At 56.9% G+C, this 57671-nt stretch carries 49 protein-coding genes (1 of these 49 only partly in view); 15 read left to right on the top strand and 34 right to left on the bottom strand.

What is annotated here, in order from left to right; all coding sequences use genetic code 11:
- From AC5S16_RS13225 to AC5S16_RS13215, 3 genes are all read left to right on the top strand, one after another.
- A protein-coding gene (locus AC5S16_RS13225; protein WP_493930542.1) for a hypothetical protein crosses the window boundary here: on the top strand, positions 1-210 show its end. 654 nt of this gene lie to the left of the window's left edge; the window shows 210 of its 864 coding nt (coding positions 655-864); its start codon lies beyond the left edge, outside the window; its stop codon occupies positions 208-210.
- A gap of 19 nt (positions 211-229) precedes the next feature.
- On the top strand, positions 230-1603 hold the full coding sequence (locus AC5S16_RS13220) for a TldD/PmbA family protein (protein ID WP_493930541.1): 1374 nt from the start codon (positions 230-232) through the stop codon (positions 1601-1603).
- A 100-nt stretch (positions 1604-1703) separates the two neighbouring features.
- Positions 1704-2948 carry a UvrB/UvrC motif-containing protein gene (locus AC5S16_RS13215; RefSeq protein ID WP_493930540.1) on the top strand — a complete coding sequence of 415 codons (1245 nt, stop codon included), beginning with the start codon at positions 1704-1706 and terminating at the stop codon, positions 2946-2948.
- Between the two features lie 84 nt (positions 2949-3032).
- Here AC5S16_RS13215 and AC5S16_RS13210 read toward each other — a convergent pair whose 3' ends face one another.
- The 12 genes from AC5S16_RS13210 to AC5S16_RS13155 all read right to left on the bottom strand — a co-directional run bounded on the left by AC5S16_RS13210 (position 3033) and on the right by AC5S16_RS13155 (position 19468).
- Positions 3033-5633: a M1 family metallopeptidase gene (locus tag AC5S16_RS13210; protein ID WP_493930539.1), complete on the bottom strand. Its 2601-nt coding sequence runs from the start codon at positions 5631-5633 to the stop codon at positions 3033-3035.
- A 56-nt stretch (positions 5634-5689) separates the two neighbouring features.
- Positions 5690-7291: a copper resistance D family protein gene (locus tag AC5S16_RS13205; protein ID WP_493930538.1), complete on the bottom strand. Its 1602-nt coding sequence runs from the start codon at positions 7289-7291 to the stop codon at positions 5690-5692.
- Positions 7292-7299: 8 nt separating this feature from the next.
- Positions 7300-7674 (bottom strand): copper resistance CopC family protein, encoded by a 375-nt coding sequence (locus tag AC5S16_RS13200; RefSeq protein WP_493930537.1) that lies wholly within the window; start codon positions 7672-7674, stop codon positions 7300-7302.
- A gap of 43 nt (positions 7675-7717) precedes the next feature.
- Positions 7718-8749, bottom strand: a complete 1032-nt coding sequence (glk, locus tag AC5S16_RS13195) for a glucokinase (RefSeq protein ID WP_493930536.1) — start codon at positions 8747-8749, stop codon at positions 7718-7720.
- Positions 8746-9543 (bottom strand): 6-phosphogluconolactonase, encoded by a 798-nt coding sequence (pgl, locus tag AC5S16_RS13190; RefSeq protein WP_493930535.1) that lies wholly within the window; start codon positions 9541-9543, stop codon positions 8746-8748. Before pgl ends, glk begins: the two co-directional genes overlap by 4 nt.
- 25 nt (positions 9544-9568) lie before the next feature.
- Complete coding sequence (zwf, locus tag AC5S16_RS13185; RefSeq protein ID WP_493930534.1) at positions 9569-11110, bottom strand: glucose-6-phosphate dehydrogenase; 1542 nt, start codon at positions 11108-11110, stop codon at positions 9569-9571.
- 9 nt (positions 11111-11119) lie between these two features.
- A complete protein-coding gene (gene gnd / locus AC5S16_RS13180; RefSeq protein WP_493930533.1) occupies positions 11120-12028 on the bottom strand; it encodes a phosphogluconate dehydrogenase (NAD(+)-dependent, decarboxylating) in 909 nt (302 codons plus the stop codon).
- Positions 12029-12117: 89 nt separating this feature from the next.
- Entirely contained in the window at positions 12118-12744 is a 627-nt protein-coding gene (locus tag AC5S16_RS13175; RefSeq protein ID WP_493930532.1) for an HAD family hydrolase, read from the bottom strand.
- Between the two features lie 25 nt (positions 12745-12769).
- On the bottom strand, positions 12770-13243 hold the full coding sequence (rpiB, locus tag AC5S16_RS13170; RefSeq protein ID WP_493930531.1) for a ribose 5-phosphate isomerase B: 474 nt from the start codon (positions 13241-13243) through the stop codon (positions 12770-12772).
- Between the two features lie 4 nt (positions 13244-13247).
- Positions 13248-15266, bottom strand: a complete 2019-nt coding sequence (gene tkt, locus AC5S16_RS13165; protein ID WP_493930530.1) for a transketolase — start codon at positions 15264-15266, stop codon at positions 13248-13250.
- A 148-nt stretch (positions 15267-15414) separates the two neighbouring features.
- On the bottom strand, positions 15415-17850 hold the full coding sequence (locus AC5S16_RS13160; protein ID WP_493930529.1) for a glycoside hydrolase family 15 protein: 2436 nt from the start codon (positions 17848-17850) through the stop codon (positions 15415-15417).
- A 187-nt stretch (positions 17851-18037) separates the two neighbouring features.
- Positions 18038-19468: a glucoamylase family protein gene (locus AC5S16_RS13155; protein WP_493930528.1), complete on the bottom strand. Its 1431-nt coding sequence runs from the start codon at positions 19466-19468 to the stop codon at positions 18038-18040.
- A 93-nt stretch (positions 19469-19561) separates the two neighbouring features.
- Here AC5S16_RS13155 and AC5S16_RS13150 point away from each other — a divergent pair, with 93 nt between their 5' ends.
- The 5 genes from AC5S16_RS13150 to AC5S16_RS13130 all read left to right on the top strand — a co-directional run bounded on the left by AC5S16_RS13150 (position 19562) and on the right by AC5S16_RS13130 (position 24292).
- On the top strand, positions 19562-20059 hold the full coding sequence (locus tag AC5S16_RS13150) for a GNAT family N-acetyltransferase (RefSeq protein WP_493930527.1): 498 nt from the start codon (positions 19562-19564) through the stop codon (positions 20057-20059).
- Between the two features lie 232 nt (positions 20060-20291).
- On the top strand, positions 20292-20903 hold the full coding sequence (locus AC5S16_RS13145) for a superoxide dismutase (protein WP_493930526.1): 612 nt from the start codon (positions 20292-20294) through the stop codon (positions 20901-20903).
- 321 nt (positions 20904-21224) lie between these two features.
- Positions 21225-22010: a hypothetical protein gene (locus tag AC5S16_RS13140; RefSeq protein ID WP_493930525.1), complete on the top strand. Its 786-nt coding sequence runs from the start codon at positions 21225-21227 to the stop codon at positions 22008-22010.
- Between the two features lie 193 nt (positions 22011-22203).
- Positions 22204-23427, top strand: a complete 1224-nt coding sequence (locus AC5S16_RS13135) for a multidrug effflux MFS transporter (RefSeq protein ID WP_493930524.1) — start codon at positions 22204-22206, stop codon at positions 23425-23427.
- Positions 23428-23455: 28 nt separating this feature from the next.
- On the top strand, positions 23456-24292 hold the full coding sequence (locus AC5S16_RS13130; protein ID WP_493930523.1) for an isocitrate lyase/PEP mutase family protein: 837 nt from the start codon (positions 23456-23458) through the stop codon (positions 24290-24292).
- Here the strand turns inward: AC5S16_RS13130 and AC5S16_RS13125 are convergent.
- The 8 genes from AC5S16_RS13125 to AC5S16_RS13090 all read right to left on the bottom strand — a co-directional run bounded on the left by AC5S16_RS13125 (position 24273) and on the right by AC5S16_RS13090 (position 35351).
- Positions 24273-25541 (bottom strand): acyltransferase family protein, encoded by a 1269-nt coding sequence (locus AC5S16_RS13125; RefSeq protein WP_493930597.1) that lies wholly within the window; start codon positions 25539-25541, stop codon positions 24273-24275. The two genes, AC5S16_RS13130 and AC5S16_RS13125, sit on opposite strands and share 20 nt — an antisense overlap.
- Before the next feature lie 648 nt (positions 25542-26189).
- Positions 26190-27353, bottom strand: coding sequence for a M24 family metallopeptidase (locus AC5S16_RS13120; RefSeq protein WP_493930522.1), 1164 nt, complete (start codon positions 27351-27353; stop codon positions 26190-26192).
- A gap of 79 nt (positions 27354-27432) precedes the next feature.
- On the bottom strand, positions 27433-28476 hold the full coding sequence (locus AC5S16_RS13115; RefSeq protein ID WP_493930521.1) for an amidohydrolase family protein: 1044 nt from the start codon (positions 28474-28476) through the stop codon (positions 27433-27435).
- Positions 28477-28500: 24 nt separating this feature from the next.
- On the bottom strand, positions 28501-28644 hold the full coding sequence (locus AC5S16_RS13110) for a hypothetical protein (protein ID WP_493930520.1): 144 nt from the start codon (positions 28642-28644) through the stop codon (positions 28501-28503).
- Positions 28641-30158, bottom strand: a complete 1518-nt coding sequence (locus AC5S16_RS13105; protein ID WP_493930519.1) for a sodium:solute symporter family protein — start codon at positions 30156-30158, stop codon at positions 28641-28643. The genes AC5S16_RS13110 and AC5S16_RS13105 overlap by 4 nt, the downstream gene beginning before the upstream one ends.
- A complete protein-coding gene (locus AC5S16_RS13100) occupies positions 30155-31111 on the bottom strand; it encodes a carbohydrate kinase family protein (RefSeq protein WP_493930518.1) in 957 nt (318 codons plus the stop codon). The genes AC5S16_RS13105 and AC5S16_RS13100 overlap by 4 nt, the downstream gene beginning before the upstream one ends.
- Positions 31112-31200: 89 nt before the next feature.
- A complete protein-coding gene (gene agaR / locus AC5S16_RS13095; RefSeq protein WP_493930596.1) occupies positions 31201-31962 on the bottom strand; it encodes a transcriptional repressor AgaR in 762 nt (253 codons plus the stop codon).
- A gap of 218 nt (positions 31963-32180) precedes the next feature.
- A complete protein-coding gene (locus tag AC5S16_RS13090; RefSeq protein WP_493930517.1) occupies positions 32181-35351 on the bottom strand; it encodes a TonB-dependent receptor in 3171 nt (1056 codons plus the stop codon).
- Positions 35352-35719: 368 nt separating this feature from the next.
- On the opposite strand from AC5S16_RS13090, the gene AC5S16_RS13085 reads away from it, so the two are divergent.
- The gene (locus AC5S16_RS13085) at positions 35720-36919 is read left to right on the top strand and encodes an SIS domain-containing protein (protein ID WP_493930516.1); all 1200 of its coding nucleotides are present in this window, start codon (positions 35720-35722) and stop codon (positions 36917-36919) included.
- Positions 36916-38925, top strand: coding sequence for an alpha-amylase family protein (locus AC5S16_RS13080; protein WP_493930515.1), 2010 nt, complete (start codon positions 36916-36918; stop codon positions 38923-38925). The genes AC5S16_RS13085 and AC5S16_RS13080 overlap by 4 nt, the downstream gene beginning before the upstream one ends.
- Positions 38926-39003: 78 nt before the next feature.
- Here the strand turns inward: AC5S16_RS13080 and AC5S16_RS13075 are convergent, their stop codons facing one another.
- On the bottom strand, positions 39004-40179 hold the full coding sequence (locus tag AC5S16_RS13075) for a pyridoxal phosphate-dependent aminotransferase (RefSeq protein ID WP_493930514.1): 1176 nt from the start codon (positions 40177-40179) through the stop codon (positions 39004-39006).
- A 115-nt stretch (positions 40180-40294) separates the two neighbouring features.
- Between AC5S16_RS13075 and AC5S16_RS13070 the strand changes: the two genes are divergently transcribed.
- Positions 40295-41386 carry a Gfo/Idh/MocA family protein gene (locus tag AC5S16_RS13070; protein WP_493930513.1) on the top strand — a complete coding sequence of 364 codons (1092 nt, stop codon included), beginning with the start codon at positions 40295-40297 and terminating at the stop codon, positions 41384-41386.
- On the opposite strand, the gene AC5S16_RS13065 is transcribed toward AC5S16_RS13070, so the two are convergent.
- The 4 genes from AC5S16_RS13065 to AC5S16_RS13050 form a co-directional block, all read right to left on the bottom strand.
- Positions 41366-41782, bottom strand: coding sequence for a group III truncated hemoglobin (locus AC5S16_RS13065; protein ID WP_493930512.1), 417 nt, complete (start codon positions 41780-41782; stop codon positions 41366-41368). The genes AC5S16_RS13070 and AC5S16_RS13065 overlap by 21 nt on opposite strands.
- Before the next feature lie 805 nt (positions 41783-42587).
- Positions 42588-44249 carry an alpha-N-arabinofuranosidase gene (locus AC5S16_RS13060; RefSeq protein WP_493930511.1) on the bottom strand — a complete coding sequence of 554 codons (1662 nt, stop codon included), beginning with the start codon at positions 44247-44249 and terminating at the stop codon, positions 42588-42590.
- Between the two features lie 229 nt (positions 44250-44478).
- On the bottom strand, positions 44479-45126 hold the full coding sequence (locus AC5S16_RS13055; RefSeq protein ID WP_493930510.1) for a lysophospholipid acyltransferase family protein: 648 nt from the start codon (positions 45124-45126) through the stop codon (positions 44479-44481).
- Between the two features lie 125 nt (positions 45127-45251).
- Positions 45252-46103, bottom strand: a complete 852-nt coding sequence (locus AC5S16_RS13050; RefSeq protein WP_493930509.1) for a GNAT family N-acetyltransferase — start codon at positions 46101-46103, stop codon at positions 45252-45254.
- Between the two features lie 266 nt (positions 46104-46369).
- On the opposite strand from AC5S16_RS13050, the gene AC5S16_RS13045 reads away from it, so the two are divergent.
- Both AC5S16_RS13045 and AC5S16_RS13040 read left to right on the top strand, forming a co-directional pair.
- Positions 46370-46600, top strand: a complete 231-nt coding sequence (locus AC5S16_RS13045; RefSeq protein ID WP_493930508.1) for a hypothetical protein — start codon at positions 46370-46372, stop codon at positions 46598-46600.
- A 19-nt stretch (positions 46601-46619) separates the two neighbouring features.
- Positions 46620-47114, top strand: coding sequence for a dUTP diphosphatase (locus AC5S16_RS13040; protein ID WP_493930507.1), 495 nt, complete (start codon positions 46620-46622; stop codon positions 47112-47114).
- Between the two features lie 160 nt (positions 47115-47274).
- On the opposite strand, the gene AC5S16_RS13035 is transcribed toward AC5S16_RS13040, so the two are convergent.
- A complete protein-coding gene (locus AC5S16_RS13035) occupies positions 47275-47643 on the bottom strand; it encodes a cupin domain-containing protein (protein ID WP_493930506.1) in 369 nt (122 codons plus the stop codon).
- Positions 47644-47680: 37 nt separating this feature from the next.
- Between AC5S16_RS13035 and AC5S16_RS13030 the strand changes: the two genes are divergently transcribed.
- Both AC5S16_RS13030 and AC5S16_RS13025 read left to right on the top strand, forming a co-directional pair.
- Positions 47681-48469, top strand: coding sequence for an SDR family oxidoreductase (locus AC5S16_RS13030; RefSeq protein ID WP_493930505.1), 789 nt, complete (start codon positions 47681-47683; stop codon positions 48467-48469).
- A 335-nt stretch (positions 48470-48804) separates the two neighbouring features.
- The gene (locus tag AC5S16_RS13025) at positions 48805-49356 is read left to right on the top strand and encodes a YcbK family protein (RefSeq protein WP_493930504.1); all 552 of its coding nucleotides are present in this window, start codon (positions 48805-48807) and stop codon (positions 49354-49356) included.
- Positions 49357-49465: 109 nt separating this feature from the next.
- Here AC5S16_RS13025 and AC5S16_RS13020 read toward each other — a convergent pair whose 3' ends face one another.
- The 8 genes from AC5S16_RS13020 to AC5S16_RS12985 form a co-directional block, all read right to left on the bottom strand.
- Positions 49466-49927 carry a helix-turn-helix domain-containing protein gene (locus AC5S16_RS13020; protein ID WP_493930503.1) on the bottom strand — a complete coding sequence of 154 codons (462 nt, stop codon included), beginning with the start codon at positions 49925-49927 and terminating at the stop codon, positions 49466-49468.
- A complete protein-coding gene (locus AC5S16_RS13015; protein ID WP_493930502.1) occupies positions 49893-50240 on the bottom strand; it encodes a type II toxin-antitoxin system HigB family toxin in 348 nt (115 codons plus the stop codon). The genes AC5S16_RS13020 and AC5S16_RS13015 overlap by 35 nt, the downstream gene beginning before the upstream one ends.
- Positions 50241-50397: 157 nt before the next feature.
- The gene (locus tag AC5S16_RS13010) at positions 50398-52089 is read right to left on the bottom strand and encodes a L,D-transpeptidase family protein (protein ID WP_493930501.1); all 1692 of its coding nucleotides are present in this window, start codon (positions 52087-52089) and stop codon (positions 50398-50400) included.
- Positions 52090-52346: 257 nt separating this feature from the next.
- On the bottom strand, positions 52347-52838 hold the full coding sequence (locus tag AC5S16_RS13005; protein WP_493930500.1) for a DUF192 domain-containing protein: 492 nt from the start codon (positions 52836-52838) through the stop codon (positions 52347-52349).
- Positions 52839-52985: 147 nt separating this feature from the next.
- A complete protein-coding gene (locus AC5S16_RS13000; protein ID WP_493930499.1) occupies positions 52986-53948 on the bottom strand; it encodes a VTT domain-containing protein in 963 nt (320 codons plus the stop codon).
- A gap of 237 nt (positions 53949-54185) precedes the next feature.
- Positions 54186-54794: a Dps family protein gene (locus AC5S16_RS12995; RefSeq protein ID WP_493930498.1), complete on the bottom strand. Its 609-nt coding sequence runs from the start codon at positions 54792-54794 to the stop codon at positions 54186-54188.
- A gap of 146 nt (positions 54795-54940) precedes the next feature.
- Entirely contained in the window at positions 54941-56173 is a 1233-nt protein-coding gene (locus tag AC5S16_RS12990; RefSeq protein ID WP_493930497.1) for an HlyD family secretion protein, read from the bottom strand.
- 2 nt (positions 56174-56175) lie between these two features.
- Positions 56176-57654 carry a TolC family protein gene (locus tag AC5S16_RS12985; protein WP_493930496.1) on the bottom strand — a complete coding sequence of 493 codons (1479 nt, stop codon included), beginning with the start codon at positions 57652-57654 and terminating at the stop codon, positions 56176-56178.
- Positions 57655-57671 lie beyond the last annotated feature (17 nt).

The raw sequence follows: 57671 nt of genomic DNA, 5'->3' as shown, positions 1-57671 counted from the left end.
CTCACAAAACTAATGAAGGAAATAGCCAAATCCGACAGCCCTTTGGCAGCGGAGGCCAAAACATGGGTGCCCCATGTTCGCGGAGCCAAAGGCGGAGCTAACGTGGGAGGTTCGCAGGATGACCAGACCTTACAACCCGCCACCCACAACACTATAGACAGCAAATCCCTGCTCCAGCACAGCCGCAAAATCAAGAGGAGATCACACTAAATTAAAATAAGCACACACAATGCCGACAACAGCCGCAGACCTCACCACCGACCTCCAGCAACTCACCACCGACATCGTGACCAAAGCCCTGCGCGCCGGAGCCACCGATGCCGAGGCAGTCATCCGTGAAGGCGACGAATTTTCGACCACCGTCCGTCTCGGCGAGGTCGAAACGCTGAAAGAATCGGGCTCGCGCGGCATCGGCCTGCGTGTCTTCATCGGACAACGCGCCGCCAGTACATCATCGAGCGACTTCACTCCGGAAGGCATTGATCACCTCATCTCCGGAGCGCTGGCCCTCGCCCGCGTAACATCAGAAGACCCTTTCGCCGGACTCCCCGACACCGGCGAATACGGCAAGCTCGACACCGACCTCGCGCTCTATCACGATGACGTCTATTCCTTGCCCACAGCCGAGCGCATCGAGTACGCGCGCCGCGGTGAGGCAGCCGCCATGTCCGCCGATACCCGCATCCAGAACAGCGACGGAGGCAGCTTCAGCGCGACCACCGGACGCAAAGCTTTCGCGAACTCGCGCGGCTTCACCGGCGAATACCGCGGCTCCTGGTGCTCGGTTTCGACCGTCCCTATCGCTATCGGCAAGAACGGCGAGATGCAGCGCGACTACTGGTACTCCTCCGCGCGCACACTCAGCAAACTCGACTCACCCGAATCCGTAGGAGCAGAAGCAGCGCGCCGCACACTGCGAAGACTCGACGCGCGCCGCGTCCCCACCCAGCGCGTGCCCATCATCTTCGCGCCGGAGATCGCGCGCTCCCTCATCGGAGCCATCTTCGACGCCGCCAATGGCGACAGCATCTATCGCGGAGCATCCTTCTTCACTGGAAAACTCGGCGAACAGGTAGCGGCCCCATCCGTCAACGTCATCGACGACGGAACCATCATCGGCGGCTTCGGCTCGTCGCCCTTCGACGGAGAAGGCCTGCCCACACGCCGCAAGGTCATCGTCGAAAACGGCGTGCTCAAAACCTACCTGCTCAACACCTACACCGCGCGCAAGCTCAATATGCACAGCACCGGCAACGCCACGCGCGGCCTCGCCGGCAATCCCGGAATCGGCTGCGGCAATCTCTTTCTCGAAGCGGGTAGGCAAGCACCAGAAGAAATTCTGCGCGAAGTAAAGAGCGGCCTGTATGTCACCGAGCTCATGGGCCAGGGCGTAAACATGGTCACCGGCGACTACTCGCGCGGAGCCTCCGGCCTCTGGATCGAAAACGGCGAGCTCACCTATCCCGTGCAGCAAATCACTATCGCCGGCAACCTGAAAGAAATGTTCCAGAACATCACCGCCATCGGCAGCGACCTCGTCTTCCGCGGCTCCGTAGCCTCGCCTACCCTGCGCATCGAAGGCATGACCATCGCCGGAGAATAATGCTTGTATAAGGCAAATATTTATGAGTTGTCATCCTGAGCGCAGCGAAGGACCTGCTTTTTACCAGCTGAGGCGCGCAACTCCGTAACTTGATAAATCCATGCTAGCGCACTCCATCACCTTCGACCCGGCAGACCCCAAAACCGCGCTGTCACAGGTCCCCGCGCAGGCCGGAGTCTTCGCGCTCTTCGCCACCGATGAACGCGCCGAGCCCTACATCAGCCGCACGCCCAATCTCCGCCGCCGTCTCAGCCGCTTCCTCGACGCGCGCCCGACGCAATCGAAGCGCCTGCGCCTGACAGAAAAAATCGCGCGCATTGAATACTCGCTCACCGGCTCCGACTTCGAATCGCTTCTCCTGCTCTACAAGGCATCGGTAAGCATCTTCGGAGAAGCAACGCGGAAGCGCATGCACCTGCGCTCGCCGCACTTCCTGCGCATGACACTCGAGAACCATTACCCGCGCGTATATGTAACCAACAAGATTACAAAATCAGCCGCTGATCAGTTCTTCGGCCCATTCCCCTCGCGCGCCGCAGCAGAAAAATTCGCCGACGAGATGCTGAACCTCTTCCTCCTGCGCCGCTGCCATGAAGAGCTGCACCCCGACCCCGCATTTCCCGGCTGCATCTACTCCGAGATGAAGATGTGCCTCGCTCCCTGCTTCAAAGGCTGCACCGACGAACGCTACGCCGAAGAATCAGCGAACGTCCGCGCCTTTCTCGAAACCCGCGGCGCTAGCCTGATTGAAAAATTGGCAACCGAACGCGACGCCGCTTCCGCCGATCTGGACTTCGAAAAAGCCGCGCAGCTTCACACCAAACTTCAGAAAGTCGAAGCAGTTGCCGCCCTCGCATCTCCCGCAGTCCAGCAGCTCTCCGGGATGCGCGCGCTTATCCTGCAACCCGCCGCCGAGCCGGACTCCGTCGCCATCTTTCTTCTCTCTCGCGGAACGCTCACTGGCCCAGCGCTCTATTCCGTGCAAGGCATGCGACTCCACAACGAGCGCTCTGGATCGACTTCCCTCTACGTCGCTCCCACAGCGATGCAGGCCGTCCCCCTGGGCGCAGACGACAGCACAGTCGCACCCGTGCAGACCGTATCGCGTGATGTTCTTGAGGAAAGACTGGAAACCGTACTGAACGAACTCGACCAGGCAGCAGCAAAATCAAAAGCCGGCAGTCAGACCATCTCCGACCACCTCTGCCTCTTCACCCGCTGGTACTACCGCGCACAAACCCAACGCACGGGAGAAATCTTCTTCCCGGACAAAGACAGCACCCTGCCGAAAAAACAAGCCCTGCGCGGCATCTCCCGCGTCTTCACCAGCAACATTCTTGTATGAAGAATGAATGTCATCCCGATCGGAGCCGAAGACGGAGCGGAAGGACCTGCAGTTTATTTCTGTACCCGCTGAGACCACAAAGCATCACTTCTGCGAAGCAATCCACTCCTTCAACTTCGGCCCCTGCGCGCCGCGCAGCTCAATGCAGTCATTGATCTGATCCTTCGCCCGCGCCAAAGCCCGCTCCGATGCAGGAACCTTGTGCGCAGCAAAGAAGCTCTCCACCTGGTCACGCGCATCGGCGCTGCAAAAGCTGCTCGTAGCGCCAACCAGATAAGCGCCCATCGACGTCGTCAGCTGCGCCTGCACCTTGTCCCAGTTCTGCTGGATGTACTGCCAGGCCGCATCGCGCGTTTCACGGTCCTGCAGCATAGCCCGCAATTCGAGCGCAGCATCCTGGTTCCTCACTTTGCCAGACACCGTATAGTCGAGCGTGCGGCGCTCAAGCGAAGCATTCTTGAATGCGCCCAGCAGACGCAGCGCACCATCCTGTATCTGCGGATTTGCAGACGACTCATAAGTCTTCTGCAGCTGGTCGAAGAACGCAGCATCGCCATTCCTCGCCGCGATGGCAGTTGCAGTCTGCGCCAGTGTCGGCTCAACTGAAGATGGATCTGCGAGATACTTCTGAGCAAGCTCCTTTGCTTCTGCAATTACATCCGGGTCTTTGCCCAGCGTTCCCAGCGCACCAAACAAAGCAGCACGCAGCTCCTTCGTTTCCGGACTGTCGCCGGATGCAGGCTTGCCCACCTTTTCATACGCCGGCTTGAAGTTCTTCCTCACCCAGGCAGCCAGCGCCTCGTGTTCGTCATCAGTCGACACAATCTGCCCATCGATCGTGGTAACAGCTCTCAACGCAGTGGAAATCACAGGCGCACTGGTGTCATCCTTTACCGCTGCAGCAAGGTTCAGATAATCGCCCACGGTCATCTTGTCAGCGCGCACCTGTGCCCACACATCACCCAGCAGGCCGATGCGTTCTTCCGGAGTCAACCCGCTCTCAACGCCATCCACGATCTTCGCGTAAATATCGGTTGGATAGGAGCTGCGATAGTAGCCCTTGCCTCCCGCATTCGCAAAAAAGAACTGCGACTGTGGCGTCTTGAGCGACTGCTGCGCTGCAGCCAGCACTGGACAATCACTCTGCGAGCCGGTGGTCTTCATGCACACAGGCACCGTCCATGACTGCGAGCGCTCGGCTTTCGCGCTGGGACTCAGGAAAAAACGCTGCTGGCTCACGGCAACGCTGCTTCCCTGCGGCGCGCTGAACGTCAGAATCGGCTCGCCAGGCTGCGCCACAAAGCTCTCCATGATCTTGTCGATCGGCTTGTGACTCGTTGCAGTCTGCGCATTCCAGAAATCTTCCGCCGTCGCATTGCTGTACATGTGCGCCGACAGGTAGTTGTGCACTCCCTTGCGGAAAGTCTCTTCGCCCAGATAATTCTCAACCATCAGCAGCACTGCCCCGGCCTTGCCGTAGCTGATGCCGTCAAACATCTCATTGATCTCATCCGGCGTGTCCGCCTTCGCCCGGATCGTGCGCGTCGTGCGCTGCGCATCCAGATTGAGCGTGCTGTTCAGTCCTTCCGCCACGTCCTCCGGAATCTTCCATTCCGGATGCCACGCCGCCACAGGCTTGTTCTCCATCCAGCTGGCGAAGCCTTCATTCAGCCAGATGTTGTCCCACCACTGCATGGTTACCATATCGCCGAACCACTGGTGCGCCATCTCATGCGCAACCACGAGCCCCACATTCTTCTTCGCTCCCACAGATGCGTTCTTCTCATCCAGAAGCAAATCCGTTTCGCGATACGTGATCGCGCCGAAGTTCTCCATCGCGCCGGCTTCAAAATCCGGCAGCGCAATCATGTCCAGCTTCGGCATCGGATACTTGATGCCGAAATAGTTGTTGTAATAGTGCAGTACGAATTGCGCAGCCTCAACCGCAAACTTCGTCAGCTCCACCTTGTCCGGAGTAGCACAGCCGCGAATCGGCACACCATCGCTCTCGCCTGTCGTGCATTGGAAGTCCCCGACAAGAAACGCAACCAGATACGTCGACATCTTCGGAGTCGTGGCAAAGCGAATCGTATGCTTGCCCTCGCCCGGTCCTGCCGTATCAGAAGTGATGTTCGTATTCGAGATGGCCGTATCGCTCTTATCGACAACCAGGCTCACGTCATACGTCGCCTTGAAGGCCGGCTCGTCAAATGAAGGAAATGCGCGCCGCGCATCCGTCGGCTCAAACTGCGTCACCGCATAATTGCGCTTTGCTGTCTTCGAAAGATAGAAGCCGCGCAGCTCGTTATTCAGAATGCCCGTGTACTCAATCTCCAGCGTCAGGCGGCCTGCGGGCAGTTTCTGATGGAAATCAAAGGTCGCCTGCTGCTTGGCCGTGTCTTCCGTGACCGCAGCTTCGAGCGTCTTCCCTTTAAGCTGTGTTTTCACGCTCTGGAACTTGATCTCTGCGGAATTCAGAGTGATCGCGTCGACCGGCTGAACAATCGTCACATCGATCTTTTCGCTGCCGGTGAACGTAGCGTTCTTAAGATCAGGTGCAAGTGTCAGGCTGTAGTGTTCCGGATGGACGGTTTGCGGTAAACGCTGCGCTTTTGCATTTTGTGACAGAAGAGCTACCAGAGCGAGACTCGCTGCCCCAGCGAGGGTACGGAGATGTTGCGGCATAGACTTCCTTTTGAGAGAACTACTGTATTCACCATATCGCAAACTATGTTGACAGTTCAGGATTCGCGATAATCCAGCAGCACCAGCCCCACCAGCACCAGGCATACCGGCCACACGTAAGACGCAATCTTCGAATCGCGCTTCTCCGGCAGCCGCAGTTCAAGCCAGCGGCTCCATCCAGCAGTCGCGCCCAGCAAAGCAATCGGCGTGTGGCTCATCTCAGCCAGCATCTCGTCCTTGATATTTCCCAGCGCGTGTGAATGCGTCAGCAGCAGCGCGCCGCCGGCAGCGCACATCAGAGGAAAAACATAAGAGGCAATTTTCGATGTCACGCGGCCCGTTTCCACCGCCCATTCAAAGACAGCGAACGCTGTAATCAGCAGCGCATAGAGACGGTGCTGCAGTACATCAGGCTGGGAGAAGCTGGCCCAGAAAGGACGCGGCCCCAGCGGCCAGTTTTCCGGATCAGCGCGCAGAAGAATAAACATTGCAAGGCCGATAAACAGCAGCGGCCAATGCTGGGCCAATTTAACCCGTTTCGATCGAGCCAGCAGCGCAAGAGCTCCCGCGCAAAGCACGATCAGCCCGGCCCAGTGGTGGTTATATTCGCTCCAGGCGCGGTCGTTAGCATCGCTCGCGCTTCCTCCGGTAAACAAAGAATCCTGCATCGCGACCTGAATCGGCGTAGGCGGCGCAAGAACCTGCAGAGCGGGGCTCGTCATACGTGGAACAACCCACCGCATCCGCTCCACGATCTCATGCCTGGTCAGACGGTCCTGTGTCAGATCGACCGCTGGCGGCTGCGAGGTGAGCGATGCAGCCGCCAGAATCGCCGTGAACCCCAGCCCAATCTCAGCCTCGCTGAAGCGCCGCAGCCTCACCAGCAGCGAACGAGGCGCGCGCTCCACCTGCCGCGCCAGAAAGAAATTCCCCGCCCCCAGGCCCAGAATCACCAGCAGCAGATATACCTTCGCCGCCATCATGATTCCGTAGGTCGTTCCATAGAGACCCTGCCATGACCCGACATAAAGAAGCCCCATCCCGATACCGCCGACGACCAGAATAAGGACGCTCGCAACCGCCATTGCAGAAAACCGTCGCGTGTATCTCGCCGCTGCCTGCTGGTCGTGCTCGTGCCGGAGAGCGATCAGCAGATAGGGCATCGCCCCAATCCATGCGGCGGTACCAATATGATGTAACGCTGTAAGCACCAGCAAAAGAGAGCGATGGTCCAGCCGCGCAGCAGCATGGCTCATGCCCACAGAAGCAGTCATTACCAACGCTGCAAGAGGAGCGCAGAAAATCAACGTCGCGCGCGAAGAAGCGCGCAGCATCCCAAGTAACACCATGGCGCTCAACGCCAGCAAACTGCCAAGAAGAAAAAAATCAGCCGAAGCAACTTCGTGCAAAGTGAATCCGGAGCCGCCCACAAGGATCGCGGCACTTATAGACATGGAAAGAACCTGCGCGACGCCAAGAGCAAGAGTGCTCCAGCTTGCTGTGCGGCGCAACCGCGCAACGTCCTCAACCTCCATTCGTCCAGGCAATGCCGCGAAGAGAAGAAACGCCACACCGCCGACGGTCAAGGCTTCCAGTGCCAGTGTTGCTGCGCGCAACAGAACTGAGAGCAGGTCGAAATCTTTCAGTAGCCAGATCAAAGCTGAAATTATTGAACAGTAAAAGGAATCTCGCCACGGGTAATGTGGCCATCGGCCGCCAGTGCCTGCCAACGAATCACATACTGGCCTGTACCCAGCTTCACACTCTGTGCAATCAGCGCCTCAGGCGTATCCTGATGCTCAAGCATTAATGCCTGCACTTTTCCATCTGGCGACACAAGATAGAGCCGTGAATGTGCCCCATCGATTCTTGAGTTGAACTTCAAGTGAACTGCAATTGCGGGACCCTTGACGGACGTATGCGCCACAGGGGTTGACGCAACCAGCACTGCATGAGCAAAAGAGATTCGCGGGGCCAGAAGAAGCGCGGCAAGCATCACAGCAAGTAAACTGTATTTCGAATAGAAACGTGCAGCCTTCATATAGGTCTCTCTAAAGAGAGACGCAGCAAAAATACCGATAGATTCAGGAAAACTGTACGGATGCGGCACGCACGGATTGGCCGCTGAGCTCCGCCGCTCGTGCTTCTGCATATGCTGCAGCACCCATCAGGGCAGCGCGACTCTCAAGAATGATGCGCACCGGCATGTGTACCAATAGATCGCTCAGACGTCCCTTGTCCGTAAACGCATTCATGAATGCGCCATCCTGCATCTTCTTCAGGATCTTCGGAGCAATGCCGCCGCCCAGGTACATTCCGCCTGTAGACAGAGACTTCAGCGCAAGATTTCCCGCCTCCGCTCCATAAGCCGAAACAAAAATATCAAGTGTTGTGGCGCAAAGCTCATTCGTGCCGCCTTCGCCCAGCTCGCCGATCACCGCATTCGGATCTTCGATATGCATCCGCTCCTTCAACCACGCAGGCTCCTCGATACCCTTCTCATCGCGCAGAAACGCATAGATATTCTGCAGCCCAAGTCCGGACACCACACGTTCAAAGCTCACGCGGCCATTCAACACGCGCCGGAGATACTGCAGCAATTCAATCTCAATATCATTGCGCGGAGAAAAATCGCAGTGTCCGCCTTCTGATGCCATGGGCACGTGCATCTTCCCATTCCACACCAGAATCGCTTCACCCAGTCCTGTGCCTGCTGAAACCAGCCCTCGATTTCCCACCGCGCTCGCGTCGCCTTCACTTAATACAAGAATCTGCTCAGGATGCAGCTCGGGAATGCCATAGCCGTTGGCTTCAAGATCGTTGATGAGAAATAAGTGCCGGATATCGAGGTTCCTCGACAACTCCGCGCAATCCAGCACCCAGGGAAGGTTCGTGAGCTTCAGCCTGCCATTACGCACAGGTCCCGGCACACCAAAGCAGGCCGCAGTCACCTCCGGCTTGCCGCTCTTTTCCAGAAACCCGTGTACCACTGCTTCAAGCCCATCAAACTGATGTGCGGCGAATTTCTCATCGCGCACATGTGTCAGCTCGCCATTCTCAAACCCGTACAACGCCAAGTGGACTTTGGTTCCGCCCACATCCCCGGCGAGAATCATCGCTCGATCTCCAGTTTCCCTGTTCCATCCGGAGCAGGCGCGGGCAGCTGCACCGCCGCATCTTTATCCAGAAGCAGAAGCAGCTTCCCGCTCTTCGGGCGGATCAGCTGCGACGGCAGCGTCTCCGGATCATATGGCCCTTCAAGCACGCGATGCAGAGGATCGGTCTTGTCCTTGCCGCCGATCAGGAAGAAGACCTCGCTCGCTTCAATCAGCACCGGCCATGTAAGCGTAACGCGCCACGTGTCCTTCTGCGGAACCTGATTCGCCACCACGATGCGGCCCAGTTCATGAATTGCCGCCGTGTGCGGAAAGAGCGATGCCGTGTGTCCGTCATCGCCCATGCCCAGCTGTACTACATCGAAGCGCGGCACTTCAGCGCCTTCCAGTCGGAACTGCGTGCGTATCAGCGATTCATAACGCGCCGCCGCCTCTTCCGGATCAAGCTCGCCTTCGATACGAAAGACCTGCTCCGGCTTCAGTGGAACTTTCTCCAGCAGCGCCTCGCGCGTCATCCGGTAGTTGCTGTCTTTATCCGTAGGAGGAACTGTGCGCTCATCCACCCAGTACAGTTCCAGCTGCTCCCACGGCATCGCCTTCAGATATTTTTCCTGTGGACTGGCCAGCAGCTCGAAGGTGCGCTTCGGCGTACTGCCTCCGGAAATGGCGATCCGCGCGCGTCCGCGTTCTGTAACGGCCTCTTGCGCTGTTTTAAGGAAATGTTCCGCGGCCGCATGCGCTAAAGCACCCGGCCCTTCATAAACGCGATATTCGACTGAGATTTTTCTCGCCATGCATCCGGCTTCCGGAGTTATTTGCTCAAATCCTGTACCACTTGCGCCCGTCGCGTCCAAGCAGGCCGTCGGCCGCCTTCGGTCCCCAGGAGCCGCTGGTGTAGTTCGGGAAATCTCTTGGCGTCGCCTTCGCCCAGGCCTCCAGCACCGGTGTATACAGCGCCCAGGTTGCCTCGACTCCGTCGCGATGCGCAAAGAGTGTCTGGTCGCCCAGCATCCCATCCAGCAACAGGCGCTCATATCCATTCGCGGAATTCACGCCGAACGCGCTCGCATACTGGAAGTCCATCACCACCGGGCAGACGTTCGTATCCGGTCCCGGCGCCTTCGCGCCGAAACGCAGTGAAATACCCTCATCAGGCTGGATGCGGATGGTCAGCAGGTTTGGCTGGATCTCACTGCATGGTCCACTGCCCGAACGATCAAAAAGTAACAGCGGCGGTTGCTTAAACTGGATCATGATCTCCGTCGCGCGTTTTGCCAGACGCTTGCCCGCGCGCAGATAGAACGGGACTCCCGCCCAGCGCCAGTTCTCAATCTCAAGCTTCAGGGCGGCAAAAGTCTCCGTCGTCGAGTTTGGATCGACGCGGTCTTCTTCCCGGTAGCCCTGCACCTGGTGGCTGTCTACGGTGCCCAGCGCATACTGGCCGCGCACCGTGTTCTCAATCGGGATCGGCTTGATCGCGCGCCATACCTTCACCTTCTCGCCGCGCACCGCATTCGCCTCGAATGAAACCGGTGGCTCCATCGCAACGAAGGAGAGAAGTTCCATCATGTGGTTCTGGACTACGTCGCGCAGCGCTCCGGCCTTTTCATAGAATGGCCCGCGGCCTTCAATGCCGATGCTCTCTGCCGCGGTGATCTGCACGTGATCGATGTAGTTGCGGTTCCAGATCGGCTCGAAAATGCCGTTGGCAAAGCGGAAGACAAGGATGTTCTGCACCGTCTCCTTGCCGAGATAGTGGTCGATGCGGAAGATCTGCCCTTCATCAAAGACCTTGTTCACATCATCGTTCAGCTCTCTGGCCGACTCAAGATCGTGTCCGAAAGGCTTTTCGATAATGACGCGCGCATAACCCTTCTCTGGATGCGCCATGCCGTGCTCGCCGAGCCGGTTGATGATGTCGGCAAAATATTCCGGCGCGACTGCGAGATAGAAAAGTCGGTTGCCCTGTGTGCCGCGCTCCTTGTCGATCTTTTCAAGAAGCGACTTCAGTTCCACATACCCCGCATCATCATCGAAATTCATCGCCTGGTATTCAACCTTATCGATGAAGTTATCGATCTTGCTGTCGCCCTCTTTGCCACCTCCGAACTTCAGGATGCCGTCTTTCATATCGGCGGCAAAAGTGCTCTTCAAATCACGGCGCGCTACGCCCACTATGGCGAACTCCGCCGGAAGCAGCCCCTGCTGCTCAAGGTGAAAGAGCGCCGGAAGCAGCTTGCGTTTGGTCAGGTCGCCCGATGCGCCGAAGATCACTACCACTCCAGGATCGGGAATCCGTTCACTGCGCCGCGATGCCGCCTGTACGTCTTCAGGGGCGATCTTTACTTCCATCGTCGCCATAACTGTCTCCTACTTGTCGGCTTTCACCGCGTGTCCGCCAAATGCATTGCGCATAATCGCCAGCATGCGGTCGGTAAAGTTATTGTCTTCGCGCGAGCGGATGCGCCGGATGAGTGACTCCGTAATCACAGGCGCCGAGACATTCAGATCGATTGCCTCAACCACAGTCCAGCGGCCTTCACCCGAATCAGCAACATAGGCCTCCAGTCCGTCGAGAGATGGATTTTTCGCAAGAGCCTCCGCTGTAAGATCCAGCAGCCATGAACGCACCACGCTGCCATAGCGCCAGATTTCGGAAATCTGCGCGAGATCAAGGTTCAAGGGCTTCTTGTGCCCCATGATCGAGAAGCCTTCCGCGTAGGCCTGCATCATGCCGTACTCAATGCCGTTGTGCACCATCTTGACGAAGTGCCCGGCGCCGGCGGGCCCCACGTGCCCCCATCCCTTGTCCTTTGCCGGAGCAAGTGTTTCAAAGATCGGGCGCAGTCGCTCGACCGGCTCCTTGTCACCGCCGACCATCATGCTATAGCCCTCTTTCAGCCCCCACACACCGCCCGATGTCCCTACATCGACAAAGTTGAAACCCTTGGCGGTCAGCGCTGCATGACGGCGCTGCGAATCCTTGTAATTCGAATTTCCGCCGTCAATAAACGTATCCCCCTTCTGCATCAGGGGTTCGAGCTTCGCAATCGTCTCATCCACGGGGTCGCCGGACGGCACCATGATCCAGATCGCGCGCGGCGCGGAAAGATTCTTCACCAGAGCTTCGAGTGACGATACGCCCACAGAGCCTACGTCTGATAGATGCTTCACAGCATCCGCGCTGAAGTCAAAGCCTACAATCTTGTGCCCACCCTCACGCAGGCGCTCGGCCATATTGCCGCCCATCTTCCCTAATCCGATGATGCCAAGTTCCATACTTTCCTCCGAAAAATCTCTGTCTAAATGCGACCCATAGAGTGTCCATCCTTTCGCGTCTTTTACGAACGGATGGGAAAGTAAAATGCTTAACTCACACCCACCTCAAAAACGCCTAACGCCGTCAACTCTTCTCTCAACTTCTCTGCACCTAGGTAGCGGATCCCATGCATGCCCACCTCGTTGGCCACCTGCACATTTCCCAACCTGTCATCCACAAAAGCCACCTCATCGGGATTACGCTGCAACGCATCCAGAGCCAGCTCGAACATGCGCGCATCCGGCTTACGCATGCCTATATAGCATGAGCTCAGGAAAACATCGAAATAATCTGTCAGGTTGAAATTGACAATGCGATAGTCATTCAGTTCGCGTGCTTCGTTATTAAGCATTCCCAGCACCAATGACTCTGATGACGCAAGATCGTCAAGGATTCCAAGCGCGCTGTCATCAAGTACTTTTGATTGCGCCTTCATCGCTTCGAGAAAATCGTGGGAAGTGAAGTTGCGCGGCTCGAAAAAGACCGTCTTCGCCAGATATTCTTCGACGGTCAGCAACCCCTTTTCCCATGCATCATTTGCCTCAGGATGTCGCTGCTCAAAGGCGTCGTGGTCCACTCCGAAGTGCGTCAGCACTGCTGCGCGCTCTACGTGGTCCCAGCCATTGGTCAGCAGGACTCCGCCAACATCCCACAAAATCGTACTGATGGTTGTCATCGACGCTCCTGTGTGCAGTAGTGCTTTATCTGACGGTGTGACTCTCCGGCATATTCCGCGCTTCAATCGCCTTGACCTTGTTCAGCCTGCGTACAAAACGCTCTTCCTGCTTCTGGAACCTCGCATTCAGATACGCCGAAACCAGGTCGAAGGCCAGTGCCGGACCAATGATGCGCGCGCCCAGCACCAGCACGTTCATGTCATCATGCTCTACGCCCTGATGCGCCGAATACGTGTCATGGCACATCGAAGCGCGAATCCCCGGCATCTTGTTGGCCGCAACATTCACGCCCACGCCGCTGCCGCAAATCAGGATGCCGCGCTCGGCCCGCCCGGCCGCCAGCGCCTTGCCTACCGCCTCGGCAAAATCCGGATAATCCGACGGCTCCGTGTTGTAAGCGCCCAGGTCTGTAACTTCGTGCCCCAGGCGCTCCAGGTACCCGCGAACTTCTTCCTTCAGGGGAAAGCCCGCATGGTCAGCTGCAATTACCAGCTTCATAGGCTCACTTCCCCGCCAGCGCAGCTTCGGCCTTGCGTGCTTTCTCCACCAGGGCCTTCCCGCGATCAGCAATGCTGGCCGCGCCAAAGCCCAGTTTTTCGAGGGCCACCTTGCCCGGCGCCGATGCGCCAAAGCGCTCGAGTCCGATCACATCGCCATGGCGGCCAACGTACTTCCACCATCCGATCGGGCTGCCCGCTTCGACTGCCAGCTTCGGCAGATGATCCGGGAAGATCGCGGCCTTATACTCCTCGCTCTGCTCTTCAAAAATCTTCCAGCTCGGCATTGAGACAACGCGCACGTTCAGGCCATCCTTCTTAAGCGCCGCTGCTGCATCGAGCGAAGGCCATAGCTCCGCGCCTGTCGCTACAATCAGCAGATCGGGCGAGTCGCCGCCCTTCTCCACAATGTAGGCTCCGTGTTTTACACCTTCGTAAATCTCGTACTTTTGCGGATCGAGCACGGGCAGATCCTGACGCGAGAGTGCCATGAACGCCGGGCTCTTGCGCTCGAGCGCCAGCCGCCATACAGCTACCGTCTCGTTCGCGTCCGCCGGACGGAAGTCCGTGAACTTCGGCACCGCGCGCAGCGCCATCAGGTGCTCAATGGGCTGGTGTGTCGGCCCGTCTTCGCCAAGCGCAATCGAATCGTGCGTAAAGATGAACAGCGAGTGGGCATGCATAATCGCTGCCATGCGCAGAGCCGACTTGCAGTAATCCGAGAAGACAAAGAACGTCGAACCATAAGGAATCAGCCCGCCGTGCGCGGCCATCCCGTTCACCATGGCGCACATTCCAAACTCGCGCACACCGAACCAGATATTTACGCCCTTCGGATCGACATGGAAATTGCCGCCTTCCTTCAGGATCGTCTTGGTCGAAGCGGTAAGGTCGGCAGCGCCGCCGATCAGCTCCGGCACCTGCTTGGCAAAAGCGTTCATCACCGCGTTGCCGGCATTACGCGTCGCCACGGGCTTGTCTACCGGGAAGGAGGGCAGCGTCTTCTCCCATCCATCTTTCAGCTCGCCGGCCTGCGTGCGCTCAAACTCCGCTGCGAGCTCCGGAAACTGCTTCTCGTATTCGGCAAAGAGCTTGTTCCACTCCGCTTCATACTGCGCGCCGCGCTCCTTGATCGTGTCCCAGTTCTTCTGCGCCTCATCTGGAACATAGAAGAACTTGTCCTCAGGCCAGCCCAGGTTCTTCTTCGTCTCCGCTGCTTCTTCAGGCTTCAACGCTTCGCCATGGACCTTGTTCGTGCCCGCAATCGGGCTGCCGTAGCCGATCACTGTCCGTACCGCAATCAGCGACGGCTTATCCTTCACCGCCTTTGCCGCCTCGATCGCCTTCGAAATCGCATTCAGATCATTGCCGTCGGCAACCTTCTGCACATGCCAGTGATAACCCTCAAAGCGCTTGGCCACATCTTCGGTATACGAAAGCTCTGTCGGCCCATCAAGCGAGATCAGGTTATCGTCGTAGAAGAAGATCAGCTTGCCCAGTCCCAGCGTGCCGGCCAGCGAAGCCGCCTCATGCGAGATGCCTTCCATCAGGTCGCCATCGCCACAGATGCCGTAGGTGTAGTGGTCGACGATATCGAAACCCGGCCTGTTGTAAACCGACGCCAAGTGCTTTTCCGCAATCGCCAGGCCCACCGACATGGCAAACCCCTGTCCCAGAGGCCCGGTCGTTACTTCCACGCCGTCCGTATCGCCGCGCTCCGGGTGGCCCGGCGTGCTCGATCCCCACTGACGGAACTGCTGCAGGTCTTCAATGCTGACCTTGTATCCGGAAAGGTGCAGCAGGCTGTAGAGCAGCGCCGAGGCATGCCCGTTCGAGAGCACGAAGCGGTCGCGGTTCGACCAGTGCGAATTCGCAGGATTGTGCCGCATGTACTTGTGGAAGAGCAGGTAGCCAATCGGCGCATCGCCCAGTGGGGCGCCTGGATGACCGCTCTTAGCCTTATCTACAGCATCGACGGCGAGAAAACGGAGTGCATTGATAGACAGTTGATCGAGTTCGCTCATAACTTATTCACGCTCCCAAAGAATTCATTTCATTGTCCGGTTAGGATGGCTGGCGTTTCAAGAATCAACTCTTCCATTCTCACTCCATGCCATGCGTAAGGAAAAAGAAGCAGGCTACTTTCGCCGGAGACCCGATCGAGGTGCGTGTTTACTCAATCACGACCTCAAAATTGCGGCCTTCCCAGCGATTTTCCTCTATCCAGTACAGAGTAAATGAAATCGCGCCGGTCTGTTTCTTGTTGGTTGGAATGTCCGCATACGACCCGGCAAAACCAACCGCTGTGCTCCCTGTAAGATGATTCGTCTGCCATCCATCCGCGCTCCAGACCACCTTGAAGTGGCCATGCGCAATAATCCGCAGTGTCTTGCCTGCTTCAATGCGACTTACAGGCCGTCGCATCTTGAAAATTTCGAACTGGCTTTTCTTTTTCTTCTTTCCGTACCGCTCCTCCACCACGGAGATGCGGTCAAATACCCGCCCGTCTGTCACCGAGCGCAGCAGCTTCAGATACTCCGAATGCGCCCACACCAGCGGCATCGCTGCACCGGCAGGCCCTCCGAATTCAAGCCCGTACCTGTCCGGCTCCTCCCATATCTGTTCCGGAAGCATTCCGCCCGTCGACGCAAACTTTTCGAGAGATGTAATAAACGGACGCACATCGCGTCCTGCCGCCAGTTCATAGTGCGCCCGCTCGCCGGCAAGCAGCGGCCACGGACGTCCCTTGCCATAACCAAGGAACGGCCCGCCATCGTCCCGCTGTCCGTATCCATCATGGTTGTAGCGGTACCAGCACGGTCCATGCGGCGTATCGGCCTTCAGAACATGGTCCACGACTTTTAATGAGTCTACAATCAGTGGATCATCCGCGCGCCGCACGCCATAGCGCACCAGTTCCAGAAAACCTGCATCGATAATCTCGCGGGCCTCGAACTCATTTCGCTCACCCGGCTTGCCGTTGGCAATGCGCACCAACTCCGCGCCGCATTCCTCATGCGCATAAGGGTCTCCGCATTCCGGCGGACGAATACGCATGTAGTGCCGCTTTACCTCTGGATGCAGTACGCCATCGTTCGTCACCGTCCAGTCTTCCAGATGGCTCTCGATCCAGTCTGCCTGGGCCTCAAGAAACTGCGCCAACTCAATCGAGTCATGCGAACGCGCGATGTCTGCTGCGCAGATCAGCGCGGAGATCACTGCAGCCAATGTGGAAGGCGAGTAGCCCGCAGCCTCTTCCCATCGCTCCTGCTGCGTCACTGGTGCATACCGCACCAGGAAACCCGCCGCGCGCTCCACAAACGGAATCACACGAAACTTCCCCAGCCCGTTGAGCTTCCACAAACGCCACGCCAGGATAATCGGAAATGCAACCTCATCCAGCTGAACACCCGTCCAGTAGGGCGTCCCATCAATCCAGAAATTCTGCGCAAAGCTGCCGTCCGGTCGCTGCGTGCAGGCAAGATACACCAGTGCGCGCCGCGCCGTCTCCGCGCGCCCGCAGGCCAACAGCGCCGATGCGCTCTGGACCATGTCGCGCGTCCACACCAGGTGGTACCCGCCCAGGTCCGCATCGCTCTTCGCATAGCCCCACGGAATTGAAGCCGAAGCAATAAAAGCCCCGCCGTACGTCTTGTCTTCGTGCGCCAGAATAATATTGTGGCTGATCTGCATCAGCCGTCCGCCGTCACAAGAAGAGGCTGCCAGCTCACGCGGGCTGGCAGCGCGATGCCACTGCTCGATGAACCGCATGAGGTGCTCATCAAAAGACTTCATCAAGGCGCCCATCGTTACGGCAAGCCCTGCATGATGCCCATCGCCAAAACCAAGCGCTAATGTGAACTCGACTGGTGCCGCAGCATCCTGCCGCCCGGGAAAGAACGCGCCGCAATCAATCTCACCCATTACGGCGATGTTTCCGTCAAGCGCCGAGCCAAACTCCCAGTCCATCTGAAAATTCTGCTTCAGATCCTGCCAACCATCGCTCGCGCCCACGTAGCCGCAGCTCGCACGCGAAAAGCCACAATCGGAAGAGAGCACCAGCGATGTGTGGTTCTTCCACGCAATCAGCACCCGCTTCCCGGCCACATCGGCAATGCGCGCGCTATTGCCCATCCCTCCACCTTCAATGTGCGGCGAGAGCAGCGCATACACCTTCAGACGCGGCAGCAGGTCCGCGTCGCCCTCAATCCTCACCCGCGTCAACACTACAGGATAATGCGGGTCGTTAATGATCTCTTTCGTGACCGTGTAGCGGCCTTGATAGTCATGATTGCGCACTCTCACAGCGAGTGAATCGGCATCGATGTACTCGAACTCGTGCCGCATGTCACGCCGCTCTTCGTGAAAGAACGTTTCGCCGTCCGTCACCAGCAGCTGCATATCGCGAATCTGCGGGCGGTCAATCGTGGGGTAGTAAACCTCGTTCAGAATGCCATGCGAAACCGTATACCAGGCGCGGCTCGAAGAGGAGTAAGCCGTCCCAACTGTATCCTTGGCGCTCGATGTCCATCGAGGCTCAAGCCCCGGCGCCCCAAAAGCATTTCCATCCCCTTCGATCCATCTGTATTGCGGCACCAATTCGGCCATGCGTCAGGCTTTCCTCTCCCAAAAGCTGAAATATGCACTTTACTCCAATTCGATGAAAAAGAAGACAACTAGGGTTCTTCCATGAAAAGGAAGACCGCTAAAGTTTGATTCTGGCAAAAACTTGCGGCTTTCGCTGTCGATGTCCATTCAGGCTTTTTAGCTTGAATGGGCACCGCCCTGTACCCGCTCACAATACCTGGGAATTCGCCTCGGGATCGGGATGGAACTGCACTTCGCGCATCGCGTGCGCGATCTCGCGGTTCTTCATGAACTGCTCCCACACAAAGCCTGTCCGCAGGTTCTCCGCCATCAGCACGCTGATCCCCTGGTCAATCCCCAGAATGTCCGGCGCATACCAGTTGGCCTTGGGATTGAAGGCATCAACAAATCCATACCGCGTCCAGACCTTGTCGCCATATTTCTGCCGCATCGTCAGCAGCACATGCGAGCACTCCGCGGGCATGAATGGCAGTGCGCCCGCACACGCGCATGGAACCACCGTCCCATCAAGCGGCCCGATCGCCGGCGGCCCGCCCCACACGCGGTATCCCTCGCGCGAATCCGATGCCGTGATGCCCCACAGATCCTGATCGATCCACGGATACTTCGCGCCCAGCGTCATGCACCACAGCTGATGCACGCGTGTCGCCGCAATTGAATTGGTGAAGTAATTTGTATGCAGGTCGCGCTGGTCGCGATAATCGCACCACGCATGTGCGTACTGATGGATAAAGAGAGGTGCCAGTCCGCTGATGTAATCAATGCCGCCAAATTGCACCAGCGGCCTCTGCAGCGCATTCCACGTTTCCACCGGAATCGGGTGTGTCGGCGACCCGATGGCCAGCAGATACATAGTCATCAGTTCGGAGTAGATATCCCAGCGATGCTTCAGGAATCCCTGGTCTGGTAGCCAGCCCATGGAAAGCGTTGTGCCCTCATTCAGCATCCACTGCCAGTCAATGCGCCGGTAAAACGTCGTCGCCAGCGCTTCAATGCGCGCATTGCCGGCGAAGAACTGCCGGCACGTCAGCACACCGCACAATAACAGCGCCGTATCAATCGACGAGAGCTCGCTGCCAAACATACGCTGGCCGCTCTCCATATCGATGAAGTGATACAAAAATCCATGCTCATGCGGGCAATCTTCCAGCAGAAACGCAAGCGTCTTCTCTACTCGCTCCTCACACTGCAGCCGCGGCAGATAATTCCGTTTCACTGCGATGCACATCGCCGTCAGCCCGAAGCCTGTAGCGGCAATGCTGGCGACCCGGCCCAGGGACCTCCCAAAGGCAGGCGCACGGTCACGCACTAATCCAGTTTTCGGGTGAGCTTCGTTGTAGAAGAAATCGCAGCCGCGCCCTTCAAGATCATCGAGTAGCTGATCGGCCTGCTTCGACACCTGTGTGAGCGGCCGATTGATGTAGACGCCCACGCCGCGCTGGTACTGCTGCGCTGCCTGCTCTTCGGTCTGTGGCTGCTGTCCTGGCTTTACCTGCGGAGGCTGCGGCTGATTCTGGAATCCTCCCGCCACGGCAATGGCAGGCGTGCCCAGCGCGAGCACACCGGAGGCGCCAGCGCTGCGCAGGAGATCGCGACGAGTTATGCGTGAGCGAGCCAAACGCAGAAAATCTCTACCAGACTATGATGACAGGAGTCTTGTTGTCTCTTTGATGATGCCGATTGGGCCGTTCCGGATGGCTATCCTATGTCCATGATCACGATTCGTCCTTCTACACAGAAGGATGCAGATACAGTATGGAAGATTCTTGAACCTGTCATTCGCGCCGGAGAAACCTACACTCTCCCCCGCGACTTTACCCGCGAGCAAGCCCTCCAATACTGGTATTCACCCCATCAAGAAGTTTTTGTCGCTGAGGAAAACAGCGAAGGTAAAAAAGAAATTCTCGGAACCTACTATCTGCGCGCCAACCAGCAAGGCGGCGGTAGTCACGTCGCCAACTGCGGATATATAACCGCATCTCACGCCGGAGGCCGTGGCATCGCCAGCGCCATGTGCACACACTCACTCGACCGCGCCCGTGAGCGCGGCTTCCGCGCCATGCAATTCAACATCGTTATCAGTACCAACGATCGCGCCGTCCGCCTCTGGCAGAAATTCGGCTTCGTCATTGCAGGCACACTGCCCGGAGCCTTCCTCCATCCAGTACACAGCTATGTCGATGCTTATGTCATGTACCGCAAACTCTGATCTTTGTGGATACCATCCCTAAGCGCATAAAAGTTTGTCATTCTGAGCGTAGCGACCGAAAGGGAGCGCAGTCGAAGGACCCGCACCGGGAGATGCGTCCCAGTCCGCACGAGAGCGCGCTCCAGCACGCACCTAAACACAAACTTCCTGCATCCCTTATGATTAGGGACGGAAAACAGGGTAGACTTTCCCACCCGAGACATAAACGAAACATCAGACCAGGAGGAATGCTTTGGCACATGAACTTCCACCCTTACCATACGATTATGCCGCTCTCGAACCTCACATCGATGAAGCGACCATGAAGCTCCATCATGACAAGCATCACCAGACTTATGTCACCAATCTCAACGGAGCCATTGAGAAACATCCCGACCTCGCCAAGCACACCGTAGATGACCTGCTGCGCAACCTCAACAGCGTTCCTGAAGATGTCCGCACTGTCGTGCGCAACAACGGTGGCGGCCATGCCAACCACACCATGTTCTGGCAGATCATGAAGCCGAAAGGCGGGGGTGAGCCCACCGGCAAAATCGCCGACCAGATCAAGAAGGACTTCGGCGAATTCGAATCTTTCAAGAAGCAGTTCAACGAGACCACAGCCAAGCAGTTCGGCTCCGGCTGGGGCTGGCTTATCTGGGACGGCGGCAAGCTCAAAATTGTTACCACGCCCAACCAGGACTCGCCTCTCTCGCAAGGCTTCTACCCCATCCTCGGCAACGATGTATGGGAGCACGCCTACTACCTCAAATACCAGAACCGCCGCCCGGACTACCTTGCCGCCTGGTGGAATGTCATCAACTGGGACGAGATCAACAAGCGCTTCGAACAGGCCCAGAAGTAAGAACGCCTCCGGCGGCGCCTGCGCGGCGGGCAGTCCTTGCCGGACGGGCACATCAGCAAAAGAGCAGAAGCTTTACCCCTGCTCTTTTGCTGCTTTTATTTCGATATAAGTTCTCGATTTGTCATCGCTGAGCATAGCGAAGAATCTGTCTTGCTGTCGCACCACCACAAAGGCAAGTGATCAACGGGAGTGAAAGAAAAAGCAACCCAATAAGCACAAACGGGAATGGCGCGCAAAAGCGTGCGTGTGCCCGGGACGGCCAGTCCCGCTACTTTCGCTTAAAATCTGTGTTGAATAAAGGCAGGAGGAAAATACTCCAAAATGAATATTTGGAAAACTTTTCTCTGTGCCGCCGTGCTTTCATCCACGGCCTTTGCGCAGACTGCCGCACTCAATCCCGGCACAGCAAGCTACAAAATCGAGCAGAACGGCAAGAACCTGGGTGAAGCCAGCTACACCGTCCAGACCACGCCAAAGACCTACGTCATCACCTCGAATGGCAAGATAACGCTGGACAAATTTAGCTATGCCTTTTCGAACACACAGAAGCTCGACACCGCTCTCAACCTCATTACTACCCAGCTCAGCGGAGTCGTCAGCGGGAAGGCAGTCAGCTTCAACGCTAAAGCAGACTCGACTGGCCATCAATTTCAGTTAGATATCTCCGCCAACGGGCAGAAGCAGCAGAATACTGTTGATCGCAACCAGAACACCATCCTGCTTACCGACCTTGATCCTGCAGCCTACATGCTGCTCACACAGGTGGCGACGCGCAACCCGGCAAATGCATGGGTGCTGATCCCCAAGGAAAATGGCTTCCTCGTCCCGGTAAAGTTCTCGCCGCAGGCTGACACCAAGGCTGCATATAACGGCCAGACCATGATGGTGCACCACTCGAGCGCCGCCGTCAGCACGCAGAACGCAATCACCGTCGAGCTCTTTTACACGAATGATGGCAAGCTGCTCGAAGCCGACCTGCCCCAGCAGAACTTCTACGTCATCCGCGACGGCTTCCGCCTTATCAGTCGCCCGAAACCGCCGACGCCGCCGCATGGCCAGGCCCCGCAGCAGCCGCCACCACAGCAGCAACAACAGCAACAGCAGTAATTATTATCATCGCAGCCTCTCACCAAAGAGGGGCTGCGGCATTTCCATGAATCAATCCCGCCTGCACTCGCATCTCTAATACAATTCAAGTAAGAACAGCTCCTCATCTTTCATCAACAATCGACATCGCTCTGAAGTCCTGCGCAGCCTCAACAGGTGCTCGCCGGAATCGTCTTTGCAAAGCAACTGAGTCATGACATCACTTCGCTATAAGCATGCGTGGATCATCACCCTGCTGGGCCTGCTCAGTGTCGTTACGCCCTTTGCCATCGACATGTACCTGCCGGCCTTCTCCCGCATCGCCCGCGACTTCGGCACAACCACCTCTGTCATTTCGCTGTCGCTCTCGACCTATTTCATCGGTTTTGCCCTGGGACAAATCCTGTACGGCCCGCTGCTTGACCGCTTCGGGCGCAAGCGTCCGCTCTATGTCGGCCTGGTCATTTACATCGTCGCCTCATTCGCCTGCGCGCAGGCGCACAGCATTCATGCATTCATCGCGCTGCGCTTCATCCAGGCTCTGGGCGGCTGCGCCGCACAGGTGGCCGCTATCGCCATGGTGCGCGACTTCTTCCATGCCCGCGAAAGCGCCAGAATTTTCTCGCTGCTGTTTCTCATCATCGGAATCTCGCCCCTGCTCGCGCCTACCATCGGCAGTTTCATCATGTCCACGCTCACATGGCGATGGATCTTCTCCCTGCTGGCATTGAATGCTCTTCTCATCCTGACCCTGACCGCAACGCTGTTGCCTGAAGGCCACATACCGGACAAGTCCATTTCGCTCAGGCCGCGGCCCATCCTCGGCAGCTTCCTCGCAATCCTCCGGCAACCGCAATTCCTCACCTACGCGCTCGCCGGTGCTTTCTCCTTTGCCGGGCTCTTCGCCTTCGTCGCCGGCTCGCCCATCATCTTTATGGATAGCTACCACGTCAGCACACGCACCTTCGGCATCATCTTCGCCGTGCTGGTCATGGGCTTCATCGGCGGCAACCAGCTCAATGTCCTCCTGCTGCGCAAATTCTCCAGCCAGCGCATCTTCTTCTACGCTCTCTCCTTTCAGGTCTTCACCGGAGCCATCTTCTTTACCGGAGTCAGAAGCCACCTCGTCGACCTGCCGGCGACATTGGTCCTCTTCTTCTTTTTCCTGCTTGCTATCGGACTCACTTACCCCAATGCTGCCGCCATCGCCATGGCGCCTTTCTCGAAAGACGCCGGCAGCGCCTCGGCCCTGCTCGGCTTCCTGCAAGCAGGAACTGGCTCCATCATCTCCACCGGCATTGGTCTGCTCGGAACATCCGCAATTGTCTCGCTGCTCTCGGCTACAGCTATGACTGCACTCATCATCCTGATTGCAGGAAGAACACGCATCACCAAACTCATCGAGACCGAAGGCGAATCCGTCACTGCCGTTCATTGAGAACAGGCTGTACACTCATCTCGTAGCTATGTCGACGCAATCGGAAAAAGCTGCTGTCTTCCGCGCGCTCCACTACCGCCCTGAGCCGCTCATCATTCCCAATCCGTGGGATGCAGGCACTGCGCGCATTCTCACAGCTCTCGGTTTTGAGGCGCTCTCCACGACCAGCGCAGGCCTCGCCGCCACCCTCGGTCGCCGAGATGGAACCGCTGGCGTCTCCCGCGATGAAGCTCTTGCCAACGCCCACTCTATCGTCGAAGCCACACACCTCCCTGTCGCCGCCGATCTTGAGAACGGATACGGCCACGCTCCCGAGGATGTCGCCGAAACCATCCGCCTCGCTGCTGAAGCAGGGCTCGTCGGAGGGTCGATCGAAGACGCCACCGGCGATACCGCAAATCCCATTTACGAATTCAACCACGCCGTCGAGCGCGTCGCCGCCGCTGTCGAAGCTGCCCGCGCTCTGCCCTTCTCTTTCATGCTGGTGGCACGCGCGGAAAACTATCTTCATGGCCGGCCTGATCTCAACGACACTCTCCGTCGCCTGCAGGCCTTTGAAGCCGCCGGCGCGGAGGTCCTTTATGCGCCTGGCCTCACCCGCGCGGAAGACATCCGGGTTGTCTGCGCTACCATCGGCAAAACGGTGAATGTGCTGGCAGGAATGAAAGGAGCCGCAGAGTTCTCGATTGCAGAGCTGGCAGCGTTGGGCGTGCGCCGCATCAGCCTCGGCTCGGCGCTGAGCCGTGCCGCTCTCACCGCCTTCGTTCAGGCATCACGAGAGATCAAGGAAAAAGGGACATTCACCTTTGTCGACGAGGCCTTGCCGCTCAGCGAGATCGGAGCTCTTATGAGCCTCCTGGACTGAGCGCTTCTCCTTCAGCGATCACTGTCTCAGGCGCCAGTTCTACTGTCACAGCAGGCAAGAGCTTTGCCTCAAGATAGTCCCTCACCTGATTTGTGCGGGCCTCAAAGAGGAAATGAACCGTGCAGGCAATTCCGAACGCGGTCGCAACAGCTGTGACCACAAGCAGCAGGTTGTGCCCGTTCAGCGGCAAAGTCTTCCACGTCCCCACCAGCAGCGCGCTCATGAAGATCAGCACCGATGCATGGGTGAGGTACAGGCTGTAGGAGATCTTCGACATGAAATGGGCGGCGGCGCGATATGGCCCGGCGGGGAATGGGTCCCGGAGCTGGGCAATCGCATAGAACAACAGGAAGGACACTGCTCCGATCAGCATGTCGCCTTCGATCAAAGTCAGACCGTGAATGCGGGTCAGAACATCGATGCCCAGAAATCCGGCCGCTGCCGCAACAATCAGCGGCCATCGCAGCCGGGGCGAGAATTTCCATGGCAGTACTGCAGCAAAGACGCCCAGCAACCAGATCACGAAATATATTGAGATCTTTACTCCAACAAACCAGGACATCCCACCCAGCAGGCCGAGCGCCAGCGCAGTCTTGAGCAGGTTCAGACGTCGGAAAAAGATCAGCGCGACCAGCGGAAACGCCAGGTAATACCAGAACTCATTGGCCAAGCTCCAGAGCGGCTGGTTGGTTCCGAGCGGCGTCACTCGAATCTCCTGAAGAAAAAACATATTTCCCAGGAACGTGGCCGCATTGAGGCGCGACTCAAGATGCGGACGGATAATGTCCTGCCTTGCCGGGGCTGAGTAGAGCGTTTCCTGTCCGGCAAAGAAGTGGAGCGCCGTCCGGTCGAGCACGAGCACGAGAAACAGCGCCGGTATCAGCACCATCCAAAGGCGCACCATGCGATGGACCAGGTATTTCTTCCAGGACCAGTTCCCCCGTTGGATGGCCCGAACCACGCTGCCGCCTACGAGAAACCCACTGAGCACAAAAAAGACCATCACCGCATGATGGGCGTAATCGGGATTATGGCGGACCTCACTGCCTCCCCGGACTGCGGTAGAGGCGATCGTATGAAGCGGAGTGGCGGCGGTCTTGCTCAGAAAGAGAAGCCGGATGTGCGAGAGGAAAACAATGGAAGCTGCTGCACCGCGAATGGCGTCAAGATGAACTGAATACTCCGGCGTCTCCACTGCTGCCCGGGGAGGGCCCGCATCGCCCGATAAAGCTGCTGGGGCGCTTTGCATCACGTCTTACCTCTCACTACTTACTGTTGGGTTTTCCCAGGAATGGCCTCTGCTGACTGCTGTCATCATACACTTGCCCGAGTGCGCGGGTCCCAGAATTGCAGTCAAGTGGGGTCCCCCACCCCTCCCCCTATGTAGCAGTGCTTTTATTTGTTTTCAATAACTTACGAGGGGGTTACCCCCTTCTATGTGATTGATTCTTCTATTGCTTGTGCACTACTACAGTGTTTTCATATATTTAGAGGGTAATCATTTTTTGATTACCCTCTGGACAGCGCTCAGGATGACAGTTCTGTAGTGGAATGACAAAAGCCCACCATGCAGATGGGCTTTTTCTTCTCTACTTTTAGTTTATCAATTTTGAGTGAAATACCCTGCCAACTTTTTACTTTGAATTTTTACTTTGGTTTGTTGGGGTTGCGAGGATTCCTTTCATTTTGGGACTTGACAAGGTTTTTTGAAAATCCTCTACTTCCTCAGGGCCTGCCGGCGGAAATATACCCCAGCCCCCAGAAAGAGCAGGGAGATAACAATCGCCAAGATCGCGTGGCCACGCGTGCCCGATTCGATCTGGAGAGCCGCATCTACCCACCAGACCACTGCGCCGACGAACCAGATAATGTAAGAGCCCTGCCGCACTTCAAGAATTTAGATGCGCATAAGCTCCTGTTGTATCCTGCCGGTGACTTCGGCCTTGTCGCGGCCGGTCATCATATTCACTTCGCTGCGGATGCCGAACTCCGGCAGGTAAATTCCCGGCTCGACTGAGAAACAGGTGAAGGGGAGGATGCGCCGCTCATCGTGCGTCTCGAGGTTGTCAAGATGCGCGCCGTTTCCATGGATCTCAGCGGCGATGTTGTGCCCGGTACGATGTGTGAAGAACTGCCCAAACCCTGCGTCGCGAATGACAGAGCGCGCAGCGTCGTCAACCTGCCAACCGGCGATGGGCTCCCTTTTCGCAAATGCGTCTTTTACGGCATTGATCGCAGCATCGCGCGCCTGCTTTACCGTCGTAAAAACGAGCTGCTCGCGCTCGGAGAGCTCGCGATCCACAACGCCGGTCCAGGTAATGTCATACCAGCAGCTGTTCTCGCGGTTTACGCGCGCCCAGATATCGATCAGCAGAAAATCACCCTTCTGAATACGTCGGGAATGCTCCGCCGTCGGATCATAGTGAGAATCAGATGAATTTTCATTTACCGAAACGTTGGGGCCGTTCTGGGTGACCAGTCCGGCACGCTCCATCGCTTCGAGGAACCATGCTTTCATCTCGTATTCGGTCACACCGGAAGAGATGCGGCGGCCAATCGCTCGAAAGCCCTCAGCCAGAATCTCATCGAGCAGGCGCTGCGCCTCGTAGTGGCTGGCGATCTGCTCCTCAGAAAGCACGGCCTCGAACTGGCTCACCAGATCAGCCGAGCTGACGATGGTCTTACCCAGCTCGCGCAGGAATTCGACCGTTCCGGCATCCACCATCGAGACATACATGATGGCGTTGCGCGGCGAATACTGCATGGCAATGTGCTGGTAAGGTGCAAGCATCGCCTCGAGCCCGCCCTGCAGCTCCTGCCACGAAGAATATTGCGTCTTCCTGCCGGGCAGCGAGTCGAGCCTTCCCTGCTCGATGCGATGCACCAGCTTGTGCGGCTCGCCGTGTGCAGGGATAATGTAATACCAGCGCCGCGTGATATGCGCATGCGGATCAAGACCGAGAATGCGCCCGGCAATCGGGTCGCGGTGATGATGGTCGTAGAAGAGCCACGCGTCGAGCTTCTGCTCACGCAGTGCGGATTGAATTGCGCTGAGGTTCATGAAGCATCAAGTGTATCGAAAGCCAGGAGACTGTGCTCCATGCCTGCACTGAACACAGTCGAAGAATGCCGAAAGGTCTTTACTTCAGTAATCGCAGTGCATTCTCGCGGTACACCTTGCGCAGCACATCGTCGGGAAGATGCAGGCCGTAGATATTCCAGCGTCCCTGCCGAGAGGCATGTGATGGATACTCGAAATACTCATCCGCAGTCTCAAGAAAACGGAAGTAGAGCCGGTACATCGACTCTTCAGGCAGAAGATCGGCACCGAACAGAATGCGGTCAGCAAAGCGCAGGAAGAGCTCGCGCGCTGAATAAGGTTGACGGCCTAATTCAGAAGCGCGCGCGCTGATATCGATCAACACGTTGGAGTAGCTCTCAAGCAGCTTCGTCACGCGGGCAAGGTTCTCACCGCTTTCTGCCACATGCGCGCAGACGAAGGTTGTTTTCGGATGCCGCGCAATGACGCGGTCGCGCTGGTCGAGCAGCTCGTGCTTGGAGAATTGTGCGCCGTGAAAACCCCAGTCAGGATGCGACGCCAACTCTTCGTAGCGCTCGTTGCGCGCATCGATGGGGAGGAAGAAGGCGTCAGGATCGGCTGTATGAAACATGACTGGAATACCCAGCTCGGCAGCCTTGTCGAAGATGGGAGCTAGCCGCTCATCGTCGACGCGCAGCAGCACGCCGTTTGCATCGCGCACGCCAAGCCCGAGGTCTTTCCAGAATTTGATGCCCTGTGCGCCGCGCTCGACGAGCTTCTCCAGCCGGTCGAGCGTGACGGAAACGAAATCAGGCTTCTCGATGCCGGACCAGTCCATCCATCCGATGGTGGCAAAGCGGTCCGGAGCTGCAGAATGAAATTTATCGATCATGGCAAGCGCAGCATCGCCTGTTTTCATGGTGATGTTGACGACCTTCTCGATGCCGCAGGCATCCATTACGCGCAGCACATTGTGAGGCTCGAGCGCGTCGAGATGGTTGTGGTAATCGATGACAGGAAAGCGCGCCCGCTCCAGATGATGCTCCGGAGTCCTGAGCATCGAGACGGGTTGAAACTCACTCAGCGGAAGGCTCACATCGGCCTTCGCTGTCACCATGGCTACAAATTTGTCCTGATCGGTCATTGGAAAACTCGGTGTTTCTCTTTTTCAGGATTTCTTGTCGTCACTCAACCCGGAGAACATAGCGCGCAAATCCTGAAATCCCTTCACTGCAACTATCAGCGTGATGGCGGCGAAGGCAATGCCGGAAATCACCAGCCACACGGCCCAGAAATACATCCATGAACTCATCGCATCTCTCCGGTCGGAACCGCCACTTCAGCGGCGGCGCTGTTGTTGCTCCTGCCCAGGAACGAGCCGATCAGCAACCCAATAGCCGACAGGCCGAAGGCAGCAAAGCCGGCGAAGCTCTCGCTCTTGTGGAGGAAAAAAAAAGGAATGATCGCTCCCGCAGCGCCGGCAATCATCGCGCAATATCCGCCCGTGGTGTTGGCGCGCTTCCAGTAAAGACCGCCAATGACGCAGACGAATGCGCCGGCAAGAAAGATCGTTCCGGTGATGTTCAGATAAAGATAGACCGCGCCCGGCGGCGTGTAGAGCAGTCCCCAGAAGATGAGAAAAAGACCAACGGCAAAATTGCAGATGCGGTTGATGAGCAGCTGCGTTGCGTCGCTCAGTGGCGCGCGGCCAATCTGCTTTCTTAGAGGGCCGATGATGTCCTGCGAGATGACCGCGCTCCAGCCCAGCAGATATGAGCTGTTGACGGACATGGTCGCAGCAAGCATGCCGGCAACCACGATGCCGCGAATACCGGGCCCGAGCAGCATGGCCAGCATTGCGGGCATGGCGTCAATCGGCTCAAGCGCGTGCCCGTTCACAACCGGCTGCGGCACTCCGCCGGTTAGCGCGCCGGTGCCCAGCAACGTGAGGGCGGCGATGCCCCAGAGCATCGGCAGCATACCGCGCCCTAGAAAGATGAAGCCGGTCCAGGTCATCACGCGCTTCGATACTTCGGGGCTCTTCGTCGAGAACATGCGCATCGCCGTAGTCTGCCAGCAGGTGTGAATCGCGAGCCACAGCAGCAGCTGCCAGACGAGGAAACTCAATCCGAATTTGGGCGCGGTGATGGGATTGAAACCGCTCGCGCCCATTACGCTTGTGACCTTTGCGACCATCGCATGCCATCCGGCAAAGTGCACGGCGTAGATGGTGATGATGATGGTGGCTACAGAGAGCAGGACATATTGCAGGTAGTCGGTGATGACGATCGAGATCATGCCGCCGACTGTTGTATAGATCAGCTCGAGCAGCAGGATGGCAATCATCGCAGCGACGAGGTACTTCTGGTTGAGGCCGCTGATGACGGTCAGGAACTCGCCTTCGATTTTGAGGAAGACGCCCATGTTGAGAATGCCGCCGAGCGCCACCAGAAATCCGGTAACGATGCGCAGGCCGCGGCTATACTTCACTTCGAAGTATTCCGGGACTGTCATCAGGCGCAAAGCGCGGAGGCGGCGGATCACAAAGCCGGTGCGGCCTACGAAGATCATGGCGATGCCGGAGATCAGCGCAGCAGCGAATGCAGCGAAGCCGTAGCGGTAGCCGAGCTCGCTGTTGTACATGAAAGTGATGGTGCCGATCTCAGTCGCCGCCAGCGTGGCGATGCCGATGTATGTGCCGAGCTCGCGGCCTGCAACCAGAAAGTGCGCCGTGCTGCCGACATATTTCCTGCCCAGCAGGCCGATCAGCATAGAGCCGGCCAGGTAGACGATGACGATGATCCAGTCGATGGCGGCGAAGTTCATCGGGATCCGGTCTCCACGGCGAGCCCAGGGAAGTTGTGCTGTTTGAGGAAGGCGGCGGTCAACTCACGGTCGCAGAAGGCTTCGGTGCCGCCGGATCGCTGCGTGGACAATGCTCCGGTAATGTTGCCGGCCAAGGCGCATGTTTCCGGTGGGAACCCGCGCAGCCAGGCGAAGAGGAATCCGGCATTGAAGCTGTCACCCGCGCCAATTGTATCCACTGTGGTTACATTTACTGATGGCTCAATGAATCGCTTGTCGCTCATCTGGACAATCGACCCGCGCGAGCCGCACTTCACGGCGACACAGGGAACACGCGTGGCGAGGACAGCAAGCGCATCATCTAGCGAATCTTTTTTTGTGATGCGGCAGGCTTCAGCTTCATTAGGCAGCAGAATGTCGATCAGTCCGAGCAGCTCGTCGAGCACGCCGCCCCACTTGTCTTCCGGATCGTCGTTCGTGTCGAGGGAAATGGTCAGACCGGCGCGCTTCAATTCGCGGAAGAGCTCGGGGAGATTGGGAGCGAGCGCAGTCTGAAGGTAAAGGGACGACAGATGAAAATGTCGCGACGACTTCAGATACTCAAGATCGAGATCGCGCACGGTCATCTCGCTCATCGTGCCGGGATAGGTCAGGATATGCCGCTCCTTGCCGTGATGGAGGAGCACGGTGACTCCGGTAGAACGCTCGGAGTCGAAGACTGTGCGGCTGATGTCGGCGCCGCCGGCTTTGAGGCGTTCGAGGGCGATTTTTCCGAGGTCATCGGTGCCGGCGCGCGTGATAAAGCCCACTTTCGCACCCAGAACGGCCAGGTTATGCGCCAGGATCGCCGAAGAACTGCCTAATGTTGCCTGGAAATCCGTGGCCAGCAGTTCCCTTTCGACCGGCATCGGCTGCGGAAGGCCATAGAGGATCAGGTCAAGATTGATTTCGCCTGCAATTGTGACGTCAAACATGTGAGAGGAGCCAATCAAGGTATGTATTGGCATTTCCGCACAAATCGAAATTAAAAGTCAATAAAAGATTGCAATCGTAACTAAATTGCCTAGACCAGAATCAGTTCCACGCCCTGCCCCCGAAGCGTCTCCGCATCGGCATCGGACAAACCGTGGTCGGTAATGACGCAGTGCACACTCGCAGGAGGTATGATGCGCGAAAGACTGCGACGGTGGAACTTGGTTGAGTCACAGACGACGACGACTTTTCTCGCCGCCTTCACCATGGCGCGGTTCACGCGCGATTCGAGCACATTCGGCGTGGTGAGGCCGATCTCAAGGTCGAATCCATCGACTCCAAGAAAGAGCACGTCGGCATGCATTTCTTCGAGAACGTCTTCGGCCAGAGGCCCGACCAGCGAGAAAGAATTTTTGCGCAGCGTACCACCTGTCAGGATGACATCGAAGTCGGTGCCAGCAAGATCGGCAGCGATGTTAATGGCATTCGTAATGACAGTAAGGTGCACGAAGCGGCGAAGGGCATGGGCCACGGCTGTTGTAGTGGTGCCGGAATCAAGCATCACGCACTGGCCGTCCTGCACGAGCTTGATGGCGGCTGCGGCGATGCGCTGCTTTTCCTGCGAGTGCTGACGCATCTTCTCCTGCAACGAGGGGTCGAACATGGCTCCGGCGGAAAGGGGCAAAGCTCCGCCGTGCGTGCGCTGCACGAGTCCCTTGGACTGGAGGTAGTCGAGATCTTTGCGAATGGTGATCTGCGAAATGCCAAGGTTCTCAGAAAGCTCATTCACGAGGACGCGGCCATGGCTCTGTACAAGGCCAAGGATGTGCTGTCGGCGCTCCTCAATCAACATGGAATCATGATCAATTTCTTTTTTCGTAGCTTTACGTGGCAAGAATCGGTACCTGTTAGAAGAGAGTCTCCACCAGAACACAGATTGTATGCGAATGTGCCGGTAGAATGGGAATCTTCTTTTTGGCGGCAGGAATCCGGCTTGCTTCCCTGTTACGGATGTTTTCGCATGATACGCCATCCTTTGTTTCCGCAAAGGATGGCGTATCAGCAACTACTCTAGAAGGTAAATCCACCCAGGAAAGTGATCTGCCGCACCTGACCACTTTCAAGCGAATTGAAGGTTCCGTACTGGCTGGTGAATTGATTGCCTCCTGCCACCGTGATATCTCCACTCGGCGCCAGAAACTGGGGATGATTGAAGAGGTTCGACATCTGCGCGACAAAGTTGAAATGCACGCGCTCGGTGATGGGCACAGACTTTGTCAGCGAAAGATGCGTTTGATAGAGATGCTGGCCTTCAAGACTGTTGGGGCGCGCGTTGCCGAAATGGCCCGGCTGCGGAACTGCAAATGCCGCGGTGTTGAACCAGCTGCTATAGCTTTTGCCGCCGGGAACATGATTCGGATCGCCTACGAGATCGGGCAGGCCGCCAACGGTTCCCGTGTTGGACGGATCAGAGCCGCTGAAGGCCGGCGAGAAACCGAGTCCTGAGGCAAGGAAGGTCTGAACGCTGGTAGACCATCCACCGACGATGCGGTCGACCACACCGCCACTGTCTGCAAGGTAGCGTTGCCCTTTGCCAAAGGGCAGCGCCCAGACAAGGCTACCGGAAGCGTAATTCCGGCGCGTCTGGCCATCGTTTGCCCAGTGCCCGAGCACGTCATATGGATTTTCCGTGTCCAGGTAATTTGCCAGGCTCTCGGTATAGGCGTAGCTTGCACTGAAGTTGAAGCCCCCCACCCTGCGCTTGGCTTCGAACTGGAGCGCGTTGTATCTTGTGCTGCCGTCAAAGCGAAGCATGCTTGCAGTTACGAAGTTATAGGGTCGGGTGACCTGAGTGTTTGTGCTGGGCTGAGGTTTATTGATGTTCACCGAATAATCGATTCCACTGCTGTGCGAACCGAGATAGGAAACGCGAAGACCGATGTGTGCAATCTCTTCCTCGTAACTGACGCTGTATTGCTGGATATGTCCGTGACTGATATGCAGAGGATAGCCACTGACACTCTGGCTGGGTATGACAGCTCCCGAGGTGCTGGACGGATAGGGGTTGGGGAAAGAAAGATATGGATTCGAGCTGTCTGTCACCTGGTAGATCTGGCTGATGGAAAACGGGCCAGTAGAACCAAGCTGCGGATTGATGGGTTCGAAGTTGTTATAAGCATTTCCGCCAAAGCGGGACGTATAAATGCCGTATCCACCGCGAATAACAGAATGGTCCGTCAGCGAATATGCGACACCGACGCGAGGAGCAAAATTGGTCTTGTCCGCGACTGCCTGAACGTTGCCGGCAACAACCGCGATGTTTTTTGGAAATAGAGGGCTGACCTTGGGGAGAGCCGCCGGCGTGACAATGACATCTCCGGTTGCGGGGTCCCAGTTATACATCAGATAGTCGCCAGCAAATGGCGTGCCATAGAAATCCCAACGCAGGCCATAGCTCAGGTTCAGCTTGCGGGAGAGCTTGAAGGAGTCTTCCGCGTAGAGGCCATACTCGGTGAGTGTCTGCTTTCTGTCTCCGAGTGGACTGACACGCTGGCTTTGCTGCGGCAATCCAAGCAGGAAGTCAGCATAGGCACTGCCTGTGATGAATCCGTTGAAAGTGAATGTGCCGTAGTTGGGGACAACTCCATAGAAGTTTTCGTAGTGTTGGATGTTGCCGCCGAACTTCAGGGCGTGCTTCCCTAACTGCCAGTCGATGTTGTCATTGAGAGTCGTAATGTGATTGTTGGATTTCACGCCGCCTGGAACATCGACCAGAGAGTTGAGACCCGAGATATCCACTTCCGGAAAGCCCTGGCCTGTCTGCCCGCCCGGATTTGCTCCCTGAAGACCAACGGTGGACAACACAGTGCTGCCATCAGGAGGAGTGACTCCGCCTTCGGATTGCCCATCGACCATGTAGTCCGTGGAATAGCCGAAGCGAAGGTTGTTGACCAGCGTGGAAGAGAATATCTGCGTGTCGCCAGCAGCCCACTGTTTGTGTTGTCTTTTTCTGGTCCAGATCAGATCTGGCAGGCCGTCATTGAGCACATAGGGAGTCTGGCGCATTAACCAGCGCACAAAAAGCGAGTTGGTTTTGGTGAGGTTGTGATCGACGCGAACAATGGGCCAGTCTCCGCGGAAGAGATCACTGTTAAAGGGAAAATGAAACGCATAGTTATTGACCGGCGAGCTTACATCTACATTCGGCGCTGGATAATAGATGTTCTGCAGGGCCGCTGAGACCGGGCTGATGCGCGACGCAGGAATGGTGTTGTTGGGGAAGGGCTGTCCGGTTGTGGGATCGATAATCGTCGTTGAGAACACCCCGTTGCGCCATGCGTTCGTCGGGACATTTGCCGTGCCGAAAGTTCCTAGCGGAATACGCTGCGCAAACCAGCCTCCGTAAAAGAAAGTGCGATCGCGCCAGATCGGGCCGCCTGCTTCGAGGTCCCATTCATGCTGAAGGTAGGGAGTCTTGCCTGTATCGAAGAATCCGCGGGCGTTGAACACGGAGTCATAAATCCGGTATGTGGCTTTTCCATGGAAGGTGTTTGTGCCGCGCTTTGTGACCTGGCCGACCTGCGCAGGCACCGGGCTTTCCGCAGGAGCGTTGAAGACGGTCGCAGATACCTGCTCGAAAAAATTGGCATTGTTGCTTTGTATGCCCTGAAGGTCGTTCGGGATGCCGTCAAATGTCTGGCCCTGCTGCGATGCCTGCTCACCATTGATGACCGGAGGATACGTGCCGCCCTGCACGCCTGCGAGCGTGGTGAGCTGATACCACGTACTTGGATATATCGTGACCTGCGGCGACTGCTCATGCTGTTTGGCGGTGAACATGTCAGAGATTGTGGGCAATTCGGTGGAAATGACGGCCGCACCGGCAGACACAGTCACTTCCTGGATGGCCTGTCCAAGAGCAAGTTGCGGGTCGAGGCGCCGGACCTGTCCACTGTCAAGAATGATGTTCTGCGCCACGAAGGCCTTGAAACCTTTCGCATTGCAGTGCAGCTCATATGTACCCGGCTTGAGCTCACTAAACTCAAAATCGCCGCTCGCGAGCGTCGTTACCTGCCGCACTGTCTGCCCGGTTGTCGGCTCAAGAAGAGTGATTTGCGCATCCGCGATAACAGCGCCTGAAGTGTCTGAGACCGTACCGCGCAGGGTTGCATTGAGGGTTTGGGCCCAGGCGCAGGAGCCCATATATAGAATCAAAACAGAGGTACAAAGACGCGTAAACATCCGAAAGCCCCCTTAAAGATCCACACCGAATTTCTGATTGGCCAATGTCTTGATGACAGGCTGGAAAAGAGCCCTGCTGCATACTTTCTATTTCATTTGAGTCGTAATTTATCGCAGAAATAGAAAGTAAACGATACTTAAACAAATGCCAGAGGCTAGTCAATAGAAATTTACAGTCTTTATCCCATTGATTAAAAATCGTTATGGAGTGCGGATTTTATGGTATTTTCTGCATATTTTCAGTTGGATACGGGAAACAGGCTCGCACAAAAAGTGTGTATCTCCGGTCATTCCCTTTAATTTCGCTTGCTTACGATCTTCGTCTACTGTAATACAATCAAAGGCCGAAGATAAAAGGAGTCAATCGCTTGCAGGACGCACTTTCTGCGCTGCTTTCGCTGTCTGAGAAAGAAAAACAGAGCCGTGGCCTTACGGATACGCCGCGCGAAATCCAACAACAGCCGGAAACCTGGCTGGGCACATTCGACCATCTCAAGACCACCCATAGCTCGATTCGCAGCTTTCTGGAGAAATGCGGACTGACGCCCGGAGCCGCCAATCCTCCGGACGTGATTCTTGCGGGGGCGGGCACGTCAGACTACATCGGGCGCGCGCTGAGCCGCATCCTGCGCCGGCAGTGGCATTGCAATGTTGCAGCGGTGCCAAGCACAGAACTGCTGACGAATCTTGATGACCACATCCTTCCCGGCAGGAAGTATCTGATGATTTCCTTCTCGCGCTCGGGCCAGAGCTCGGAAGGGATCGCGGTGATGGAGCACGCTCTCAGCTCTTATCCCAGGCAGATCCATCACCTGCTCATTACGTGCAATGAGTCCGGGCCGATGGCGAAATTTCCGGATGTCTTCACGATTGTGCTGGATGATGCTGTGAATGACCGCGGGCTGGCGATGACCAGCTCTTTTACGAACATGGTCATTGCCGGGCAGTATCTGGCACATGCGCATGCTCCGCAGAGCTATGGGCCGCTGGTGAAAAGCCTGGCGCAGATGGGAACAGACCTGCTGCCGCGGGCTGCCAACCTGTCTGCAAGTCTGGCAAAAAAGAATTTCAGCCGTGTTTGTTTTCTCGGCACAGGAACACTGCAGGCTGTCGCCAGAGAATCGGCGCTGAAGGTGCTGGAGCTGAATGCGGGCAAAATTGCCACGCTTGCCGAGTCCTTTCTTGGTCTGCGCCATGGGCCAATGTCTTTCCTCAACAAGGAGACGCTGGTGGCTGCGTTTCTCTCGGGAGACGAAGACCGCCTGCCCTATGAGCTTGATCTGCTCGAAGAAATCCGCAGCAAGAATCTGGCTGGAGAGATTCTGGCGGTCACTCCGCGGAGGAATGACCGCGTCCAGTCGATGACACCACATATTCTGCATCTGGATGCACCGCATGATTTTCCTGATGCCTGCCGTCCGCCCGTTGATGTGATCGCGGGACAACTGCTTGCGCTCTTTCTTGCGATGGAAAACGGCATTACGCCGGATACGCCAAGCGACGGCGCCATCAGCCGCGTTGTCTCCCACGTAAAAATTTATTCGCCGGCCGGAAGAACGGAGAAATGAAAAAAATAAATTGCACGTTGCCGGCGCGCTGTTGCGCATTGTTCCTGTCCTGCTCTCTCGGGGTTCTGGCGGCGCAGGCTCAGGATGCGGGCAAAGCCATGGCTTCCGTCCATGGCACGAGCTACCGGCTGGCAAACCGTGAAGTGGAAGCGGGCTGGAGCGTTTCCGATGGGAAATTAGACACCGTAACAGTTACAGATAAACTGCATGGCACGGTGGTCCAGGCATCCGCGCCTTTCGCGATCCTTTTGAAAGACGGGACCATCTATAACGCAGGCAATGTGCACGCGGATGGCGCTCCACAGATGCACGCGCTCACGCCGCAGCCAGATGCTTCCCGGTATTCCGACCGAATCCCGGGTGAGCAATTCGATCTCCCGCTGGTCAGCAGTGACGGCAATGTTCATCTCACCTGGTCGGTAATTCTGCGCGACGGATCGAATTATGTACGGCAGATTCTTACCATTGCGGCTGGCGATCATGATCTTGCTATCAAGCGAACTGCATTGATCGATGTGGATCTTCCGGGAGCACGCGTTGTCGGTTCCGTGCAGGGCTCGCCGATTGTTGCCGGGGATATTTTCCTTGGATTCGAGCATCCTATCTCTGACAGCAAGGTGGTCGGCAACCGCGCAACAGCTGTGATTGACCGCGAGCTGCCGCTCAAGGCGGGACAGTCTGTCACCTATTCTTCGGTGATCGGCGTGACACGCACTGGACAGTTACGACGCGATTTTCTCAACTACATCGAGCGCGAGCGCGCACATCCCTACCGTACTTTTCTGCATTACAACTCCTGGTACGATCTCGGCTACTTCAGTCCTTATGACGAAGCAGGAGCGCTCGACCGCATCAACACATTCGGCCGTGAACTGCATGAGAAGCGCGGCGTCACGCTTGACTCCAATCTTTTCGACGATGGATGGGACAACCACGCAACGTTGTGGAGCTTCAACAAAGGCTTCCCAGATGGTTTCACTCACGTGCGCGAAGCGGCGGAGAAATACGGAGAAGAGCCGGGCATCTGGCTGTCTCCGTGGGGCGGTTACGCGGGACCGAAGAAAGAACGCCTGCAGTATGGCAAGGAGCAGGGCTTCGAGATTGTCAGCAACGGCTTTGCGCTCTCAGGGCCGAAGTATTATGCACGCTTCCGGGATGTGTGCCTGGAGATGATCCGCAAGTACGGCGTGAACCAGTTCAAGTTTGACGGCACAGGCAACGCCGATTCCGTTTTTCCCGGAAGCAGCTTCGACAGCGACTTTGCCGCGGCCATTCATCTTATCGGCGAGTTACGCCAAGCCAAGCCCGATATTTATATCAACCTGACTACAGGCACATATCCCTCTCCTTTCTGGCTACTGTATGCAGACTCGATCTGGCGCGGCGGCGAGGATGACGATTTTGCCGGAGTCGGCTCCTATCGTGAGCGCTGGATCACTTATCGCGATGCGGATACTTACGAGCGGATTGTCCGCGGCGGCCCGCTGTATCCTCTGAATTCGCTTATGCTCCACGGCATGATCTATGCACAGCGGCACAAGCATCTGAATACGGACCCCAACAACGATTTCCGCAATGAAGTCCGGGACTACTTCGGCACGGGAACACAGTTGCAGGAGATGTACATCACGCCGTCATTGCTGACCCAGGCAAACTGGGATGATCTTGCCGAGGCTGCGAAGTGGTCGCGCTCGAATGCCGAGGTGCTCAAGGACACACACTGGATCGGCGGCGATCCGGCATGGCTTGAAGTTTATGGATGGGCTTCGTGGACTCCGAAGAAGGGGATTCTGGTCCTTCGCAATCCGAGCGATCACCCGCAGAGCATTCGCATTGATGTGCAGAGCGCCTTTGAGCTGCCGCCGGGAGCGCCGCAGAGCTACACAGCAAAGAGTCCATGGAAGGATGACGCGGGCAAGTCCTCGATTGAGCTCAGGGCCCACAGTCCGCATGAGTTCCAGCTGGCTCCGTTTGAGGTGCTGACGCTGGATGCTACGCCCAGATAGGTTTCCAGTTCAGCTTGTCGGTTCCCACCCTTTCGCAAAAGCGCGAAAGGATGGGGCACCCAATGTTAAACGATCGACTTAGCTCTTAAATCCTCGCAAGAGGTCGCAGGCCTGCTTCAGGTCGCGGTCTTTTTTGGCGAAGCAGAAGCGCAGCAGGTTCTCGCCGCGACCACCGCTGAAGAATGCAGTCCCTGCCACGGCAGCCACTCCTGTTGCAGCTAATAGATTCCGCGCCTTCTCGCGGGCTGTTGCTCCGGGAACTTCGCTTACATCGGCCAGCACATAATAGGCTCCGCTGGGGACTGAAGGCGCAAAGCCGGCATCAGTAAGAGCGCTGCACAGCATGTCGCGCTTGGCCTGATAGTCGGCAGACAGAGCCTGATAGAAACTGTCCGGCAGCTCTACGAGTCCCGTAGCTGCGCCGTACTGAAATGGTGAAGGCGCGCAGACATAGGTCAGGTCGTGGAAGTATGCGATGGAGCCAAGCCAGCGTTTATCAGCGGCCAGATAGCCGAGGCGCCATCCGGTGACACTGAAGGTCTTCGAAAGGCCGGAGATTGTGATGGTGCGTTCGGCCATCCCTGGGAACGATGCCGGGGAGATGTGCTCCGTTCCATCGAAGAGGAAGTATTCGTAAATCTCGTCGGTCAGGATGAAGAGGTCGTGCTCTTCGGCGAGCGCGGCAATCTGTTCGAGCTCCATGCGGGTAAAGACCTTGCCGCATGGATTTGACGGCGAATTCAGAAGCACTGCGCGCGTGCGAGGCGTGATGGCAGCGCGGAAGGCATCAAAGTCGACCTCCCAGGTATGCATCATCAGCGGTACAGGCCTGGCCGGAACGCGCAGGCTCAACAACGTATTGACGTGATAGCCATAGTAGGGCTCGAAGATGATGACTTCGTCGCCCGGATCGAAGAGCGCGAGGCAGGCAGCATACATCCCGCCGGTGGCGCCTGATGTGACGAGAACCTCTGATTCCGGATCGACGGCGATGCCGTTGTAGGATTCTAGCTTGTGCGCAATGGCTTCGCGCAGTGGCGCAATACCATCGAGGCGAGTATAGATGTTGTAGCCATCGTGAATCGCCTTAATTGCGCTCTCGACCACCGGCGATGGGACTTCCGTGTCACAGACTCCCTGCGCCAGGTTCACTCCGCCGATACGGTCGCACTCCACCGTCATCGCGCGAATCTCTGACTGCATGATCTTCGGAGAAATCCCGCTCAAGCGCAGCTTGTCTGTTGCTGTTCCCATGTCATACATCTATCACGGGAAGCCGAGAATGGGACAGCGGGCTCAGCGCGCTCTTTTTGAGCTGCTCGCAAGTCTGACTTATCGTCGTCTATGCTTGGTTGACAGGAGACAACCGATGAAACTCACTCGCCGGGAATTCAGCTGGCTTGCTGGTGCAAGCCTAATGTCCAATGCCCTGCCATCACTTCAGGCACAATCGGGCGACCGCCGCATCGGTTATTGCATTGTTGCCCTGGGGCGCATCTCGATGGACCACTTCATGCCGGGCGTGAAGCTTTCGAAGCAGTCAAAAATTACGGCGCTGGTCAGCGGGCATCCGGACAAGGCGCACAAGATGGCCGCTGAATATGGGGTTCCTGAAAACGCGATCTACACCTATGAGAACTATGACGAGATCCGCAACAACAAAAACATCGATGCGGTCTACATCGCGCTACCCAACAACATGCACCCCGAGTTCACCATCCGCGCTGCGCGCGCCGGAAAGCATGTGCTCTGCGAGAAGCCTATGTCGACCAGCGTGGCAGACGCCAAAGCCATGATCGATGCCTGCAAGAAGGCCAACGTGAAACTGATGATTGCCTATCGCTGCCAGTATGAACCGACAAACCTGCGCGCGATTGAGCTGATCCGCCAGGGCAAGCTGGGCAAGATACAGGCGATTGAAAGCGCGCACGGATTCAACATCAGAGCGGGCGAATGGCGATTGAACAAAAAGCTTGCGGGCGGCGGACCGCTGCTCGATGTCGGCATCTATTCTCTGAATGCCTGCCGCTACCTGACCGGCGAAGAGCCTACTGAAATCAAAGCGTCCTCTTCCACGATTGACCATGATGGACGCTTCAACGAGGTCGAAGAGAACACAGCATGGACGATGAAGTTTCCTTCAGGCGTTGTCGCCAGCTGCAACACAACCTATGGCGCCAATATGGACGGCTACTATCGCGTGCATGGCTCGCAGGGCGTGCTCGATGTGCAGACGGCCTTCGGTTACCAGGGCCAGCATCTGAGGGCCACGTTCAGCGACAAGACCAGTCTCGACGAGCCGAATCCGGCGAAGGACCCATCGCACTTTACCCGGCAAGCAGACTACTTTGCTGAGTGCATTTTCAAAAACCAAAACCCGAAAAGCGATGGCGAAGAAGGGCTGCGCGACATGGAGTGGATGTCGCGCATTTACCAGTCGTCAGGATTGAAGGGTTTGTAACTCTCCTGCGCCTGATGCGTAGTGCTGGTCGATTGTCGCAAGCAGACGCTCGGCCATGGTTTCCGCTTTGCGCACGAAAATCGCAGCTACCGGCTGCGGGAACAACTCGGCTGCAGTCTGCCGCCACAGTTTCAGCCAGCGCTCAAAGTGCTGCGCTCCGATGCGCGGCAGAAGCATCAGGTGCGCCATCATGGGATTGCCCTTGTATCGGCCGCTTGCCAGTATCAGCGACGACCAGAAGGCGCGCATCCTCTCAAGATGCGGCTCCCATTCGTCGCCGATGACGCGCTCAAAGATTGGGCCTAGTGTCTCGTCCTGCCGGACACGGGTGTAGAAGGTATCGACGAGAGTGGCGATCTGCTCTTCGCTTATGGAAGTGGAGAGATGGATCAGCATGTTTTCTCTTTTAATGATAATCCCCTTGCGCCAGCTTCTATGCCGTGTAGCTGGAGGACTGCAGGTCCATCCACTACCCCTTCCCCTTCACTGCGTTCAGGGTCAGGGTTCGGTCGGGATGACAATTCGTTAAGCAGCTGCGCCATAAACAAATCCGCGCTGACATCTTGCCTTCCAAGCGATGCCCTCCTTCCCCCTCCCCCGGGGAGCTAAGTCTTTGAAAACACACGATTTATTTTTTTAATGCAGCAAAGTATTGAAAGCAGGCAGGTTCCATCTAAAGTCTTGATTCCGGGCAGCAAAAAACCCGCCGGTCTGGCGGGTTTTCTCTCCATTTCGCTCTTTATTTAAGGATACCAGAAAGAGAGGAAATATCCGCTCATTGTCCGTTGCAACAAGTATCTCTTGAAATGAGCAGCTTACAGAGCAATATGACTTTGAGAGGGCTTGACAGGCTGTATTCGGTGACCGGGACTGAAGAGGTTGCTGAAAGTGCAATTCATTTGAAAAGCGATCCCTCAGGGGCTAGAGCATTTTCAAGAATAGTGTGTCCGTATGTCCGAAAGCCCTAAAAAGCTTCACCACAGAGGACACAGAGGTTTTCGCAGTGGGAAATCTCTGACATTACAGAGCGTCGGTTACACCCATTACCTAATCCGCTCTAATACCCATCTCGCCAATGTAGCGAGCGAATAAATGTTTGCGTGCGGACTGCTTTCGTTTGGATTCCTGCTTCCCATCCTTTCATCCAAAAGCAGGATGAAAGGATGGGGCACCCCTTGTTGTGGCTATCGATGCAAATTGCCTAGCTCAGGGTGATTGCCAGCTTCGTTACCGACATGGGTGGGAATGAGAAGCTGACGGTTGATCCACTGGCCGTTGCCTGCGCTGGCTTCGTCTCGACGGCATGCGGCTGCTCGAAGGTGTTGTGCGCATGAATATCAGAGGCGGCCAGTATCGTTGCTGAAGCGGAAGCAACACTTCCACCGCCACGAATTGCGATCTCAGCATTGCGAGCATCGCTCAGGTGGGGATTGACCACGGTCAGCGTCAGCTGCTTGCCATTGATTGAGGCCGAGCCTGTAAGGCCATGAAGATTGCGCTGCACCGATCGCGCCTGCTGTCCGTTACGCGGAGGCCCCCAGCGGTCAGGCTTCTGAATGTCAGTGAAAGTGATCGCAGGAGCGGAGAACTCTGCACGCACCGCCTGCGCGCCCTGATGCGCTGCATACATCTCGAAGACGTTGAAGTTCGGTGTTGTGATGAACCGGTCTTCGTGCGCAAGAAAGAGCGAGTCGATGCAGTTGATCAACTGCGCGCAGTTCCCCATCACTACTTTCTCGGCGTGACGGTTGAAGATATCGAGCGTCCATGCAGTCACAATGGCGTCGCGCATGGTGATCTGCTGGCCAAAGATGTGCGTGGGATCCACTTCAGTGCCAGCACCGTACCAAGGGCCGTACTCATCGACTACAAGGCGCGTGCGATGCTCCCGGTCATAGACGCCGATCGCCGTCCACATGTTCTCAATGATCTGCTCGGTCGATGCGCCCTGGTAGATAAGAGAGTATGCATCCTGCTCGTTGAAGTTCAGCGCTTCAAGCGCGTTGGTGTAGTTGTGCACGGACCACCCAAAGGGAGGACGGATGGGCCGGCGGCGCAGAATGTCTTCGAAGAACTGCGTTGTCCAGTCCACGTCGTTCTGATTCGGCCCCGAGGCGACGTAGCGAAGATTGACGCCGTAGCCAGGCACCCATGCGGTGAAGCGGCGGTATTCGTTTGAATACTCTTCCGGAGTAAATTCTCCGCCGCAGCCCCAGCTCTCATTGCCGATGCCCCAGTAGCGCACGTTGTAGGGCTCGGTGTATCCGGCCTGCGCGCGAATGTCAGCATACGTCGTGCTGTGCGCGGGAGAATTGCAGTATTCGACCCACTGGTCGAAGGCGAGAGGCGGAAGAGCGCGCAGGTTCGCGGCGATATAGGGCTCCGATCCGGCCAGCTTGCAGAACTGGATGAACTCATCGGTGCCGAAAGTGTTCGGCTCAAACTTCTGCACGGAATCAGCGGGCAGCTTTTGCGCCTGGGGATCGTCGACCCAGAAGTTTGTGCGCCGCGGACGCTTGTCGCGCGGGCCGATGCCGTCCTTCCAGTCATAGCTGTCGGCGAAACAACCGCCGGGCCAGCGGATGACAGGCGACTTGATGGCCTTCAGCTTTTCAACCAGTTCTTTGCGTATTCCGCCGGTGTTGGGAATCTTCGACTTCTCGCCTACCCACACGCCGTCGTAGATGACGCCGCCGAGGTGCTCGGTGAAGTGTCCGTAGATTTCAGGAGCAATGGTCGCGATCGGCTCGTCGAGCAGAACTTCGATATGCGCGTCGGCGGTGGCTGCGAGGGCCTGCCTGCGGAACAGAAAAAAGGCGGAGCCGGCGAGCGCGCTGGTCTTCAGGAAATCGCGTCGTTGCATTGGTGTCCTCGTGCGGAGAGAGTCTTAAAAAATGGTTATGGGGAGCATGAGAAAACATTTACTCGAATTTCGTCAATAGGCTTCTAGAGCATTTTCAAGAATAGTGTGTCCATATGTCCGAAAGCCTTAAAAAGCTTCACCACAGAGGACACAGAGAACACAGAGGTTTTCGCAGCGGGAAATCTCAGGCATTTCAGAGCGTCCCGGATACACCATTACCTAATCTGCTCTAATACCTTTGCGCGGCCATGCCTGCATGTTCATTGAATTCGGCGCGCAATCGTAAGCGCGCCACACGCTCCCAGCAGTCATTTGCCGCTTGTTTGCGCTGGCTGTAGATACGCGGCTTTCCATCAAAACGGATTTTTCCTGAAACACTTTTGCGGCCCAGCGTCTCCCACAAATGCGGGCCAAAATGCACATCGCCGTAATAGCAGAGGTCGCGCTCCTCCGCTCCCGGCGATTCGTAGCTCAGGGCTGCAGCAGATACAGGCATTTCCGCTTCCACGGCCGGTTCGAAAAGGAAAGAATGGAACGGCAGGAGAGTTCCGCCATCAGTGCTTGTTCCCTCAGGAAACAACACCACCGGAACGCCTGACCTTAATGCAAACTCAATGGCAATAGCCGCCTCGGTGGCGCTGCTGCGCTTGCCGCGCTGGATGAAGATCGTTCCGCCCAGACTCGCCAGCAGGCCGAATACGGGCCATGAGCGCACATCGTCCTTCGAAACAAAAATGCGCGGTCCGAGCGCGGCATGCAGCAGGATGTCGAGGTAGCTTAGATGATTGGAGACTATGAGGCCGGATTGAGGGGCGGGGCCATCCGATATCGCTGTTATTCCGAGACGCCGCAGTACAAGCGCGCAAGACTCGTGCATCCATACTGCGCGATCATGCAGTTGCGGCTTATGTCTGCGAATCCGCAGAAGAAAAAAGCGGAACAATAATTCAAGAAATGTAAGCAGGAAAACGGCGAGGCGCAGAATGCTGCGGCAGCTGCTTCCTAGTGTTCGTCGTCCAGTAGAAATCGGTTCCTCGCTGCGGGCGTCAACTGTTGAAGGTCGAGCAGGGTGAGAAAGTCGATGGTGCCGAACTCACGATCCCAGGCAGGCTCTCCGCAGATGCGCGCGCCAATTCCAATATACGTCTTCAACAGCCGGGGGATCTTGGGCGCTGCCTGCATCGCATTCTCCAGGCGTGGCAGCCTGTAGGGCGGCGTGGGCACGGTGCGGAATTCCGGCTCGGCCAGAAACGGCGAAAGCTGTTCGTACACGGCCCAGCCTTCGGCGGCATCCTGTGAGTTGAGCGAGGAGCAGCCGATAAGATAGCGCAACCCGTAGAACTTGCAATACTGCGCGATACCGCGCCAGAGGAGGGTGAGCACTTCGCTCGAACGGTGGTCGCGTTCGATGGATGCACGGCCCAATTCAAGAACCTGATCGCGCGCAGCTTCATAAGGGCTGAAATCGAATTCCTGCGCGCTGTAATAGCCCAGCCTTCTTTTGGCATCCTTGCCGCTCTGCATGCGGTACGTTCCGACTACTTCTTCGCTGTCCCGGTCTTCAACAATCAGGTGATCGCAGACATAGTCGAACTGATCGGTGTCGAGGCCGGTGGAGTAAGACGACTTTAATCCCTCACCTAACTCGAGGTTAAAGACTTTGAAGCGAAGCCTGCATGCCGCATCGCGCTCTTCTTCAGAAGTGGCCAGACGAATCTGATACTTGCCCAGCTCGATGCTTATGTGGGGGGAAAGTACAGGCAGCAGCCGATCAGTTGGATTGCTGGAGATATCCAACAGCCCCAGAGAAGACGATAGCTTACGGGGCCTTATAGAGCGTAGATGTGTGACCACGGCATCATCATCCTATGTATTCAGGTTAAACAAGTTTACAAACCGGAGAAAAACTTGAGAATTCCTGATGAATGACTATATTTAAATGAAGCACTGTGGCTTGCGCTACAGTCGTTTCAGGAAGAGTTGTTGCTTGAGTTACTGTAGTTACCCTCGAAGTCTCCTGCCCGCCCGCTGGTAGTTGTCCGTTAATATATTTACATTGAAGAAGTTCCCCTACTGGCAATCGCTCACTTACCAATTCCAAAAGTAATAAGGACGAAGGAATGTCACGAGAAGAAATCATTGCTGCAATCGACGAAGAAATCAGCCGCCTTGAAAAAGTGCGCGCACTGTTGCATGGCTCCACTTCAAGCAAACTGATCGCAGGCAATTTTACCGCCGCACGCAAGAAGCGCTATCTAAGCCCTGAAGCCCGCAAGCGCATTGCCGATGCACAGAAGCGCCGCTGGGCTAAACAAAAGAAGCAAGGCAGCTCACCTAACAGCTCAAAGTAAGTTTACCGTTCTTCTGCAGATGATCAAGGTTAAGCTCCTCCACCCCGATGCCCGTGTGCCTACGGTCAATTACGCAGGCAGCGATCTTGGCTATGACCTCTACTCGATTGAGGACATCACTCTTCATCCCGGCATTCCTCAAAAAGTTCGGACCGGAATCGCAGTAGAAGGCCCGGAAGGCTGCGGCTTCGTCCTGGGCGACCGGTCGTCGATGGCGGCCAAGGGCGTGACCTATGCCGGAGGCCGGATCGACGCTGGATACCGGGGAGAAATTCTTGTCTGCCTGATCAATGTGAACCAGCCTAGGTATTCCCTGCGCCTTACCCGCGACGCGCAGGGAGCACTTCAGGATGCAGCGCTCGAACAGACCGATGTCAGCATAGTCATCCACAAGGGAGACAAAATCGTTCAGATGTCACCCTTCCTTGCTGCTACTCATCTTGAAATTACCGCAGTTGAAGAACTTGCTGAGAGCATCCGCGGCGCCAAAGGTTTTGGTTCAAGCGGACGGTAAACAAATCCTAAACGAATGAGAAATCCGTGTAGCCGGAAGCGAACTGCAGGTCCCTCCGCTCCGTCACCACAGAACGCGAACCCCGTGCGTTCCGGGGACCCCGGCTCCGGTCGGGATGACAACTCATTTTTAGCGATCCACTCAACCTAACTTGTTCCAGTCATTTCTTTCTTAGATAGGCGTCGGTGCCCTGGATCCAGTCTTCACGAGGCGGCGCGAACACATCGATGTCAATTGTGTCTTCCAATGCTTCGGCGCTGTGCTTGATGTTTGGCGGAATGACGAGCATCTCGCCTGCGGCTACGGTGACGGTTTCCCTGCCATCCAGGATGAAGCGCAAAGCTCCTTCGAGAATGTACGTGATCTGCTCGTTGTGATGGCTGTGTTCCGGAACGATGCAGCCCTTGCGCAGGAGCAGGCGCGCCAACATGGCCTGCTCGCCGTGAACGAACTGCCTCTCCAGCAGCGGATTGAGATGCTCGACGGCAATCTCAGCAAGACGCTGGTGTTTCCAGTGGTTCGATGACATATGCGTTTTTACTCCATCCATTACTATGTACCTGATTATGGAAACAGGACTGAAGAACCGTGTTGCCATTGTTGCCGCATCCAGCCAGGGGATTGGCAAAGCTACTGCTCTTGCGTTTGCTGCTGAAGGCGCACATCTGGCATTATGCGCCCGCAGGCAGGAGACTCTCGATGCTGTGGCGCGCGAAGCATCCGAACGCTTCGGCGTGAAAACGTTCGCTGCGGCCTTTGACGTAAGCGATGATGCCGCGGTGCGCAGCTTCGTCAAATCTGCGCATGAGCAGTTCGGGCAGATCGATGTCTGCGTCACCAATGCCGGCGGGCCTCCTGCCAAGCCGTTCCTTGCGACCACGATGGACGAGTGGGAGCGCGCCTGGCAATTGAACCTGCGCAGCATCGTTTCTTTTGCCCAGGCGGTGATTCCCTACATGCAGCAGAGGAAGTGGGGACGCATTGTCACGCTTACCTCCTACGCTGTAAAGCAGCCCGTGCCGGAATTGGTGCTGTCGAACTCGATCCGTGCGGGAGCGATGGGGCTGGTTCGGTCGCTGGCCGGACAGTTCGGCCCTGACGGCATCACGGTGAACAACGTTGGGCCAGGATACACTTCCACAGACCGGGTCACGGAGTTAGTGGAAAAGCGCGCGGCGAGCCGGAGTATCAGCCCGGAGCAGGTCAGGCAGGAACTGATCGCCGAGATTCCGGTAGGCCGCATGGCTACCCCGGAGGAGGTTGCCGCAGCGATTGTCTGGCTGGCGTCAGAGCCAGCAGCCAGCATTACCGGGCAGACGCTTCTGGTGGATGGCGGGGCTTATCGCGGTCTTTGACCCCTCCCCTGGGGTTGTACGGAGATTGTTTGTTTTCAGTAGTTTACAGGCATAACACTGTACGGAGATCCTTTGTTTTCAATGGATTAGACGTTTGCATTCATTAGATACCTCCAATTGCATCCTGCAAACCTCCCACGTTAGCTTCGCGAACGTGGGGCACCCGGGTTTCTGTTCGTCCTCTATTCCCTGGTTTTTCTGTCATGAAGAGCGAGTGCGCTTCTAATATCCCCTATTTTTAGTTTGACTTTTTCGGTCTTAATTCTCTGCATGTATTTGTTTGAACGATCATATTTATCTGTGTACGATCGTAATGCGGCTTTTATAATGAAGTGATGCGTTTTAAGAAGCAGCTTTTCGCTGGAGTCGCGGCTCTGGCGTTGTTCCTGGTTCCCTGTTTTTCTTTTTCCGCGAATGCCGGCGACATTCCTACGAATGCTGAGCAGTACCGTCTCCGTCTCTATCATCTCCATACGGGCGAGCACATCGATGTGGTATATCGCATCGGCAATACCTACCTGCCCGATGCTGTTGCCCAGCTCGACCGCTTCCTGCGCGACCACCGCACGGGCGACGAGAAGGACTACGACGTAAAGGAATTTGACCTGCTCCACGACCTGATGGCGAAGCTCGGGCATCCGAACGGCGAGATTGACATTGTGTGCGGCTACCGCACTCCCTGGAGCAATAACTACCTGCGCGAGCACAGCCATGGAGTCGCCCTGCACAGCCAGCACATGGAAGCCAAGGCCATCGATATCCGCATCCCCGGAGTGCCTACCACCCAGGTGCGCGACGCCGCCCTTTCCATGCAGCGCGGCGGAGTCGGCTATTATGCCTCCTCAGATTTTGTCCACGTAGATACAGGCCGCGTCCGCCGCTGGTAATTTGCCATTAAGGCAGACGCGCCTTCGGCGGGACTGGCCGTCCAGGCGTCCGCGCGTCATTCTTGCCTGGGTTAGTGTCAGTGGTTTACTTTTCGCTCCCGGGCACTCGTTATTTGTGCCCAGTCATTCTCTTAGGAATTCGTTTCATTGGCGCAATTTGTTTAGCTCTTCCAGCAGTATATGTTCGGCGAACGACGTTGCTGGCAGGGCCGATCAGAAGGTCCGCTGAAATACCAAGCCCGAATTTCAGCCTTCTGACCATATCCAGTGTGAGGTTTCGTTTACGGTTCATGATCTCGGAGACTCTAGCCCTGCTACCGATCAATGGCTCCAAGTCCTTGCGGCTCAAACCTTCCTGTTCCATACGAAATTGAATTGCAGTGACAGGATCTGGGGCATCGATTGCATGGTGCTTCGCTTCGTATGCGTCCACCAGCGTTGCAAGGACATCAAGTTCATCCCCTTCAGCACTGCCGGGAGTGGCACTCATCAGCTCTTCAATGCGGGCTACTGCCATCTCATGATCTTTTTCGGTTTTAATTGGACGAATCTGCATACCTGTTTTTGTCATACTTCACCTTCTCAACATCAATCTGGTCATATTCCCTGTGGGTGCCTAACCATATGATGAGCAACACCTGATAGTGGTAATGAATCGCCACAACCAGTCTGTATTCATTGCCCTTGATATTGAAGACAACTCGTTCAGCTGAGATGATGCTTGCCGAACTGTATTGTTTCTTTAGCTCAGATGAGTTCTTCCATGCAGCTTTTACAACCTCTGCATACCATGCATCGAGGTGGGCTTTCACCACTTTCTGGAGCTTGCGTTCAACCCTGTTCTTTACAAATCCATTCAGGGTACCGCGCGCTATCACTCTCACACTTTTGATAATAGCATTGCTCCCACAGTGGGAGCAATGCCTGCTTAAGCCGCTTGTTGTACAAAGCGACCAACGGGAGCGAAAAAGGAAAACCGATACCTTCACACGAGCAAAGGATGGCGCGCGAAAGCACGCGTGTGCCTGGACGGCCAGTCCACTAGCCGGGGAAGGGCATTCCTTTGGCTAGCACTTGTTCCAGTTCTTTGTCGTGGCCGTAGAGATCGTCGAAGAAATGCACTGAGCCGTCTTCTTCCACGATGGCTGTGACGTACAGGATCAGGACCGGGACTGGAGTGTTGAGGTTGACCTGCTGGTTGTCCGGGCCGGACTGCATGGCTTGTTCGACTTTTTCCTTTGTCCAGGGAGGCTGGTTGCGCAGCAGATAGGTTCCCAACGCTACGGGATCCTGCACGCGGATGCAGCCGTGGCTGAAGTCGCGCCGCGACTGCGAGAAGAGCTGCGGGGCAGGCGTGCTGTGCAGGTAGACGTTGTACTCGTTCGGGAACATGAATTTGACCAGGCCCAGGGAGTTTGTGGGGCCGGGTTTCTGCCTGACGGTAAGCGATCCCGCGCGCAGCTGCTCGAGCACGGAGTTGCTGATGGTCCCGCTGGTGACGACGTTTCCGCTATTGGTAGTGACTTCAAAATTTTTGTTCGCGATATAGTTCCGGTTTTTCACGATAGAGGGAATGACTTCGCCGGTGGTGATGCTGCGCGGCACATTCCAGTAGGGACGGAAGACGATGAACCTCATGTCGTGGGTGAAGACCGGGGTCTGCGTGCGCAACGCTTTACCGACAACGACATTCATTCGGAGAACTACCTGGTGATCCGCAGAGAAGATGCGCAGAACGAACTCGGGAATGTTGACGACGATCGGAGGCTCGGGGAATTGAGGCGGGAGCCAGCGCCAGCGCTCGAGGGCATCTTCAAGCTGGCGGACGCGCGTTGACAGAGGCGTGTTCATATCCTCAACGGTCAGCTTGCCAAGCTTGCCGTCGGGTTCGAGCCCATGCCTTGACTGGAAGTGCTTGACGGCATCGACCAGCGCGCCTTGATAGCGGTCAGCATGCGTGCCCTGCGGCAGATCGCCCAGCAGCTCAAGCCGCTCTGTCAATTGAGGAATGCCGGCGTAGGAATCGCCGGGCGCGATGGATTTCTGGACTTCGGGCACTTTGGGGCCATCGCCTTTTGCGGCTAACTGCAAATACTGCTGCAGGGCTGCTTCAGTGCGCTTGTATCCGGGATAGGGCGGTTCCACTCCATCGAGCACGGCCTGCACGTTCTGCGCATGGATAACCTGCTGCGTAACAAAGAGAGGCAGGTCATATTTCTTCTGCTCGATGTCGATGCCGAAGGAGAAGTGCTTCGGGTTCACGCGGCCGATATGCAGATCGGAGATGTAGCGCATGGTGCTGACGGTCAGCGCGGCGTCGAAGCGCGCCACAGTGTCAGCATTTGGTGAAGACTTTAATGCGTTGATACGTTCCTGCCAGCGCGAGCCGTCATAATCGTCCGGACCCAGGCCTTTCTGCTGGCTTGCTTCGAGGGCATGGATCACGGCGAGCGCCTGCGATGTGGGCTGGCCGTTGCTGATCCAGACAGGCATGAAGTGCGATGCCTCGTAAACGTGCTGGAAGTGGAGGTGGTAATCGGAGAAATCCGGCCAATGGAGGTCGTCCAGCTTGCCGCTGTTGGCAATTGCGTACAGGCGTGAGGAGACGGCGCCGGGGTCAATGGAGGCAGTGCTGGTCTGCGCTGAGGAGACGGGTTGCGCTTTGCATCCGCTGGCGGCAAAGCAGAAGAGTACCAAGGCATAGACTGCATTGCGGCGGGCTATCGGGAGCATGGCTTATTAAATCATTTGTGTTGGGAAAGTGAAGGTGGAATTGTGGTCTCCCACCCGGCTGTTGTGGCTATCGAAACTTCTACTGGGCCTTGCTGCGCAAGGCTATAGCGCACCGCTCCGGTGCGGGTCCTTCGACTGCGCTACGCTCCGCTCAGGATGACAATGCTTTGGGTTCGGTTGAAAGCTGCCGGGTGCTGTGGCACTCAATGCCTGTGTATGGATCCTTCGCTTCGCTCAGGATGACAAATCACTCTTGATCAATTCAGGTTGAAGTTTACTGTCTGGCCTTCCTGCAGGTTGTGGGCTTTGATCGAGCCTACGGGGAGTTCGAGCACGTAAAGGGACGTAGCGTGTCCACCGTAGGAGGGGCAGGTGCTGGCCTTGCCTTTGCAGGGCGGAGTCTTCGGCGAAAGCTCGACGATGCGGTGGTCGGCATCCATCCAGAGGATGTCGAGGCCGATTTTGCAGTCGTACATCCAGTAGCCATATTGGCCGGGGCGGTCGTGAATGAAGAGCATGCCGCGTCCCTGGGGCAGGCTGGTTCGCTCCATCAGGCCGAATTCGCGCTCGTCTTCGGTCTTTGCGAGCTCGACATGCACGGTCGAACCATCGGGCAGCATCACCAGGGTGTTCGCGGGCCGTGGAGACACGCGACGGATGACGGGCTCGTTTTCCTGTGACAGGAGTGCGGTGGCGCTCCCGCAGATCAGCATCGCGCCCAGCAGACAGGCAGTCCATTTCTTTCGCATCGGTTTCATTGTATGGGAGTGCCGGATTCTTTTTTACCGCAGAGGATGCAAAGGGATCGCTAAGGCACGCAGAGGAAACTTCACCATCCTTCGTCTGCGCTCAGGGCAGGCTCCGGTCCATAGAGGACACGGAGTCAGCGCGGAGGCTTAACTCTGGGCTACTGCGGCGGCTGCGTCCGGGATTTCTTCGAGAGGGTAGCCGAGGCGTTTCCACTCATCAAAGCCTCCGCGCAGCGGGCGGACGCGGTAGACTCCCGCTTTTCGCAGTGTGAGCGCCATCTTGGCGGCTGTGGCCTCGCTCGGGCAGGTGCAGAAGAGGACCACGTCGCGGTCGCGCGGAATCTCGTCTGTGTGCTCAACCAGCTTGTCGGGCGTGAACATCATGGCGCCGGGAATGGTGCGCGGGTCGGGGAGATAGTCGAGCGGGTGGCGCAGGTCAACGATGTAAACCTGCTTATCCTTGTCGAGCATCTCCTTCAGCTCGTCGGGTTCGACGCGCGCGGCGCGCATTTCCTTGATGAAGGCGCGCTGACGAATGAGCCTGTAGATGAGGAAGCCAATGAGCAGCAGAACAAAAAGAATGCCGGCCACTCCAGTAATGCTGGGGAAAGTATTGGAGTGATGCTTGAGGAAATCGCCGAAGAAGCGTCCGCCGAGCACGTAGGCCAGGGCCCATAGCAGCGCTCCGGCCGCGTCATAGAGAAGAAAAAGATGGAGCGCCATGCCTGTTTGCCCCGCAATAGGCGCGGCCACAGTACCGAGCCCGGGAATGAATTTCGCCACGAGCAACGCTCGCTCGCCATTGCGCGTGAAGTACCCTTCGGTCTTCTTGACGCAGGTATTGCTTTCCATCGAGAGACGGCAAAGCAGACGGACGACAGCTCCGCCATAGCGCTTGCCCATGGAATACCAGATGGAATCGCTGACCAGGCAGCCAAGCACTACAGACAGGATGACAAGAACCACATTCAACTGATGCGCCGCGGTTAACGTGCCTGCGGTGATCAGGATAGGGGCGCTGGGAATCGGCACGCCAAGCTGCTCGGTCGTCACCCAGAAAAAGAGGATGAAGTAACCGTATTTGGTGAAAAAGCTGAGTGCGACTGGCATGACTTTCCCGGCAGGATTTCAGGATGCCATTTAGATGCGAGAAAGGCAATGGAGGGCGCATGTTTCCCGGGCGGTTGGCAGCTTCCACTGCAAGGAAAAAGCCGGACACAGTGGTGTCCGGCTTCAAAGTGCTCTTACCTCAGGGGCTGAAGCCCTCTTTGATTCGATTGACTTAATGCGAGGGCTAAAAGCCCTCGCATACCAGTTTTTATCGAACAGCTGATGTTCGTAGCCTGCCTATCTTGCAAAGACAAGCGGCATTTCGACCAGGTGCTCGCTGATAAACCACACCTGCATTTCGTTGGTGCGGATGATGTCGCTGACGAGCAGGTCGTTCGTGCCGTCGTCGCCGACCTCGGAGGCCCTGCCGGCCAGCTTGCGCGCATCGTCGAGGATGATGCGGTGCGCTTCAAGCAGGCGCGAGATGATGACGGGGACCTCTTCGCGGCCCTTGGGCGGGCGCTCGAGGCGCGTCGTCTCTGCGATGTCGTGCGCCATGGCGATGGACACTCCGCCAAGCATCTGAATGCGCTCGGCCAGCCCATCGACCAGCTCGACCTGCTCGTTGAAATGTTTGTCGAAAAGGAGATGCAACTGATAGAAAGTGGGGCCGCTGACGTGCCAATGCGATTTCTTGTAGAGGTCGCGCAGGCTGGCCGTATCGGCGAGAAGGATATTCAGGCGTTCGGTGATTTCAAGACGGGCATTTTCGCTGATGCCAATGGGCATGTCATGAATGACGGTGCCGTACTTCTGTACTTCTTTGGCTTTCTGGTGCCAGTGAGGAGTGATCCGGTCGATTTTTTCTGTAGACGGAACTTCTTTAAGGGCAGTTTTGCTGCTCATGGTCAATTCCTCCTATTTGCTTATTTAGATGCTTCTGAGAGGAATTGGCTACGTGGTACTGGTTCCTGGAGGCCGGTTGACAGGCTTTTAACAGATTGCGCGGGCTATTTTAAGCCCGCGCCTGTGCTTTGGGATAACTCTTACTTCTACTTCACCTTCACCTTCGGAATGACGGACATGCCGGGACGGAGGAGATGGTCAGAGTTCTGGTTGTGGTCGGTGAGGTCGATGCGGACCGGGATACGCTGCACGACCTTGACGTAGTTTCCGGTCGCGTTTTCCGGCGGGAAGAGGCTCAGCACGGAGCCGGTTGCGCCGCCGACCTGCGTTATCTTGCCGTCATATTTGCGGCCACCGTAAGCATCAACGCTAATGGTGACATGCTGCCCGGGGCGCATGTGCTCGAGCTGCGTCTCCTTGAAGTTGGCGGTGACCCAGACGTCGTCGAGTGAAACCAGAGTAGACATGTTCTGCCCCACGCTGACGTTCTGTCCGACTTCGACGCTCTTCTTGGTCACAATACCGGCGACGGGAGCAACGATCCTGGTGTAGCTCAAGTTCAGCTTGGCCTGGTCAAGCGCTGCACGGGCCTGCTGCACCTGCGCTGCGGCCTGGTCGGCTCTGGCCTTCTGAATGGCAACCTGCTGCGGAGCAGTCTGGGCATTCTTGTAAGCTGCCTGCGCAGACGAGACGCGGTCTCTGGCCACGCGGACATTAGCCTGGGAGGCAGCGAGGTTCGCCTTTGCCTGATCAAGGGCGGCCTTGTTGGCATTGGCAGACGCAACCGCAGCGTCGAACTGCTGCTTCGAAATTACGTCGCGCTGCACCAGAGGAGTGTAGCGCTCGAGATCGAGCTGGGTCTTTTTGTTGTTCGCATCAGCCTGCGCAACGGCTGCTTCCGAACCCTGGAGCTGCTGCTGCGCCTGCGCTACCTGAGCATTCGCGCTCGATACATCGGCATTCGCCGATGAAAGCGTGCTACCGGTGCTGATGTGCGTGACCGGGACGTTGACCTTGGCGGCCTCATAGCTTGCTTCGGCGGCTTCCAGGGTGGCCTCGTCCTGCTGCACTGCAGTCTCGAAGTCCTTGGGGTCGAGCTCGGCGATGACGGCCCCGGCTTCGACAAACTGGTTCTCGTCGACGTTCACTTTCAGGACCTGGCCGGCGATACGCGAGCTGATCTGGATGAGATGGCCGGAGACCTGCGCGTCATCCGTATCTTCATAATAGGTAGAATGCCACCACCAGAGCAGGCCCACTACAACCAATAAAGCAACAACACCGATGATGATGAACCTGCGCTGCGGCTTCTGACGTGCGTCTTCTTCCGGCTGGTCAATCTGATTCTTTTCCGGGGCTTGAACCGCTTGTTCGGCCACTGTTACTTTCCTCCGACGTAATTCTTGTAGTGAGCTTCGGCCACGCCCAACGCGCGAGCGAGCGAAAGCTTCGCGATGTTGTGCTGATAAAGGCTGCTCACATATTGATCGTTTGCCTGAGCCTGAGCCTGCTGCGCCTGGGAGACTGCAAGATTATCCGAGACGCCGGCGGCATAGCGCTGCTGCGCTTCACTCAAGGCTTCGGTCGCCAACTGTACGTTGCTGCGCGAAACTTCCACCTGCTTCTGCGCGGCCTTGATATCGAGAATGCTGTCGCGAACATCCGCACCGATCTGGCCCTGCAGATCGCTGAACTGCGCGCGCTTTGACTCAAGCTGCGCCTGGGCCTGGCGGGCATCGCCGCGCAATTTGCCCTCTTCGAGCACGGGAACCGACAATGTTCCGGTGGCATCGCCTGTGCCGTGCGAATTGCTGAGCGTTGGACCGATGGCTCCGTAGTCACCGGAGAAGCTTACGGTCGGGTAACGCTCGGCAGTCGCTGCGGAGCGGGCCTTTTCCGTAGCCTTGACCTGTTCCTGCATGGCTTTCAGGTCGCTGCGGTTTTCGATGGCCTGCTTCACCGCGGTGTCGGGGTCAACGTCATCGAGCGCGGCATAGGGCGCCTGGTCAGACAATTCGAATTTCTGTTCGAGCGGCAGTCCGATGACGCGAGCGAGGGCAATCTTGTCTTTTTCGTACTGATTGCGGGCGGTGATGAGCGTCTGCTGCTGCGTCTGGTAGTCGACACGCGCGCGCAATTCATCGAGCAGTGGAGCGGTGCCGGCCTGGTGGTTCTGTACTGCCTGATCGAGCGAAACCTTGGATGTATCCACCTGCGCCTGGGCAGCGTCGATGCGCGACTTATCGGCAATCACCAGCAGGTAGGCGTTGCCCACCGTGAGCGCGACCATATCCCGTGCATCCTGCACGGAAAGCTGCGCTCCCTTGAAGTTATGTCTGGCGGCAAGATAATTCTGCAGCGAAGCCACGTTGACCAAGGACCAATTGAGCGAGGCACGGATATCGGTGTAACCGAAGGGGCCAATGACTGTCGGAAAGCCAGGGATCCGCAGGCCCTGCGCAGCCAGACTGACCTGCTGGACGGACTCTTTCAGCGAAGCATCCACTGTCGGCAGCAGGCTCTGCAACTCCTGCAGGCGAGAGCCATTGGCGGAGGTCGTGGTCTGGGTACTCAGGATCAGCCCGAGGTTGTACTTGAGGCCACGCTGGATTGCGTCATCCAGCGAAAGCGGAAGTACCCCGTCCGTAGCCTTCTCTTCCACCACGCTGCCTTGAAACCCGCTGCCGCCCGACTGGGGCGCGGGAAGCTGGTAAGGGCTGGGGAGGGATGACGAAGAGGACGAAGAACTGGTACCCGACTGCTCCTGAGCCTGTAAACAGCTGAAAACAGAGGTAGATAGGCTCAGGCAAAGCAGTCCACAGGCCAAACGCCGCCGCCGGTTGTTTGAAATCACACGCACGTACAAATTCACCTTTT

The sequence above is a fragment of the Acidobacterium sp. FHG110202_01 genome (genome assembly GCF_059115305.1).
The sequence above is the reverse complement of the archived record's forward strand: the minus strand, read 5'-3'. Positions and strand labels throughout refer to the sequence as shown.

Excerpts from the sequence above, each read along its gene's own strand:
- AC5S16_RS13220 (WP_493930541.1), top strand. The coding sequence starts at position 230 with ATGCCGACAACAGCCGCAGACCTCACCACCGACCTCCAGCAACTCACC.
- AC5S16_RS13215 (WP_493930540.1), top strand. The coding sequence starts at position 1,704 with ATGCTAGCGCACTCCATCACCTTCGACCCGGCAGACCCCAAAACCGCG.
- AC5S16_RS13210 (WP_493930539.1), bottom strand. The coding sequence starts at position 5,633 with ATGCCGCAACATCTCCGTACCCTCGCTGGGGCAGCGAGTCTCGCTCTG.
- AC5S16_RS13200 (WP_493930537.1), bottom strand. The coding sequence starts at position 7,674 with ATGAAGGCTGCACGTTTCTATTCGAAATACAGTTTACTTGCTGTGATG.
- glk (WP_493930536.1), bottom strand. The coding sequence starts at position 8,749 with ATGATTCTCGCCGGGGATGTGGGCGGAACCAAAGTCCACTTGGCGTTG.
- pgl (WP_493930535.1), bottom strand. The coding sequence starts at position 9,543 with ATGGCGAGAAAAATCTCAGTCGAATATCGCGTTTATGAAGGGCCGGGT.
- zwf (WP_493930534.1), bottom strand. The coding sequence starts at position 11,110 with ATGGCGACGATGGAAGTAAAGATCGCCCCTGAAGACGTACAGGCGGCA.
- gnd (WP_493930533.1), bottom strand. The coding sequence starts at position 12,028 with ATGGAACTTGGCATCATCGGATTAGGGAAGATGGGCGGCAATATGGCC.
- AC5S16_RS13175 (WP_493930532.1), bottom strand. The coding sequence starts at position 12,744 with ATGACAACCATCAGTACGATTTTGTGGGATGTTGGCGGAGTCCTGCTG.
- rpiB (WP_493930531.1), bottom strand. The coding sequence starts at position 13,243 with ATGAAGCTGGTAATTGCAGCTGACCATGCGGGCTTTCCCCTGAAGGAA.
- tkt (WP_493930530.1), bottom strand. The coding sequence starts at position 15,266 with ATGAGCGAACTCGATCAACTGTCTATCAATGCACTCCGTTTTCTCGCC.
- AC5S16_RS13160 (WP_493930529.1), bottom strand. The coding sequence starts at position 17,850 with ATGGCCGAATTGGTGCCGCAATACAGATGGATCGAAGGGGATGGAAAT.
- AC5S16_RS13150 (WP_493930527.1), top strand. The coding sequence starts at position 19,562 with ATGATCACGATTCGTCCTTCTACACAGAAGGATGCAGATACAGTATGG.
- AC5S16_RS13140 (WP_493930525.1), top strand. The coding sequence starts at position 21,225 with ATGAATATTTGGAAAACTTTTCTCTGTGCCGCCGTGCTTTCATCCACG.
- AC5S16_RS13135 (WP_493930524.1), top strand. The coding sequence starts at position 22,204 with ATGACATCACTTCGCTATAAGCATGCGTGGATCATCACCCTGCTGGGC.
- AC5S16_RS13130 (WP_493930523.1), top strand. The coding sequence starts at position 23,456 with ATGTCGACGCAATCGGAAAAAGCTGCTGTCTTCCGCGCGCTCCACTAC.
- AC5S16_RS13125 (WP_493930597.1), bottom strand. The coding sequence starts at position 25,541 with ATGCAAAGCGCCCCAGCAGCTTTATCGGGCGATGCGGGCCCTCCCCGG.
- AC5S16_RS13120 (WP_493930522.1), bottom strand. The coding sequence starts at position 27,353 with ATGAACCTCAGCGCAATTCAATCCGCACTGCGTGAGCAGAAGCTCGAC.
- AC5S16_RS13115 (WP_493930521.1), bottom strand. The coding sequence starts at position 28,476 with ATGACCGATCAGGACAAATTTGTAGCCATGGTGACAGCGAAGGCCGAT.
- AC5S16_RS13110 (WP_493930520.1), bottom strand. The coding sequence starts at position 28,644 with ATGAGTTCATGGATGTATTTCTGGGCCGTGTGGCTGGTGATTTCCGGC.
- AC5S16_RS13105 (WP_493930519.1), bottom strand. The coding sequence starts at position 30,158 with ATGAACTTCGCCGCCATCGACTGGATCATCGTCATCGTCTACCTGGCC.
- AC5S16_RS13100 (WP_493930518.1), bottom strand. The coding sequence starts at position 31,111 with ATGTTTGACGTCACAATTGCAGGCGAAATCAATCTTGACCTGATCCTC.
- agaR (WP_493930596.1), bottom strand. The coding sequence starts at position 31,962 with ATGTTGATTGAGGAGCGCCGACAGCACATCCTTGGCCTTGTACAGAGC.
- AC5S16_RS13090 (WP_493930517.1), bottom strand. The coding sequence starts at position 35,351 with ATGTTTACGCGTCTTTGTACCTCTGTTTTGATTCTATATATGGGCTCC.
- AC5S16_RS13080 (WP_493930515.1), top strand. The coding sequence starts at position 36,916 with ATGAAAAAAATAAATTGCACGTTGCCGGCGCGCTGTTGCGCATTGTTC.
- AC5S16_RS13075 (WP_493930514.1), bottom strand. The coding sequence starts at position 40,179 with ATGGGAACAGCAACAGACAAGCTGCGCTTGAGCGGGATTTCTCCGAAG.
- AC5S16_RS13070 (WP_493930513.1), top strand. The coding sequence starts at position 40,295 with ATGAAACTCACTCGCCGGGAATTCAGCTGGCTTGCTGGTGCAAGCCTA.
- AC5S16_RS13065 (WP_493930512.1), bottom strand. The coding sequence starts at position 41,782 with ATGCTGATCCATCTCTCCACTTCCATAAGCGAAGAGCAGATCGCCACT.
- AC5S16_RS13060 (WP_493930511.1), bottom strand. The coding sequence starts at position 44,249 with ATGCAACGACGCGATTTCCTGAAGACCAGCGCGCTCGCCGGCTCCGCC.
- AC5S16_RS13055 (WP_493930510.1), bottom strand. The coding sequence starts at position 45,126 with ATGCACGAGTCTTGCGCGCTTGTACTGCGGCGTCTCGGAATAACAGCG.
- AC5S16_RS13045 (WP_493930508.1), top strand. The coding sequence starts at position 46,370 with ATGTCACGAGAAGAAATCATTGCTGCAATCGACGAAGAAATCAGCCGC.
- AC5S16_RS13040 (WP_493930507.1), top strand. The coding sequence starts at position 46,620 with ATGATCAAGGTTAAGCTCCTCCACCCCGATGCCCGTGTGCCTACGGTC.
- AC5S16_RS13035 (WP_493930506.1), bottom strand. The coding sequence starts at position 47,643 with ATGTCATCGAACCACTGGAAACACCAGCGTCTTGCTGAGATTGCCGTC.
- AC5S16_RS13030 (WP_493930505.1), top strand. The coding sequence starts at position 47,681 with ATGGAAACAGGACTGAAGAACCGTGTTGCCATTGTTGCCGCATCCAGC.
- AC5S16_RS13025 (WP_493930504.1), top strand. The coding sequence starts at position 48,805 with ATGCGTTTTAAGAAGCAGCTTTTCGCTGGAGTCGCGGCTCTGGCGTTG.
- AC5S16_RS13020 (WP_493930503.1), bottom strand. The coding sequence starts at position 49,927 with ATGACAAAAACAGGTATGCAGATTCGTCCAATTAAAACCGAAAAAGAT.
- AC5S16_RS13010 (WP_493930501.1), bottom strand. The coding sequence starts at position 52,089 with ATGCTCCCGATAGCCCGCCGCAATGCAGTCTATGCCTTGGTACTCTTC.
- AC5S16_RS13005 (WP_493930500.1), bottom strand. The coding sequence starts at position 52,838 with ATGCGAAAGAAATGGACTGCCTGTCTGCTGGGCGCGATGCTGATCTGC.
- AC5S16_RS13000 (WP_493930499.1), bottom strand. The coding sequence starts at position 53,948 with ATGCCAGTCGCACTCAGCTTTTTCACCAAATACGGTTACTTCATCCTC.
- AC5S16_RS12995 (WP_493930498.1), bottom strand. The coding sequence starts at position 54,794 with ATGAGCAGCAAAACTGCCCTTAAAGAAGTTCCGTCTACAGAAAAAATC.